Source organism: Desulforhabdus sp. TSK (assembly GCF_022836495.1).
Lineage (GTDB): Bacteria > Desulfobacterota > Syntrophobacteria > Syntrophobacterales > Syntrophobacteraceae > Desulforhabdus.
In genome coordinates, this window is sequence record NZ_BQXM01000041.1 from 1 (window position 1) to 43486 (window position 43486).

General features: G+C 55.8%; 46 protein-coding genes, 1 other RNA gene and 1 pseudogene. 30 read left to right on the top strand and 18 right to left on the bottom strand.

Annotated elements, in window-relative coordinates:
- Positions 1-21: 21 nt before the first annotated feature.
- From MWC30_RS18645 to MWC30_RS18685, 9 genes and pseudogenes are all read left to right on the top strand, one after another.
- Positions 22-723 carry a protein adenylyltransferase SelO family protein gene (locus MWC30_RS18645; protein WP_244085715.1) on the top strand — a complete coding sequence of 234 codons (702 nt, stop codon included), beginning with the start codon at positions 22-24 and terminating at the stop codon, positions 721-723.
- A 153-nt stretch (positions 724-876) separates the two neighbouring features.
- Positions 877-1203 carry a protein adenylyltransferase SelO family protein gene (locus MWC30_RS18650; protein ID WP_256461278.1) on the top strand — a complete coding sequence of 109 codons (327 nt, stop codon included), beginning with the start codon at positions 877-879 and terminating at the stop codon, positions 1201-1203.
- Positions 1204-1793: 590 nt separating this feature from the next.
- Positions 1794-2939, top strand: a complete 1146-nt coding sequence (locus tag MWC30_RS18655) for an ABC transporter substrate-binding protein (RefSeq protein ID WP_244085717.1) — start codon at positions 1794-1796, stop codon at positions 2937-2939.
- Positions 2940-3007: 68 nt separating this feature from the next.
- Positions 3008-3898 carry a branched-chain amino acid ABC transporter permease gene (locus tag MWC30_RS18660; RefSeq protein ID WP_244085718.1) on the top strand — a complete coding sequence of 297 codons (891 nt, stop codon included), beginning with the start codon at positions 3008-3010 and terminating at the stop codon, positions 3896-3898.
- Positions 3899-3903: 5 nt separating this feature from the next.
- Complete coding sequence (locus MWC30_RS18665) at positions 3904-4770, top strand: branched-chain amino acid ABC transporter permease (protein WP_244085719.1); 867 nt, start codon at positions 3904-3906, stop codon at positions 4768-4770.
- Positions 4771-4795: 25 nt separating this feature from the next.
- Positions 4796-5554 carry an ABC transporter ATP-binding protein gene (locus MWC30_RS18670; protein WP_244085720.1) on the top strand — a complete coding sequence of 253 codons (759 nt, stop codon included), beginning with the start codon at positions 4796-4798 and terminating at the stop codon, positions 5552-5554.
- Between the two features lies 1 nt (position 5555).
- On the top strand, positions 5556-6263 hold the full coding sequence (locus tag MWC30_RS18675) for an ABC transporter ATP-binding protein (RefSeq protein WP_244085721.1): 708 nt from the start codon (positions 5556-5558) through the stop codon (positions 6261-6263).
- Between the two features lie 35 nt (positions 6264-6298).
- A pseudogene (locus MWC30_RS18680) lies at positions 6299-6427 on the top strand (transposase); the annotation flags it as partial.
- Positions 6405-7208, top strand: coding sequence for a flavodoxin family protein (locus MWC30_RS18685; RefSeq protein WP_368860891.1), 804 nt, complete (start codon positions 6405-6407; stop codon positions 7206-7208). The pseudogene MWC30_RS18680 and the gene MWC30_RS18685, both read left to right, overlap by 23 nt.
- A gap of 164 nt (positions 7209-7372) precedes the next feature.
- On the opposite strand, the gene MWC30_RS18690 is transcribed toward MWC30_RS18685, so the two are convergent.
- The 4 genes from MWC30_RS18690 to MWC30_RS18705 all read right to left on the bottom strand — a co-directional run bounded on the left by MWC30_RS18690 (position 7373) and on the right by MWC30_RS18705 (position 11810).
- A complete protein-coding gene (locus MWC30_RS18690; protein ID WP_244085722.1) occupies positions 7373-8140 on the bottom strand; it encodes an SDR family NAD(P)-dependent oxidoreductase in 768 nt (255 codons plus the stop codon).
- Positions 8141-8520: 380 nt separating this feature from the next.
- Positions 8521-9252 carry an O-methyltransferase gene (locus MWC30_RS18695; RefSeq protein ID WP_244085723.1) on the bottom strand — a complete coding sequence of 244 codons (732 nt, stop codon included), beginning with the start codon at positions 9250-9252 and terminating at the stop codon, positions 8521-8523.
- 56 nt (positions 9253-9308) lie between these two features.
- Entirely contained in the window at positions 9309-9902 is a 594-nt protein-coding gene (locus MWC30_RS18700; protein ID WP_244085724.1) for a short chain dehydrogenase, read from the bottom strand.
- A gap of 381 nt (positions 9903-10283) precedes the next feature.
- The gene (locus tag MWC30_RS18705; RefSeq protein WP_244085725.1) at positions 10284-11810 is read right to left on the bottom strand and encodes a YifB family Mg chelatase-like AAA ATPase; all 1527 of its coding nucleotides are present in this window, start codon (positions 11808-11810) and stop codon (positions 10284-10286) included.
- 257 nt (positions 11811-12067) lie between these two features.
- On the opposite strand from MWC30_RS18705, the gene MWC30_RS18710 reads away from it, so the two are divergent.
- The 3 genes from MWC30_RS18710 (at position 12068) to dksA (ending at position 13685) form a co-directional block, all read left to right on the top strand.
- Positions 12068-12703, top strand: a complete 636-nt coding sequence (locus MWC30_RS18710; protein ID WP_244085726.1) for a DnaJ domain-containing protein — start codon at positions 12068-12070, stop codon at positions 12701-12703.
- 43 nt (positions 12704-12746) lie between these two features.
- Positions 12747-13235 carry a cyclic pyranopterin monophosphate synthase MoaC gene (gene moaC, locus MWC30_RS18715; protein ID WP_244085727.1) on the top strand — a complete coding sequence of 163 codons (489 nt, stop codon included), beginning with the start codon at positions 12747-12749 and terminating at the stop codon, positions 13233-13235.
- An 87-nt stretch (positions 13236-13322) separates the two neighbouring features.
- Positions 13323-13685, top strand: a complete 363-nt coding sequence (gene dksA / locus MWC30_RS18720; RefSeq protein WP_244085728.1) for an RNA polymerase-binding protein DksA — start codon at positions 13323-13325, stop codon at positions 13683-13685.
- A 273-nt stretch (positions 13686-13958) separates the two neighbouring features.
- Here dksA and MWC30_RS18725 read toward each other — a convergent pair whose 3' ends face one another.
- The 7 genes from MWC30_RS18725 to MWC30_RS18755 form a co-directional block, all read right to left on the bottom strand.
- A complete protein-coding gene (locus MWC30_RS18725) occupies positions 13959-14972 on the bottom strand; it encodes a biotin--[acetyl-CoA-carboxylase] ligase (protein WP_244085729.1) in 1014 nt (337 codons plus the stop codon).
- Between the two features lie 25 nt (positions 14973-14997).
- Positions 14998-15744: an adenosylcobinamide-GDP ribazoletransferase gene (gene cobS / locus MWC30_RS18730; RefSeq protein ID WP_244085730.1), complete on the bottom strand. Its 747-nt coding sequence runs from the start codon at positions 15742-15744 to the stop codon at positions 14998-15000.
- 65 nt (positions 15745-15809) lie between these two features.
- Positions 15810-16346, bottom strand: a complete 537-nt coding sequence (cobU, locus tag MWC30_RS18735; protein WP_244085731.1) for a bifunctional adenosylcobinamide kinase/adenosylcobinamide-phosphate guanylyltransferase — start codon at positions 16344-16346, stop codon at positions 15810-15812.
- Complete coding sequence (locus MWC30_RS18740; RefSeq protein WP_244085732.1) at positions 16337-16777, bottom strand: DUF3842 family protein; 441 nt, start codon at positions 16775-16777, stop codon at positions 16337-16339. The genes cobU and MWC30_RS18740 overlap by 10 nt, the downstream gene beginning before the upstream one ends.
- 18 nt (positions 16778-16795) lie before the next feature.
- Positions 16796-17656: a ParB/RepB/Spo0J family partition protein gene (locus MWC30_RS18745; protein ID WP_244085733.1), complete on the bottom strand. Its 861-nt coding sequence runs from the start codon at positions 17654-17656 to the stop codon at positions 16796-16798.
- Positions 17653-18429: a ParA family protein gene (locus MWC30_RS18750; RefSeq protein WP_244085734.1), complete on the bottom strand. Its 777-nt coding sequence runs from the start codon at positions 18427-18429 to the stop codon at positions 17653-17655. The genes MWC30_RS18745 and MWC30_RS18750 overlap by 4 nt, the downstream gene beginning before the upstream one ends.
- 65 nt (positions 18430-18494) lie before the next feature.
- On the bottom strand, positions 18495-18755 hold the full coding sequence (locus MWC30_RS18755) for a DUF6504 family protein (RefSeq protein ID WP_244085735.1): 261 nt from the start codon (positions 18753-18755) through the stop codon (positions 18495-18497).
- 344 nt (positions 18756-19099) lie between these two features.
- Between MWC30_RS18755 and MWC30_RS18760 the strand changes: the two genes are divergently transcribed.
- Together MWC30_RS18760 and MWC30_RS18765 are read left to right on the top strand one after the other, a co-directional pair.
- Complete coding sequence (locus MWC30_RS18760) at positions 19100-19654, top strand: cysteine hydrolase family protein (protein ID WP_244085736.1); 555 nt, start codon at positions 19100-19102, stop codon at positions 19652-19654.
- Between the two features lie 107 nt (positions 19655-19761).
- Positions 19762-21147 (top strand): nicotinate phosphoribosyltransferase, encoded by a 1386-nt coding sequence (locus tag MWC30_RS18765; protein WP_244085737.1) that lies wholly within the window; start codon positions 19762-19764, stop codon positions 21145-21147.
- A gap of 5 nt (positions 21148-21152) precedes the next feature.
- Here the strand turns inward: MWC30_RS18765 and rsmG are convergent, their stop codons facing one another.
- From rsmG to rpmH, 7 genes are all read right to left on the bottom strand, one after another.
- The gene (gene rsmG, locus MWC30_RS18770) at positions 21153-21833 is read right to left on the bottom strand and encodes a 16S rRNA (guanine(527)-N(7))-methyltransferase RsmG (protein WP_244085738.1); all 681 of its coding nucleotides are present in this window, start codon (positions 21831-21833) and stop codon (positions 21153-21155) included.
- Positions 21834-21905: 72 nt separating this feature from the next.
- Positions 21906-23312 (bottom strand): tRNA uridine-5-carboxymethylaminomethyl(34) synthesis GTPase MnmE, encoded by a 1407-nt coding sequence (gene mnmE / locus MWC30_RS18775; protein ID WP_244085739.1) that lies wholly within the window; start codon positions 23310-23312, stop codon positions 21906-21908.
- A 19-nt stretch (positions 23313-23331) separates the two neighbouring features.
- Positions 23332-24012: an RNA-binding cell elongation regulator Jag/EloR gene (gene jag, locus MWC30_RS18780; RefSeq protein WP_244085740.1), complete on the bottom strand. Its 681-nt coding sequence runs from the start codon at positions 24010-24012 to the stop codon at positions 23332-23334.
- Between the two features lie 63 nt (positions 24013-24075).
- Positions 24076-25752, bottom strand: a complete 1677-nt coding sequence (yidC, locus tag MWC30_RS18785; protein WP_244085741.1) for a membrane protein insertase YidC — start codon at positions 25750-25752, stop codon at positions 24076-24078.
- Positions 25753-25811: 59 nt separating this feature from the next.
- Complete coding sequence (gene yidD, locus MWC30_RS18790) at positions 25812-26108, bottom strand: membrane protein insertion efficiency factor YidD (RefSeq protein ID WP_244085742.1); 297 nt, start codon at positions 26106-26108, stop codon at positions 25812-25814.
- Complete coding sequence (rnpA, locus tag MWC30_RS18795; RefSeq protein ID WP_244085743.1) at positions 26105-26461, bottom strand: ribonuclease P protein component; 357 nt, start codon at positions 26459-26461, stop codon at positions 26105-26107. Before rnpA ends, yidD begins: the two co-directional genes overlap by 4 nt.
- A gap of 65 nt (positions 26462-26526) precedes the next feature.
- The gene (rpmH, locus tag MWC30_RS18800) at positions 26527-26664 is read right to left on the bottom strand and encodes a 50S ribosomal protein L34 (RefSeq protein WP_244085744.1); all 138 of its coding nucleotides are present in this window, start codon (positions 26662-26664) and stop codon (positions 26527-26529) included.
- Positions 26665-26678: 14 nt separating this feature from the next.
- Here rpmH and MWC30_RS18805 point away from each other — a divergent pair, with 14 nt between their 5' ends.
- The 16 genes from MWC30_RS18805 to tyrS all read left to right on the top strand — a co-directional run bounded on the left by MWC30_RS18805 (position 26679) and on the right by tyrS (position 43232).
- Positions 26679-26972, top strand: a complete 294-nt coding sequence (locus MWC30_RS18805) for a hypothetical protein (RefSeq protein WP_244085745.1) — start codon at positions 26679-26681, stop codon at positions 26970-26972.
- 99 nt (positions 26973-27071) lie between these two features.
- Positions 27072-28103, top strand: coding sequence for a rod shape-determining protein (locus tag MWC30_RS18810; protein WP_244085760.1), 1032 nt, complete (start codon positions 27072-27074; stop codon positions 28101-28103).
- Positions 28104-28192: 89 nt separating this feature from the next.
- Entirely contained in the window at positions 28193-29038 is an 846-nt protein-coding gene (mreC, locus tag MWC30_RS18815; RefSeq protein WP_244085746.1) for a rod shape-determining protein MreC, read from the top strand.
- 37 nt (positions 29039-29075) lie between these two features.
- Positions 29076-29594 (top strand): rod shape-determining protein MreD, encoded by a 519-nt coding sequence (mreD, locus tag MWC30_RS18820; protein WP_244085747.1) that lies wholly within the window; start codon positions 29076-29078, stop codon positions 29592-29594.
- Positions 29595-29677: 83 nt separating this feature from the next.
- Positions 29678-31555 (top strand): penicillin-binding protein 2, encoded by a 1878-nt coding sequence (mrdA, locus tag MWC30_RS18825; protein ID WP_244085748.1) that lies wholly within the window; start codon positions 29678-29680, stop codon positions 31553-31555.
- 66 nt (positions 31556-31621) lie between these two features.
- Positions 31622-32737, top strand: a complete 1116-nt coding sequence (gene rodA / locus MWC30_RS18830; RefSeq protein ID WP_244085749.1) for a rod shape-determining protein RodA — start codon at positions 31622-31624, stop codon at positions 32735-32737.
- Positions 32738-32985: 248 nt separating this feature from the next.
- A complete protein-coding gene (locus MWC30_RS18835) occupies positions 32986-33411 on the top strand; it encodes an ATP synthase F0 subunit B (RefSeq protein ID WP_244085750.1) in 426 nt (141 codons plus the stop codon).
- Positions 33412-34044: a hypothetical protein gene (locus MWC30_RS18840; RefSeq protein WP_244085751.1), complete on the top strand. Its 633-nt coding sequence runs from the start codon at positions 33412-33414 to the stop codon at positions 34042-34044.
- Positions 34045-34200: 156 nt separating this feature from the next.
- On the top strand, positions 34201-34752 hold the full coding sequence (gene atpH / locus MWC30_RS18845; RefSeq protein ID WP_244085752.1) for an ATP synthase F1 subunit delta: 552 nt from the start codon (positions 34201-34203) through the stop codon (positions 34750-34752).
- The gene (gene atpA, locus MWC30_RS18850; RefSeq protein ID WP_244085753.1) at positions 34752-36269 is read left to right on the top strand and encodes a F0F1 ATP synthase subunit alpha; all 1518 of its coding nucleotides are present in this window, start codon (positions 34752-34754) and stop codon (positions 36267-36269) included. The genes atpH and atpA overlap by 1 nt, the downstream gene beginning before the upstream one ends.
- Positions 36270-36311: 42 nt before the next feature.
- Positions 36312-37190, top strand: a complete 879-nt coding sequence (gene atpG, locus MWC30_RS18855; RefSeq protein WP_244085754.1) for an ATP synthase F1 subunit gamma — start codon at positions 36312-36314, stop codon at positions 37188-37190.
- 42 nt (positions 37191-37232) lie between these two features.
- A complete protein-coding gene (atpD, locus tag MWC30_RS18860; protein WP_244085755.1) occupies positions 37233-38639 on the top strand; it encodes a F0F1 ATP synthase subunit beta in 1407 nt (468 codons plus the stop codon).
- 20 nt (positions 38640-38659) lie between these two features.
- Positions 38660-39064, top strand: a complete 405-nt coding sequence (locus MWC30_RS18865) for a F0F1 ATP synthase subunit epsilon (protein ID WP_244085756.1) — start codon at positions 38660-38662, stop codon at positions 39062-39064.
- 675 nt (positions 39065-39739) lie between these two features.
- A non-coding RNA gene (gene ssrS, locus MWC30_RS18870) (6S RNA) lies at positions 39740-39918 on the top strand.
- 304 nt (positions 39919-40222) lie between these two features.
- A complete protein-coding gene (rny, locus tag MWC30_RS18875) occupies positions 40223-41785 on the top strand; it encodes a ribonuclease Y (RefSeq protein WP_244085757.1) in 1563 nt (520 codons plus the stop codon).
- Positions 41786-41945: 160 nt separating this feature from the next.
- Complete coding sequence (gene tyrS / locus MWC30_RS18880; RefSeq protein WP_244085758.1) at positions 41946-43232, top strand: tyrosine--tRNA ligase; 1287 nt, start codon at positions 41946-41948, stop codon at positions 43230-43232.
- Positions 43233-43486: the final 254 nt, after the last annotated feature.

Below are 43486 nucleotides of genomic sequence, written 5' to 3' on the forward strand. Positions count from 1 at the left end.
CAGATTATCCGTCAATGATCCATGAATTTCCGAGAGTTTTATCTGCCTATAGAAAAAATGATTGAGAAATGCCTGACTCTATACTTTTCTCAATCTAAAATAAGGACTTATATTTCCGAGAGACCTCGTCATATTCGTGTTGGCACCTTTGAATATTTTGCCGCCCGACAGGACCTGGAAAATTTAAAGCGTCTAACGGAGTACTCGATCCAAAGGCACTACCCCGAAATTCAAAACGATTCCGAGGCTCATCTTCTTTTTTTCCGCAAGGTTGGACGTGCCCAGGTTGAACTTGTGGCAAGTTGGATGGCCCTGGGTTTCATTCACGGCGTGATGAACACGGACAACATGTCCATAGCCGGGGAGACAATCGACTTTGGACCCTGCGCTTTCATGGATCAGTTTCGTTTTGATCAGGTTTTCAGTTCGATCGACCAATTTGGTCGTTATTCTTATTCCAATCAGGCCCAAATCACCCTTTGGAACTTATCCCGACTCGGGAATTGTCTGGTTCTCCTGACCGATAATGGCTCCAAGGAGGTAGCGGAAATGCTGAACAAGGAACTGGACTCTTTGGGTACATTTTTCGAGAAGAGGCTTGCCTCAAAGATGTTAAAGAAACTGGGAATCCTAATGGATGTAGAGCCACAAGACATGGATCTTGTCCGTCGATGGCTCCATTATCTGGAAGCAGAACAGCTTGATTACACCTTAAGTACCTGAGCGTATATTTCTTAACATTTTGTCTTGCTGTCCGTTCGCCCTGAGCCTGTCGAAGGGCACAACCAGACATGCCCTTCGACAGGCTCAGGGCGAACGGTTCGTTTTGTTAGAAAACTTTTGCTTGGGTACTTAAGCTTTCGAAATTTTGCCACTTTGGTAGAAAACGATGACGATTTTAATTTTTTTGAAAGGACCAGCACCTTTCAGGATTTTTATCAGTCATGGCGAAAGAGGGTTAAAAATCAGGACGTGGACACCGAGACGATAAAGAAGGAAATGAACAGGGTGAATCCTGTGTTTATCCCCAGGAACCACAAGATAGAGCAGGTGATTGAAGCCGGGCTGAGGGGGGACTTCAGTCTTTTTCATGAAATGAACGAGGTGCTCGAGAAACCTTATGAAGAGCAGGAAGAGCTCAGTAGCTATAAATTGGCTCCCAGACCGGAGGAAGTTGTCCAGGCCACGTTTTGCGGAACCTAAATACCAGATATTTGGGTTCGGGAGACCACAAGATGCATCGAGTTTCCAAATTTCTGAAGCATAGACCCACACAATAATGTAGCCGATACGTCCATCGTCATTCCGGCTCGACCCGGAATCCAGAAGCCTAACTTTACGTGAGAGCAATTGGCCCGGACCAGGGCGGCAGAGCTTTTTGATACGCCGGAACTTCATGAGCGCTTTGAAATGGATGGGTTCCTCACCGTTTGCGTCGTATTTGCTGAGATCCTTTGGACTTGACACAGCGCTAAAGGTAGGCCATCCTCGTTATGGAAAGTACTTTCAGACTCAGCGGTTGTGGCGGAATGGGCATGTCTTCTCAAATTCTCCCATTTTTTAGGGACTGCCTCCCATTCCGAATTCCGGGAAAATCTCCTTTAAATTTATAGTGTACAGCCAACGATTGTGCTGGAGGAGCTCTGTTTTTTTCTCCCTTGTCGTTGGCGGCATCCCATGGTGGACTTTCGGATGCGTGTTGGCTTCGGTCCTCGAACGCGAGGGGTGTCGGCTTGCGTCGTCCCACGGTTCAGGAACAGAAAACCCGCGATACGCTTTGCAAGGAGGTGTCCATGAAGAATGAGAGATTTCGCAAAGGTTACAGACTTATCCTCGTCCTCATCCTGATGGTCTCTGTCCGATCTGTCACGTTTGCAGCGGGACAGGAAGTGAAGATCGGTGCTGCATTGAGCATGACAGGTGCGGCTGCCGCTTACGGTGCTACACAGAAGAACGGCATTCAGCTCGCCTCCGATGAGATCAATGCGGCAGCTGGAAGCGACGGCATCAAGATCGTCCCTCTTTTCGATGACGACGCCAGCGTGCCGCAACAGGGGATCAACGTTTATAACAAGTTCATCAACGCCGATCGTGTTGCTCTCATCATCGGGCCCACTCTGAGCAACACCGCCCAAGTCACGAACCGCATCGCACAGCAATCCGGCGTTCCCGTCCTTGCCATCAGCAACACCGCCAAGGGCATCACCGACATAGGCGATTACATCTTCAGGGACTCGCTGACGGAAGCCGTCGTCATTCCCAATACCATCCGAGTTGCAAAGGAGAAACTGGGAATCAAGAAGGTTGCGATTCTCTATGGTGATGACGACGCCTTCACCAAGGGCGGCTACGATGCGTTCAAGAACGCGCTGTCTGAAGCCGGCATCGAAATTCTCAGTGAGATGACCTTTGCCAAGGGCGACCGGAATTTCTCGCCCCAACTGACCCAGCTCAAAAGCTTGAACCCGGATGCTATCGTAGTGTCGGCCCTTGTCGAGGAGGCCTCTGGTATCTTGAGTCAAGCTCGCCAGCTTGGCATCCCAGCAACGGTTCCGATCATCGGCGGCAACGGATTCAATTCCCCGGCACTCATCAAGAATGCGGGCGAATCTGCAGAGGGGGTGATAGTGGGGGCAGCCTGGAACATGACTTCAACGAATCCATTGAACAAGCATTTTGTGGATGCCTATACGAACAGGTTCGGGAGCCCGCCCGATCAGTTTGCAGCCCAAGCCTACGCCGGAGTTTACATCGCACTGGAAGCCGTGAAGAAAGCCGGGAGCGCCGACAACCGCAAGGCCATCCGCGAGGCCATGGCTCAGATCAAGGATTTCGATACGGTGCTGGGAAAATTCTCTTTCACTGCAGGACGGGACGCAGACCACACGCCGGTTGTCCAGACGGTGAAGGGCGGCAAGTTTGTGGTCTTCGGCGAATAGAGGTATCACCTCATGCAACCTTGCATCGTGCTGATTCACGGTTCTGAGAAGGGACACGGTGTCTGCTGATGTCTCTTCTCCTCCAGCAGTTGGTCAACGGACTGTTCATCGGGAGCGTATACGGGCTTTTTGCTGTTGGGTATACTCTGGTCTTCGGCGTTCTGGATATCCTCAACATGGCTCACGCGACGGTCTTCACCCTTGGTGGACTGGTTGCTCTATGGCTGGTTGAAGGCAGCGGCATGTCGATCTGGGCAGCTTTCCCTCTCGCCGTCCTTTTCTCCGGTCTGCTCGGGCTTGTTCTCGACCGCGTTGCCTTCGCACCCTTGCGCCAAAGATCCGACACTTACTTTTCAGGTCTCATCTCCAGCATCGCCATGGCGATCATCTTCGAAAGTGCAGCCCTTGGTTTGTTCGGTGCCCATACCGTTCGATTCCCGCCCAACACCATAAAGACGGACATCTGGCGCATCGAAGGGGTCACCATCACGTCGCTGCAGGTGGAGATAGTGCTCGTGGCTTTGATCCTCATGGGAGCCCTGTCCCTGTTTCTCCACCGCACGCGCACCGGCAAGGCCATACGCGCGGTAGCTGAAAGTGAGCGAACAGCGCGCCTGCTCGGCATTCATGTCGATGGAATCATCGCATCCACTTTTTTTGTCTCTTCTGCCTTGGGAGGTGCAGCCGGAATTCTTTTCGGATTGTATTTCGATGCCTTGTCTCCCGATATGGGTCGTTCCATAGAGCTGAAGGGCCTTGCCGTCATCGTGCTGGGTGGGATGGGCAGCATTCCCGGCGCCATTCTGGGCGGGCTGACGTTCGGTCTGAGCGAGGTGCTGACGGTTGCCGTCACAGGAAAGTCCAACCTGCGTGATGCCGTGGCGTTCACCGTGCTCTTCGCCGTGCTTCTCCTGCGACCTGAGGGGCTGCTCGGACGCCGGCGGGCCAGAGAGGTATAGCGCTTATGGCCTTCCTGATGCACTTTTTCGCCGTCTACGGCAATCTGGTGAACTTTATCGGCATCAACGCCCTGATGGCTCTAGGTCTTTACGTAACACTCTCCGCAGGCCAGCTCTCTCTCGGCAACGCGGCTTTCGCCGGCATCGGCGGTTACACTGCAGGAATACTCACCATGCAGTTTCATGCGCCCTATATTCTCTCCATCACTTCGGGCGCCATGCTTTCGGGGATAGTCGCCGTGCTCATCGGACTTCCTGTGCTTCGACTTCGCGGAGTCTTTCTGGCAATGGCTACTCTCAGCTTCGGCGAGGTTGTGCGGATTGCCGCGGTGAACCTCACTATAACGGGAGGAGCCCAAGGGCTGGTTGGAATCCCCAACAAAACCACCACGGGGCTGATTTTCACGGTCCTCGCGCTTACAGGGTACTTTATGGCGAAGCTGCGACAATCCAGGATCGGATGGAGCTTCGAGAGCATTCGCGAGGACGAAGCCGCAGCGGCATCCCTCGGCGTCAACACCACCTTTTACAAGACCGTCGCGTTCACAATAGGAGCGATCATTTCCGGCCTTGCGGGCGGAATGTACGCACACCTCAACTTTATCATCTCCCCGGGCGAATTCGGCTTTTCGGCAGCCGTTCAACTCTTGATCTACAATATCGTTGGCGGGACCCGCATATGGTATGGCCCATTGCTCGGGGCAACGCTCCTGACTGCGCTTCCGGAAGTGCTACGGGGTATTGGTGTTACGGCCGGACCGATCAGAATGTGCGTGAACGGCATTATTCTGCTCCTTGTGATCCTGTTTTTACCCAACGGCCTTATTTCACTGCTCTCCCGGAGCTCCAGCATTGCTGGTCCCCGGCCGTAAGCTCAGCCATAGGGAACCTGTATCCATGTTGCTCGAGATTGTTGGAATCACCAAAACCTTCGGCGGTATCCGCGCTCTCGACGGTGTTTCGTTCTCGGTCGAAAAGGGGGCGATCCACGGGCTGATCGGCCCCAACGGCGCCGGCAAGACAACACTTATCAATGTCCTGAGTGGCACTGCCAAACCAATGGAAGGCCGCATCCTCCTTGAAGGCGCTCTCATTCACTCACTCCCGCCTTATAAAGTGGCGGCACTCGGAATTGCGCGAACCTTCCAAAACATTCGCCTCTTTGCGGGCATGAACTGTGTTGAAAACGTCATTGCCGGGCAGCATCTCAAGGCTAAGAGACAGCTCCTCCCCCGACTGCTCCACCTTCCCTCTGCAAACCGCGAGGAACGGGAATACCGTGATAAGGCTATGGCGTGCCTGAAACGGGTCGGGATCGAACATCGAGCCGCGATCCCCGCCGGGTATCTCTCCTATGGCGAGAGGCGTCGCCTTGAAATCGCCCGCGCTCTGGCATTGGAGCCACGGATTTTGCTCCTCGATGAACCGGTGGCCGGGATGCGCCGAAGGGGTATTGAGCAGGTGGGCGGTTTGATCCGTTCCCTCGCAACCCAGGGAATGACTATCCTGCTGATCGAGCACAATATGAAATTTGTGATGGAGTTGTGTTCAAGAATTACGGTTCTGAACTTCGGCCGTGTAATCACGACGGGCGCTCCAAGCGAGGTAGGTCGGCATCCACAGGTGATTGAGGCCTATCTTGGAGCAGAGGCATAATATGCTTGAAATCCAAGGCTTGACCGTAACGTACGGCCCAGTCGAAGCGGTATCCGGTCTCTCGTTTCACGTAGCGTGCGGGACAGTGGCAACTCTGATTGGGCCGAACGGGGCCGGGAAGACAACCACTCTCAACGCCTTAAGCGGTGTAGTGCGGCCCAGTAGGGGCAAGATTCTTTTCGATGGGCGGGACATCACGCGGATGAGTGCTCACAGACGCGTATCTGCCGGCATTGTGCAAGTTCCCGAGGGGAGGCAGGTGCTTGCGGGCATGAGTGTCCGCGAGAACCTGGAACTGGGCGGATACAGGCGTCCCCGATGCGAAGTGTTGCGTGATATGGAACGAATGGAGGAGCGTTTCCCCATCCTTCGTGATCGTCGCTATGCTCCTGCCGGCTCTCTTTCAGGAGGTGAGCAGCAGATGCTTGCGATCGCCCGCGGATTGATGGCGAAACCGAAGGTGCTGCTCCTTGATGAGCCATCTCTCGGGCTGGCGCCGAAGTTGGTCACAGCCATTTTCAACATCGTTCGGGAACTGCGCGACGAGGGGCAGACCATTCTCCTCGTGGAGCAGAACGCCCGTCAGGCGCTCGTGATATCTTCCTATGGTTATGTCATGGAAAGTGGGAGTCTTGTTCTGGAAGGGCCGGCGGATGAATTGCGTTCGGACCAAAAATTGGCTCAGACCTACCTTGGCCAGACCATATAGCCTCTGGTTGGGACTTCTTCTGCCAAAGTTGTAGTCGGAATGGCTGTGCCTGGCGTCTGTTGCCTCATGATTTCTCTCCCTGGGTGACGGTTTACCATTACTTCTCTACATGGCGTCGTGACGGAACATGGGAGCGAATTCATGACGCCTTACGAGAAAAGCTTTGAGAAACGGAAGGACGTGAAGCCGAACGAACGGCAGCCATCATGGATAGCCAGTCTGCACTCTTTTGGGAGCAATAAAATGAAGGTTCTAGGAATCTGCGGAAGCCCAAGAAAAAACACATTATCAGGGACTTACAGACTCATTCACACGATAGTCAAAGCCACGGGTTGCGATTATGAAGTGATTTCGCTCAAAGGAATGAAAATCTCGGGGTGTATCGCATGTCTGGGCTGCGTTGAGGACAATGTTTGCAGGGTGGAAGATGACTTGACACCCCTTAGGGAGAAAATAATCCAGGCGGATGCCTACGTCATTGGTGCTCCCAATTACTACTCGGGTCTAAATGCTACAACTCATGCCTTCCTTGAACGATGGTTCCAATTTCGTCACCGGGAAGGTAATCTCCTCTGGGGTAAGTTGGGTGTTGCTGTTGGTGTTGGGGGCACCACGGGACAATTTCCGGCTGATGAGATTGAAAAATTCTTCCTCTATAACTTCATCGAGACTGTTTCCAAAGTCATCGGGCGAGGAGCAGCCTCTTGTTATTCTTGTGGATATGGAGAAACATGCAGAGTGGGTATTCCGTATCTCCTTCACGGCGAACAGGTTAAAATTACTCCAGAAACGACTCCCGATGTTATCAAGCTGTCCGATGTCATGAAAGCCGCCGTGAATGCCGGCGAGCTCCTGGGCCAACGTCTCAAGGGAAGTCATGACAGAATGGAAGTCACTCTCAAAATGCAGAAGGTGATGATGAATGGATTTCGGGGTACGGTTTAAGTTGATCATTAGAGGGGGGCTTGCCCACCATCCTGCCCAGTTTTGACTGGAGCGTATAATAACCGACAGCCTCTGTCGCTGCAGGGGGCCGCTCGTAGGATAGAGAGGTAGGTTAGCGGTTGCGTAATTGCGAGCCTCGGCACTTGGCAACTACCTGTTGGTTATTACTGGTTGCGGCCTGCCATGACTCCTCCATCAACGTTCCAGATTGCCCCTGTTACCCAGGCGGCATCGTCGGAGAGCAGGAACACGACGATAGAGGCCACATCCTTGGGGGTTCCAATCCGTCCAATGGGGTGAAAACTGTTGAAGGTCTGCAGGACGTCATGAACCTCCTCGGGCTTTATGAAAGCGGCGTAAATTGGTGTCTCTACCACAGCGGGGGCCACAGCGTTGACACGGATATTCTTGTCTGCCAGTTCCATTGCCAGGTGCTGGGTCAGCGAATGAAGACCTGCTTTAGCCATGGAATAGGCTGAAGAGGGTGTGGCTTTGATGGCCTGATGCGCCCACATCGAACCGATGTTCACAATGGCCCCGCCTCCGTTTGCGATCATGTTCCTCACTACCTGCTGAGTCAGGAAGAACATGCCCCGATTCAACTCCATATAGGCGTCATAATCATTAGCAGTATGCTCCAGGAAGGGTTTTGGAGAAAAAACGCCAGCCGCATTTACCAGGTATTTCAACTCCTTCATCTTCATATCCACATGGCGTATCAATCTTTTGAGATCGTCTTCTTTTGTAATGTCGCTTTGGAACGTGCGTACCCTGCTTAGGTCTCCACATGTCTCGCGCGCACGTTCCAATTTGTCTAGACTACGCCCCACCAGTGTCACAGTAACCCCTGCTTGAACCAGCATCTTCGCGGTTGCCAGCCCCATCCCGCTCCCGCCACCAACGATCAACGCTTCCTTGCCTGTAAAGCTCATAGGTTCCTCCTGCTTGCTCCAAATCGTGGGCCGGTACGCGCACCTTCTCTATTACTCTCACCTGTTCACCAACGCGGTCAAAACGCTAAAACCTCACTCCCTTGGTTTGAAAGAAGTGGCTTTGCTATTCGCTCTATCTATAATGCTTGCAATCAGTACCGCAAGGGTGGCCATGATGATTATCCCATAAAAAGTTCCGACTCCTCCCCTCGAGGCGATGGGTGCTCCGACCTCCTGATCTATCCAATCTTCGGGATGTCCGTTCTAAACGGTTTTTGAAACCTCAACTCGCGCCGACTGGTGTGAAACACCCCCTGAATGCACACCACTTGGCGGTCAGGAAACAAAGTGTTCATGATCTCCCTATCTGACGCTGGGATTCATTCAACACTGACGCGTTTCCTGATCAGGTAAATCCCGTCACGGATGGTGAGGAACAGTTTTTCGGCCCTGTCGTCTGCTTTGACCAATTCGTTGAAGTCTGCCATTGCCTGGCTGTCATCGTCTTTTGGATCGAAGATTCTGCCGTACCAGAGGACGTTATCGGCAAGTATCAAGCCGCCGTTACGCAAAATCCGCATGGATTCCCTGTAATATGCACTGTAGTTTCGCTTGTCGGCGTCGATGAAGACAAGGTCGGTCCTTGCATCCGGCAGGGTCTTCAAGATTTCCAGCGCCTCACCAATGCACAGAGTGATCTTAAAGCCTCTGGAGCTTCGGTCGAAAAAATTCTGCGCGATCTTTGCATGGTGAGAATTATGCTCGATGGTCAGGATTTTCCCGTCATGGGGCAGGACCTCGGCCATGGCAAGAGCCGAATAACCGGTAAAGGTGCCAATTTCGACGACGTGCTTTGCGCTCGACAGTTGAACTGCTAACTGCAGAAACCGGCCTTCAACCCGACCGGTGAGCATACTGGGATAGGGTGTCCTTGTGAGTGTAAAGTGTTCAACCTCCTCAAGGAGCGAGGACATGGGCGACGTATGATCCGCAGCATACTCTTCCGCCTGTTTGGCCACGATATCCATGAAGCAGTAGATGCCGGCGGAATTATTTGCTTGCCCGCCGGATCCTTGAGTAGGTTTTCGACTCATAGGATCACTCCCAGTCAATTCTACAATCCTTCGAGACATGTTAAGTTTCTTTGTCTGACATCCCGACATTACTACTATATCGCATCAAACACCTCACCGTTCATGGTGCCTTCCAGAACCTTCACATACGCACGGGCAACCACTTCGACTGGCGTCCCGATCGATGGGTCCATGTTAAAAGCCTCGAGCGTATCAACCACCCAATTCGGGCTTACGACGTTGATGCGTATGCCCCTGGGCATTTCCAGTGCCGCTGCCCTGACAAAGCCTTCGATCGCTGAGTTCACGAGACTGATCGCAGTTGAACCATTCATGGGTTTGCGGCTCAATATGCCACTCGTAAGCGTGAATGATCCGTTATCCCTTATGTGATCCATACCGAACCGCACCAGGTTTACCTGCCCCATCAGTTTATTGTTCAGGCCGAGAGCAAAGTCCGCATCCGTAAGCAAAGTCATGGGACCAAACTTCGCAAGTCCCGCTGCACTGATCACTGAATCAACTGGTCCAATCGCCTCGAACATCTCTGAAATGGATGCCGTGTCTGCAATATCAACATTGTTAACAGATTTACTGTGGCTGAACGGAATCACCTCGTGGCGGTGACCGATCGCCCGCACAATGGCACTGCCTATTGTTCCCGTGGCACCGATGACAATGACCTTCATATTCTTTGTCCTCCTGAGGTAATGATAAGGACTCTACAAAAATTTGCTCAATCCATGCTCACACAGATGCCAAAGGTAAGTTGTCCCTTTACCGCCGTTGAATTCCGTTTCGACTTTAGATCGATTACATCCTGGAAATGAAAGCTGTCCCGAAGTTCAATCCACCATGGCGTGATGTCCTGCGAATATCGACTCAAGCAATTGTGTTAGTGTGGAATCATGGAGATTCCCCAGGTTTTTCATGAAATATCTGGATCAGGTATTGGAAAGGGAGAGCCGCGTCCTGGGGTTCGAGAAGGCTTTCTGTCAGTGATGGATGGGCGCATCCCTCCCCTCTGGTTCTCGAATTATGACCCGTGCCGCTGACTCCCGGCCGAGAATTCAAAACAGCCGCCGGTCCAGGGACCGGTACTGCACGGCCTCCAGGAGATGGTTGGGGGCGATGGCGCCCTCCCCCGCCAAGTCCGCTATGGTTCTTGCTACCTTGAGAATGCGGTGGTAGGCGCGGGCGCTGAGGCCCAGGCTTTCGATGGCACGTTCCAGGAGCTTCTGCCCTTCCCTGTCCAGGTGACAGAATTTCTTGATGTGCCGAGGTTTCATGAGGGCATTGGAATAGATGGAGTCCTGAGCAAATCGTTCCAGCTGGAGCTTCCTTGCCTGGATGACCCGGTCCCGGATGGTGGCCGAACTTTCCACGGGCTGCGTGGACTGGAGGTCCTTGTAGCGCACGGCCGGGACCTCGATGTGCAAATCGATGCGATCCAGGATGGGGCCGGAAATGCGGCCCCTGTAGCGCTGCACCACGTTGGGAGAACAGGTGCAGGGGCGGCTGGAATCGCCGGAGTAGCCGCAGGGGCATGGGTTCATGGCGGCGATGAGCATGAATCGGGCGGGGTAGGTGAGAGACATGGCGGCGCGCGCGATGGTCACCTGCCCGTCTTCCAGGGGCTGCCGCAGGAGGTCCAGGATGTTGCGCCGGAATTCGGGAAATTCATCCAGGAATAGAACGCCGTTGTGAGCCAGGCTCACCTCCCCCGGCCTGGGAATGTGGCCGCCTCCAATGAGCCCCGCATCCGAGATGGTGTGATGCGGAGAGCGGAACGGTCGCAGCACCATGAGGGGCTGGTTGTGGAGCAGGCCGGCGACACTGAAGATTTTTGAGGTTTCCAGTGCTTCTTCGAAGCTCAGGAGGGGCAGGATGCTTGGCAGACGCTGGGCCAGCATGGTTTTTCCTGCTCCCGGGGGCCCGATCATGAGCACATTGTGCCCCCCTGCCGCGGCGACTTCCAGTCCCCGTTTGGTGTGCTCCTGCCCCTTCACTTCTTCAAAATCCATTTCATTGAGCATTTCGACATTCCAGATCTCCCGGGTATCCACGCGGACGGGCTCGATATCCGACTGGCCATTCAGAAAGCTCACCACCTCCGCAAGATGGCTCATGGGATAAATGGAGAGCTCTTCCGTCACGGAGGCTTCGGCGGCATTGCCTGCGGGAAGGAGCATGGCGCGGTATCCACTGCTGCGTGCCTGGATGGCCATGGGGAGGCTGCCCGTGACCGGCTTGATGCGGCCATCGAGGGAGAGCTCTCCCACGAGGATGACCTCTTCGGCCCTGCCGGGCTTGATGACTCCCATGGCGCCCAGTATTCCGGCGGCGATGGGAAGATCGAACCCCGCTCCTTCCTTCTTCAGATGCGCGGGAGCGAGATTGACTGTGATGCGTTCTGCGGGAAAGGGGTAGCCGCTGTTTTGCAACGCGGTTTTGACGCGGTCCTTGCTTTCGCGAACGATATTGTCGGGAAGGCCCACAGTGGAAAAAGCGGGCAGCCCCGGCGACAGGTCTACCTCGACTTCCACCAGAATGGCTTCGATGCCCAGCAGGCTGCAGGTGTATGTTTTGGAGATCATGGCCGAGACACACGGGATGGTTGGGAGGGTGTCAAGGAACGTTTGAGTCTTGTTTTGTTCATCGGATGTCCTTAAGATTATTTATTCAACACAATCCACAATTGCTGCCGGTGAGGGGGCGCCCGGTAGAAATTTTTCCGGGCGGCTGCAAAGAATATCGTCCCTCGCCTTTTTCGATTTTTGAGGCTCGCTCTGCAATTCCCCCAAGAGGGTGCTGCGGAGTCATGGTGGTGTTTCTCAAGCAGAATGATCGGCATATGAAGTGTTATTATAAAATTCTTGGAGTGACCCATCGGGCGAGTGGCGAGGAGATCAAAAAGGCTTTTAGAATGCTTGCCATGCGGTGGCACCCCGACCGGAACCCGCAGGAGTCTCATGCAGCCCAGAACTTCCGGAGAGTCGTCGAGGCGTATGAGACGCTCATGAACCCGTCCCTGCGACACAAGTACGATAAGTCGCACGGCTACGGTCGATCCGGAAAGAGCCCGCGGCGTACCCCGATGGAGAGCGGGAATGGAGGCAGTGATTCTCTGGGGGAAGTTTTCCAGAGCGCTTTCGGCATCGCTTTTGGCGGAGCGAGTACTCGCAGCGAGAAAGATCTGCGTTTTGACCTTCAGGTCACCCGTGGCGCGGCCATGGAGGGGACCTTCGAGGAGATTTCCTATCATCGCATGGTTTTTTGCGACTCCTGTCGGGGAAGTGGTCGAAGAAGCGTCCTGCAGTTCTGCGAAAAGTGTGAGGGAACGGGAGAAAGGGAAGAACTGTGTACGCTGCAATTGAGAGTACCTCCAGGCAGCAGGGATGGAGCGCGGCTTCGTGTGCCGGGAGGGGGCGACCGGCTGAATCCCGGGAGAGGGTCTGGAGATCTGGTGGTGGTTTTATACGTTGTCTGATTTTTCGTAAGGTTTTGAAATAGTACTTTTAGGCGGAGGCGATATGAGCGACGGACTTGAGGAATTCACCCATCTCGATGCCCAGGGACAGTTGCGGATGGTGGATGTGAGCGAGAAAGAGACGACCTGGAGGGAGGCCCGGGCTGAGGGGAAGGTCTTGCTGGAGGCCCAGACTCTTCAAAGGATTGTCTCCGGGGAGATGCCCAAGGGGAATGTCTTCGAGGCTGCCAGGCTCGCAGGGATCATGGCTGCCAAGAAGACGTGGGACATGATTCCTCTGTGCCATCCACTGCAGCTCACGGGAGTTGAAATTGAATTTTCATCCGATACGGAGCGCAATGAAATCCACATTGCATCGCGTGTTCGGACCAGGGACCGCACCGGCGTCGAAATGGAGGCCCTCGTGGCAGTTTCCGTCGCGGCCCTGACGATCTACGACATGTGCAAAGCCGTAGACCGGGGGATGGAGATCCGGCAGGTCCGGTTGACTCACAAAAGCGGCGGCAAAAGTGGGACCTATGAGCGCCTGTAACGTTCGATTTTTGCTTTACTCTTTCTTGTGAGTGTGTTAGCCAAGAACGTTTTCATATCATAAATAACCTTTCAGGGGGCTATCTATATGGACAAAGAGACGCAGGCGTACTTCAAGGAGAATTTGCTCAAACGACTGGACGAGCTCTATGCTGAAGCCGAACGAACCGTTGCCGGGATGACCGATACGGAAGAGACTTTCCCCGACCCTACGGATCGTGCCACTCTTGAGTCCGATCGGAATTTTATGCTGCGTATCCGCGACCGGGAGCGCAAGCTGATTTTGAAGATTCGCGAGGCTTTGCAGCGCATTGAAGATGGAAGCTTCGGGATATGCGAATCGTGTGGGGATGATATCGGCAAAGAACGCCTGGAAGCCCGTCCTGTGACAACCCTTTGCATTGAGTGCAAGCGGAAGCAGGAAGCAGGAGAGCGGGCACGAGGCGCGTGATCCTTTGATGGACGTCCTCCCGTTACTCCGGAGCCATGCACATACCCCCATGACTTTCGAAGGGGGATTGGGGCTCTTTCAGCGTTCAATCCCCCACAAGAAATTGCCGTCCCATTCAGTCTTTCCTGCTTTCCCCCTGATGCCCCTCCGTTGTCTCAAACACAGTCACTGATAGCTTCCGTTCCCTTCCAGGATTACCTTTTTGCGACGATTTGAGGCCGTGTCGCCTCCCGCATCCGGCGATGACTTTTACTCCGCAATACTGCGTGGCGCTCATGTAAAATCCCCTCGCACGTGCGTTACATCCCCCACCCAGACGGTTTCTTCCCTTCCGTCTTCAAGGCGGAGCTTGAGGGCCCCCTGCGGGTTGAAGCCTGTGACCTTTCCGGCAAGTTCTCCGTCAGTCGTCTGCACGCGAACCATTTTACCCAGGATGATGGAATATTCTTCCATGACTGCCATCAGGGACTCAAAGCCATTCTCCAGGAAAAGATCATACTGGGCTTCGAATTCCTCCAGGAAAGCCATGAGAATTTCCTGCCTGGGCACGGGATGCCCCAGTTCCAGGGCCACCGAAGTCCCCGGATAGCGGAAGGATGCGTCCATGTGCGTCGCGTCGTGATTGACGTTCATCCCGATGCCCACGACGAGGAAACGGGTGAAATCCTGGTCGGATTGCATTTCCGTGAGGATCCCTGCCGCCTTCTTCCCTCGAATGAGGATGTCGTTGGGCCACTTGATTCCGGCGGGGAGAGCGTACAGTCGGCGCAGGATTTTGACATAGGCGAGGGCGGCCACCAGGTTGGCCAGGGCGGCCTCCCTTACGGGAAGCGCCGTGCGCAGCAGGAGGGAAGCATAGATGCCGCACCGCGACGGGGAAAGCCAGGGGCGCTGCAGCCTTCCTCGGCCACGCGTCTGCTCCTCGGCAACGACGACGGTGCCGTGGGGCGCTCCCCGGGCAGCGAGGCGCAGGGCTTCATCGTTGGTGGATGCGATTTGAGGGAAATAATGATACGACCTGCCCATCCAGCGGGTGGTCAGGTGTGGTTCGACTTCCTCGGGAACCAGCAGGTCGGGCACCGACAAGAGGCGATACCCCTCCTTGGGATGGCTCTCGATGTCATAGCCGAGGGTACGAAGGCTCTGGATATGCTTCCAGATTCCCGTGCGGGTGAGGCCCAGCTGCGCGGCCAGCGCGGTTCCCGAACAATAGGAACCTCGGGCATCTTTGAGTTGTTGAAGGACTAGCCGATGAGTGGGTTGGTGAGAGGGTTCCATGGGAGACATGCTTCGAGGCTCCTTTGTGAGAGGCTCAGGGGGCGAAACAGGCGGCTGCCGAAAAGAGCAGCACTTCCACCAGTTCGTTGGTGGCTCCCAGGACGTCGCCGGTGATGCCGCCCAGGGTCTTCCGGGCGAGGCGGCGCAGTGCTGCCACCATCAAAAGGGTGAGGACGGCGTAGACGGGAAAGAAGAAGGGAGTGAGGCAGAGTCCCAAGGCGACGCTCAGGCCGCAGGCGGTGTAGAGATCCCGCGAGCGCATTCCCTCCAGGAAGAGCTTGCCCAGTCCTCCCTGGCGTGCCTTCGGACTTTTGTAGGCGGCGAGCACCATGCCGGTGCGGCTGAGGGCAGGAACCAGCAGAAGGGGCGGCCAAGCGTGCTGCATGAGCAGGGTGTGCAGGGCACTGGCTTTGAAGAGCAGCGCCAGCATGAGGGCCAGGGCGCCGAAGGCTCCGATGCGGCTGTCTTTCATGATTTCCAGCCGGCGCTCGGGAGTGTATCCTCCGCCCAGGCCGTCGGCCAGGTCCGCCAATCCATCCATGTGGAGGGCTCGCGTGAGGCCCGCCAGCAGGGCGGTCATCCATGTGGCCAGCAGAAGAGGCGGGGCCACGGAGAGAAAGGGATAGGACAGGGCGGTCACGATGGCCCCCAGCAGGAAGCCCACGAGGGGGAAGAAGGAAAAGCTTGCCGCCAGGTCTTCCGAAGAGAGGGTTCGGCTGGAGGCTCCGGGGAGACGCAAGACCGTGAGAAAAGAGAGGGCTGTCGCCAGTGGCTGGATCATGTGGGAATTCCTGCAGGATGGTTGATGAGGACGGGATGGCTCAACTGTCGGTCCAAGGGGCGGGGTCATTTGAGGGCGAGGGGGAGGCCGGCCACGACGAGGGTGACTCCAGCACAAAGCGTTGCCATGCGCTGGTTGGTCCATCCCGAGAGGTCACGGAAACGGCGTGCCAGAGGATTTTCGGGAACGATGCCGCCTCCCACCTCATTGGAAACGAAAAAGAGGGGGTAGTCGGCAGTGGGAATCCATCGGGCGAGGGCTTCCACCACCGCTTCGGGGGAGGAAGCGCCTTCCTGCAGGAGGAGATTGCTGAGCCAAAGGGTCAGGCAGTCCACCAAAACCGGCCGATGGTGGCCCTGCAGGGATTGAAGCAGCTGAGGGAGCTCCAGCGGGCATTCGTGCGTCACCCAGTCCCGTCGGCGCCGTTCCTGGTGTTTTTGCACGCGGTGGGCCATTTCTGCGTCCAGCACCTGGGCGGTCGCCACGTAAACGTAAGGGGGAGCCAATCGGGATATGAGGCTTTCGGCATAGGTGCTCTTGCCGCTTCGGGCGCCCCCCAAAATGAGGTGTGGAACACGCGGGACAGGAGGGGCTAAGGACATGGCTCGGGCTCTTTCCGGGCAATGAGCTCTGTGAGGTGGTGACTGACGAGCTTTTCCACCAGGTGGGGGAGGGGTTCTCTCACGGTGCCGACGATGACGATGGGATCCTGGGTGACGGGGAGGAGGATCTTCGTGGCCTGGGCGGAGCCGATGGCCTGGACCATGCCGGGGGTTACTTCCCCCATCATGGAGTGGGCGAGGAGAATGGAGATGGGCCCAATGAGGACATCCACCTGCTGCACGCAGTGGCGGATGGCATTTTCCCCTGTGGCGCCCCGGTTGGCGTGGGCTTTCATCATCTGGGCCGTCGCAATGGCATTGGTGCCCAGCGCCCAGATTTCCACCCGGTTTCCGTGGACTTCAACGATCTTCTTGATGATGGTGGTGCCAATGCCTCCACCCTGGCCGTCGATGACAGCAATGCGGATCAAGAGCAAACCCTCCGTGAGCTAAGCGCGCTCGACACCGATGCGCTCCAGTATTCTTGCCAGTTCGTCTTCCGATTGGAAGGAAATGGTGAGCGTCCCGCGCTGGCCTTTACGGCTCAGGGTGACGGGGGCTTCCAGGTGTGCCTGTAAAGACTCCTGCATCCGGGTCAGGACTGGATCGGGTGGGGTCTTGCCCGTGGACGGGGGCGGCGCGGGTCTGGCGACCAGGGCTTCCGTCTGGCGCACCGAGAGATGCCGTGCCAGGATCAGGTCCCGCAGCTTCCGTTGGGCGTCGGGGGAGGAGAGACCCAGGAGCGCGCGGGCGTGGCCCATGGTGAGTCGCCCATTGAGGATGTCTTCCTGGATGTCGGGGGGGAGTCCGAGGAGTCGCAACAGGTTGGCCACCGTGGAGCGGTTTTTTCCCACCCTCTGGGAAATTTCTTCCTGAGTGAGGTGGAATTCCTCCTGGAGTCGCTGATAGGCCAGGGCTTCTTCAATGCAGTTGAGATCCTGGCGCTGGATGTTCTCGATGAGGGCCAGTTCCAGGGCCTCGGCGGAGCTGGCATCCCGTACGAGGATGGGAACCTCGGTGAGTCCCGCCGTTCTGGCGGCACGCCAGCGCCGTTCACCGGCCAGGATCTGGTATTGTTCGGGAACGTCCGTTCGAACCGCCAGGATGGGCTGGAGGACGCCCTTTTGGCGCACGGAGTCCACCAGTTCTTCCATGGAGGCATCGTCCAGGAGTTGACGCGGCTGGAAAGGATTGGGAACGAGGCGGTCGATGGGGCAGTAAAAGAGCTGCACATCATCCCGTTTGAGCCAGTCGGTGGGGGAGAGAAGTTGGTCCAGTCCGCGGCCGAGGCCGCGTTTCTTTTCGGTCATGATGGGGAGCCTCCTTGTGCACGGATCTCTTCCGCCAGAGCGAGATAGGCCTTGGCTCCAGCGCAGGAGGGTTCGTACAGCAGGGCGGGAAGACCGTGGCTGGGGGCTTCGCTCAGACGGACATTGCGGGGGATGAAGGTTTTGAAGATGCGGAACTGGAGGTGCTTGCGTATTTCGTTGACGACCTGGTGCGCGAGATTGTTGCGGCGGTCGAACATGGTGAGGACGATCCCCTCTACGGTGAGATTGGGGTTGAAACGGGTGCGGATTTTGCGCACCGTTTCCAGGAGGAGGGTGAGCCCCTCCATGGCGAAGTATTCGCACTGCATGGGAATGAGAACGGACTGGCAGGCCGTGAGGCTGTTGACCGTAAGAAGCCCCAGGGACGGGGGGCAGTCCAGGAGAATGTAGGTGAAGGAGTCCTTCAGGGACGGGAGCTTCCTCAGGAGAAGCGTTTCGGCCGACGGGTAGGAAAAAAGCTCCCATTCGGCGGCGGCCAGTTGGGAATTGGAGGGGAGGACGGCGAGATCCAGTTCCGGGAGGAGCGGGCGGTGGATCGGGGGAAGAGCGCTCTCGCTGAGAAGGTACGAATAAAAGGAGGGGGCGTCCGGGGGAAGACGGACTCCAAGGCCGCTGGTGGCGTTCCCCTGGGGATCGCAGTCCACCAGGAGGACTTTTTCTCCGATCTGGGAAAGGCCTGCGGCCAGGTTGACGGCGGTGGTCGTTTTGCCGACTCCGCCCTTTTGATTGGCTATGGCAATAACCTTGGGCATGACTTCCTCACGTTTTCGAGCTGACTAAAATGACAGTGTTTCACGTGGAACATTGAGGGTCCGTATCAGCGCTTCCTGGGGTGTCCCCTCAAGACCAGGCCCCAGGCACGAAAAAAAGGATGATACCGCAGGAGGAGCTCCTCTCCGTCTTCGGTTCTGACCTTGAAGTAGCGCAGGGGCATGCGCGTGGAATCCCGGTAGCCTTCGTACCATCTGTCCAAAATTTGTGCAACCGTGTAGTGCTGCCCACGCCAGTGAAAGGCGACGGGATCCTGAGCCTCCTGATAAGCGTCGCGCGTGTCAACGGTAATCCGCTCTAAATCCATGGGTCATGAATCTGTGTAAAAACAGTTGTTTGAGACTCGATTGCTCTTATCTTAATGAAGTAAAGCTCTATCCGCCGGCAGCCCCGGGCGATGCACCTCCTGCTCAGGCAGGGGGCGCCAGGCAGTCTCAGACTGAATCCTCTGCCCGGATGCCGAGAAAGGTGCCAAGTATACTCACTTCCCAGTGTATTGAAAAACATTTTTTTGAAAGGATGTTTTCCACTCCCTGGATTTTCGTGTAAGGTGAAGCCCCGACCTTTTCGGCTCCTGCGTTGAACCCATGTGTCATGCAGTCGTTGAGCTGGTTCACCAGAGCTTCCCTTCTCATGGGAAGGAATTCAGCGATGAAAGCAGTTCTTGTTATTGATATGCTTAATGATTTTATTGATCCCCGGGGGGCGCTCTACTGTGGAGAGAGTGCGCGCCGCATCATCCTCAGGGTGCGGGATCTGGTGGATTCTTTTGCCGCCGGGCATGGGCTCATCGTCTACCTGAGGGATGCTCACGACCCTCAGGATAAAGAGTTCCAGCTCTTTCCCCCTCACGCCATTGCGGGGACGTGGGGGGGGCAGGTCATTCCGGAGCTGACTCCTCCCCCCGGGGCCCTGGTCCTGGACAAGACCCGGTTCACGGCCTTTTACCGGACGGATCTGGAAAGGGTCCTGGCCGAAGCCCATCCGGAGGAGGTGTGGGTGACCGGGGTCGTGACCTCCATCTGTGTCATGGACACCGTGGGCGATTTGCGAAATCGCGATTATACGCCGGTGGTTCCCGTGGATGCGGTGGCGGATTTCGATCCCCAGTTCCATGAATTCGCCCTCAAGCGCATGGAGCGGGTCTATGGCGCCAAACTGGTCGGGGAGCATGGAGTCGCGGTGGCGATGGACGAAAGACCTTGAGCGGGACTGGCAATGGAAGATGAAAAGCAAGGGGGCGGTCCCTTCCCCGATGGCTCCCTTTGTGCTCAGCGGCCTGGTTCTCCTCTTGAGATGAAGGATGGCAAACGATGAACCCATGGAATCGGTATGCGCCCGAGCTCGTCACGGACCTCTATGAATTCACGATGGCGGAAAGTTACTTTAAGGAAGGAATGTCAGGTGAAGGGACATTCAGTCTTTTCATTCGAGCCTATCCCCATCAGCGGGCCTACTTCGTTGCGGCGGGCCTGGAGCACCTCCTGGAGCTCCTCTCCACCTTTTCCTTTGGAGAAGAATCCCTTCGCTATCTCGCCTCGACGAAAAAATTCACCGATGATTTCCTCCACTACTTGAGTGGCCTTCGCTTCACGGGAACCGTCAGGGCACTTCCCGAGGGGCGCATTTTCTTCACTCAGGAGCCGATCCTGGAAGTCACGGCCCCCCTGGTGGAGGGGCAGCTCGTGGAAACCCTCATACTCAACGTGATCCAGCTGGAAACCCTCCTGGCGGGCAAGGCAGCCCGCTGTGTCCATGCAGCGCGCGGCCGTTCCCTGGTGGATTTTTCCCTGCGGCGCACCCAGGGGGTGGATGCGGGGGTCAAGGCGGCGCGTGCCAGCTACCTGGTGGGGTTTGCGGGCACCAGCAATGTGCTGGCCGGAAAGCTCTACGACATACCCGTTTTTGGAACCATGGCCCATTCCTATATCACCAGCTTCAAAAACGAAATGGAGTCCTTCCTGGCCTTCGCACGGGCCTACCCGGAAAACACGGTCCTCCTCATCGACACCTACGACACTCTTCGGGGAGCCGAGAAAGCCGTGGAAGTCGGCCGGCGTATGGCCGCCCGGGGACAGGTGCTCCGCGGAGTCCGCCTCGACAGCGGCGACCTGGTGGACCTGAGTCGGAAGGTGCGGCGCATCCTCGTGGATGGGGGATTTCCCGACGTGAAGATCCTCGTCAGTGGAAGCCTGGATGAATACATCCTGGAAACCCTGTTGGACGAAGGCGCCGAAGTGGACATGTTTGCCGTGGGTACGCGCATGGGGGTTTCTTCGGATGCCCCCTATTTCGACATCGCCTACAAGCTCGTGGAATACGAGGGCCGACCTATTTTGAAGCTCAGCAGCGGGAAAAAAACATGGGTCGGGAAAAAACAGGCCTACCGGTTTTACGGTGATGACGGCCGTATGCATGAAGATGTGCTGTGCCTGGAGGAGGAGCCTTCTCCCGGAGGAGAGCCTCTCCTGGAAACAGTCCTTCGGGGTGGAGTTCTGCAGCGCTCCCCTGAATCCCTGGAAATGGTCCGGGGGCGCTTCCGGGAGGAATGGGAAAATCTTCCGGCCATCTATCGCAGCAACTCCCCCACCGATCACTATCCGGTGAAGATCAGCCCTGCACTGCAGGAGCTGGAGAGAAAGACTTCAGAAGAACGGCGCCGCCAGGAAATCGATACGCCGTGGGATGCCGTAAAATAAGGCGTCTATAGAGACTGAGGAGCCTTTTTCCACAGGAACAGCTGCCGGGGGCGGGATGCTCCGGGCAGGGCATAGGAAAAGTTGGCGTGGAAAACCATGGAGGCATCCTGGAGAGAGGACGCAGCAACCGTCGGGAGATTTTCCCCGGGCCCCGCCCACCAGGCAAAAACTCCTCCCGGTGCCAGGATGCGGGAAGCGAGCTCCGTCAGGTGTTCGGGCTGGAGCTTTACAGCCCGCATGGTGATGAGGGTGTATTGCTTCCGGCAGAGGGGATCGGGCTTTTCCGGAAAGGTTTCCCACTTCCCCTGCAGGGCATGAAGGTCCTTGAGGCGCAGTCGTGACAGGAGCACTTTGAGAAAAGCGACCTTTTTGTGATTGGCTTCCAGCAGTACAGTGGTCAGGTCCGGGCAAAGAATCTTGAGGGGGACGCCGGGGAAGCCCGGGCCGGTGCCGATATCCAGGGCCAGGCCTTCACGGGGCAGCCATTGGGCCGGGAGGAGGGAATCCAGAAGGTGCTTGACGCAGATTTCGTAAGGGTCCGTGATGCGCGTGAGATTCACACGCCGATTCCACTCCAGCATGAGGGCAATGTGCTGACAGCACAATTCTGCCTGCTCTTCTGAAAGCTGCAGACCCGCAGCCTCCGCGAGCCGCAGCAACTCTCTCTCGAAAACCTCCGGCGTCATGATCCGGCCTTCCTTCCATTCACCGGAAAACGGGGTTGCACTGGGTTCAGGAGAAGGGGCAAGGCAGTCCTCTCACTTCCCGATGCAAAACTGAGAAAAAATGCGGTCCAGGAGCTCTTCATCGCTCCCCCCCCAGCCCAGAATCGCTTCCAGCTGGCTCCGCGCCGAACGGAGCTCTTCCGCCGCCAATTCCCCGTATCCGCGGGATGCCAGGAGCTCTCCTGCACGCAGAAGCGATTCAACCGCTTGCACCAGGCAGTCCCGATGACGCAGGTTGGACAGCAGGACCGATCGATCGGAATCCAGGGGCTGTTTCAGAAAATGGGTGGCGAGGTGCTCCCGGAGTGTCCCGATGTCCTGAGGGTTGAAGGCGGAAAGCTCCAGGATCCGCGTGGATGCGGGGTAACGTCGTTTCACCTCCTCCACCGCCACGACGGGGGGAAGATCGTGCTTGTTGAGAAGGACCATGTGGGGCCGGGATGCGATGCTCTCGTACACGGTATCGTCTTCCGGTGTCAGGGGTCGGCTCTGGTCCAGGAGCCAAAGGGTCGCATCGGCATCGGCTACGGAATGGAGCGTTCGTTCGATGCCCAGGGATTCGATGGCATCGGGGGCGTGGCGAATGCCGGCGGTATCCAGGATGCGGACCAGGATGCCTGAAAGGACGAAAGCGTCTTCGATGACATCCCGCGTGGTTCCGGGGGTCTCCGTCACGATGGCCCGATCCTTCCCCAGGAGGGCGTTCAGTAGGGAGGATTTCCCCACGTTGGGCTTTCCCACCAGGACGAGGGTGAAGCCTTCCCGCAGCACGCGCCCCCGATCGTACTGGGCGACCATTTCCTGCAGGGGAATGATGAGCCTGTTCTCCAGCTCCTGGATGGGGACCGCAGGGTCTTCCTCCTTCTCATCTTCCAGGTCTTCCGAAAAGTCCATGGATGCCTCCATGGCGGCCTGAAAATGGAGGAGGGTTTCCCTCCACTGGAGGATGCGGTCTCGGAATTCCCCCTGGAGCTGCCGTGTGGCGAGGGAGAGGGACTTTTCGCACCGGGAATGGATGAGGTCGATGACCGCCTCGGCCTGGGAAAGATCGATGCGTCCGCCGAGGAAGGCGCGCCGCGTGAATTCGCCGGGAGAAGCCAGCCGTGCTCCGGCCTGGATCACCAGCCCCAGGACCCGGTCCAGAACGGCATACCCGCTGTGCCCGTTGATTTCCACCACGTCTTCACGGGTGTAGGTGCGGGGTGCGGCCATGTAGCTCAGGATCACCTCGTCCACCCGTTCTCCCGTAGTGGGGTCCAGAATCCAGCCGTGGTAGAGATGATGGGACTGCAGGGCGGGGCGAGCGGTGTCGGGCCGGAAGATCTTCTGCGCGATGGGGAGAGCTTCCGGCCCGCTGATGCGGATGATTCCGATTCCGCCTTCGCCGAGGGGAGTGGCGATGGCGGCGATGGTGTCTTCGTCTGTTCGGTTCAAGTCCATTGTTGGCAGGGTGCTCGGATCAGGCTTCCTGTTCCGTGACGGTGATTTTGTTCTGAGGCTTCTTGCCCCGGCGGACAGGGTAGATGACGACGCGTCGGAGGTTGCCTTCGCCCTTGCTCTTGGTGCGCACGTCATGGTCTTCCTTCAGGGCAAGATGGATGATGCGGCGATCCTGGGAATTCATGGGGCCGGTAGTGAGGGGGCGAAGGGTTCTTTTGACTTTTTCACTCAACTGCAGAGCCAGTTCCGTGAGGCTGCCCTCGCGCTTGGTGCGGTAGTTTTCCGTGTCCACGACGATGGACAGGCTCTCGGTGAATTCCTGCTGGAGGATCTTGGATACGAGATATTGAAGGGCGTTCAGGGTCTTGCCCCGCTTGCCGATGAGGAGGCCGGAGCCGTTGCTGATGATGTTGAGGTAGACGTAGTCTTCTTTGTTTTCCGCTTCCACGACGGTGGGCAGGTCCACATGCTTCAGGATTTCGGTGAGCACCATTTTGGCCCGCTCGGCAACCGCCGTAGCCGGAAGGACCTTTGGGGTGACACGGATCTTTGCCTTCTTTGCGCCCACGATACCGAATATGCCGGACGAACCTTTGGAGATAATCTCGATGTCAAGTTGTTCTCGAGGCAGTTGAAGTTGTTCACAAGCCCTGGCAATGGCTTCCTCGACAGATTTTTCTTCCAGTTCAAGAATGGACATTCTCTCCTCCGTTAATTTCCTCGATCAGGCGAGTTATGAGTCGTTGTAGCGGGGAGGTGGTCATCAGGCATTCTGACGATTGATCATGTACTGCTGCGCGATGGATAAGACGTTGTTTACAAGCCAATATAACACAAGACCCGATGGAAAGTTGATAAAGAAAACAGTAAACATGACCGGCATGATCAACATGATTTGCTCTTGCCGGGGGTCTCCGCTGCTGGGCGTCATCTTCTGCTGGATGAACATGGAGATCCCCATGAGAATGGTCAGGACGGGGAGTCCCCCCAGGTAGGGAATGGGGAAGCCCACATCGAGCCGGTCCGGTGCCGTGAGATCGTTGATCCACCACATGAAAGGCTCGTGGCGAAGCTCCACGGCCCCGTACAGCATGCGGTAGAGGGCAAAAAACACGGGAATCTGCAGGACCATGGGCAGGCATCCCCCCATGGGGTTCACCTTGTGAGTGCGGTAAACTTCCATGAGCTCCTTGTTGAGCTTTTCTTTGTCGTCTTTATATTTTTCACGGATCTGAGCAATCTTGGGCTGGACCTTCTTCATCTTCTGCATGGACTGGTAGCTCTTCTGAGTGAGGGGCCAGAAGACGATCTTGATCATGACCGTGAGGAGGATGATGGCCACGCCGTAGTTGTGAAAATACTTGTACAGCCACTGCAGGACGTAAAAGAGGGGTTTTGCGATGAAGGTAAACCAGCCGTAGTCTACGGCGTGGGACAGGTTATGGCCTGCCTGGTTCAGGCGACTGATTTCCTTCGCACCCATGTACAGTCTGACTTTGAAATTCTTCTTCTCCTGGGGATTGATTTGAAAAGGGTCGCTGAGGAAGACGACTTGAGTGAGCCCCGTATCGGTGCTGAGGACTCGGGGGATGATCTGGTAGCCGGTCTCTTCCAGGGGAACGACCGCCTGAATGAAGTAGTTGTTTTCGTAGGCGACCCAGTCCATTGGGGGGCTCAGGGTAACATTCTTTTTCATCAAATCCTTCAGGGGGTAGGTGGACAGAGAGCCAGCCTGATACGCGGAGAGCTGCGATGCATTGTAAGAGGACTCGTTCTTGAGAGCGGTGTAAGGCTGTACATAGAAGCTGAGGCCCATCTGGTCTGAAAGCACCGCGTTCGAAAGATTTTCGAGCTGGATGTCCAGGTCCACCACATAGGAATCGGGCGTGAAGGTGAAGGTTTTGCTCAACCGGACCTGGTCGGGGATTTCCGTGGAAAGGGAGAGGCTCTGGGGCTTATCCCCCGAGGAGAGGCTGATCTCTTTGGGGGAGCTGCTGGAAAACGGGCGGTTGGAAAGCTGCCAATCCTGGTGCTGAAGCAGGTCCACGGCCAGGGGGAGGTAGCCGCTGGACTGGGCGGGTACCAGCTCCATGGGGGGAGAGTCGGGGCTCAGCTGCTGACGGTATTTCTTCAATTCGAAAGAGCCGATGCGGCCTCCGGGAGCGAAAACCTGCATCTTGTAAAGCTGATCGTTCACCGTCCAGTTGTCGAACTGTTTTCCCAACTGGGTCAGACGCTCCTGGGGCAATTGGGCCGGGGTGACGGGAAGACCGGCGGTAGGGGGGGGGGCCCCTGGCTGCGATTCGGGTGTCGTGGCAGGAGCTGCCTGCTCCTGCTTTTGCTGCGGTGGCGTGTCTGTGCGATAAAGTCCGAAAAAATACTCCCAGAAGAGAAGCACTGCCAAAGATAGAACCAGGGCAACCAACGCTCTTTTTTCCATACAGGGATACTCCGTGCTATTCGAAATTTGAATAGTTGAGTGGCAAAGATCGAGCAGGTTTAGAAGTCAAGAAATGTGCAACGGCCTGTCCGCTTGTCTGTGACAACGGTTTCCCCCCGGCTTGAGTCGTGCTCACCCTGTTGCGGCATGACAGGATCATAACCTCCCGGATGAAACGGATGACACTTGGCCAAACGCTTCAACCCCAGCCAAAAACCTTTGGCCGGGCCATAGACTGAAATGGCTTCATGGGCGTATTGGGAGCATGTGGGAGTGAATCGACAACTGGGGCCCTTCAGGGGGGAGATAAAAAGTTGATAAAAACGGATCAAACCAAGACACATCCAACGGATCATGAACTCCGGCCATCCTGTTTTGCAAAGACGCGAATGAGCTCCCTCGTCACTTCGGTGGACGACAGCCTTTCGGCCCCCTGCCGGGCAATGATGACAATGTCTTTGCCCGGCAAAGGAATAGTCTCTTTGTGCAAGCGAAACCACTCTCGCACCCGGCGCTTGATGCGGTTCCGGTTCACTGCATTCCAGAACCGCTTCTGAACGATGAGGCCCAGGCGGTGATGGGGTAGTCCATTGGTCAAGAAATTCACGCCGAAATGAGGAGTGCGCACCCGTTTACCGGCCCGTTTGACCTGCTGGTACTGATTAAAATCCCGCAGTCTTTCGTGAGGGCGAAAGCAGCATTCAGCCATCCAGCGGTTTCCTCAGAACCCCTGGATGCACGGTTCGGGTGTAACGTGTCATCATGCGATCCGGATCAAGCCGAAAGGCGTTTTCTCCCTTTGGCGCGCCTTCTTTTCAGAACCGCCCGCCCGGATTTGGTCGACATGCGCTCCAGAAAACCGTGGGTTCTCTTTCGTTTGAGATTGCTGGGTTGAAAGGTCCTCTTACTCATGGTGATTCACCTCGTTGTTGAATGAAAATATGGTTCCGATGCTGGAACACCCGCGTTCTTCCAATCTTGCGACTCTTTTCCTTAGATGCAAAGATGAATCCTTAATCGAATCTTTTTCTCTTTGTCAAGCAGCAAAATCTGCAGGAGGTAAAATCCTGCAAAACAATGCCGACGAGATGATGCCGCCACCGCGGAAAGGACTTTCGAGAAAATGGAAGTGGCAAGCGCGGAAAGAGAGGAGGATTGTTCGGGGAAAACAAAAGGAAAACGCCCTGGTGGAAATTTTTCTAGCCGAAATTGAGGGATAGCATGGAAGCATTCTTAGCTGTTGAAGATCGAGCAGGGCCGTGCTATGAATTGAGCCTTTTAAAAATCCGCTTTGAATTTGAAAAGGAGAGAAGGGCTTGATGTTTTTAAATCGCATTCTGGGGTGGTTTTCCAATGACCTGGCCATCGACCTCGGAACAGCCAATACGCTTGTGTATGTGCGCGGCAAGGGGATTGTGCTTTGTGAGCCTTCCGTGGTAGCGGTCCGTAAAGACGAGCAGGGGGCGAATCGGGTCGTGGCGGTGGGAAAGGACGCCAAAATGATGCTGGGGAAAACCCCGGGCAATATTCAGGCCATCCGACCCATGAAGGACGGCGTCATCGCGGATTTCGAGGTGGCTGAGGCCATGCTGAGGTATTTTATCCGGAAGGTCCACAATCGGAGGAGCCTCATCCGGCCGAGAATCATCGTCTGCATTCCGTCGGGAGTGACCCAGGTGGAGCGGCGTGCCGTCAGGGAGTCCGCGGAATCCGCAGGCGCCCGAGAAGTTTACCTCATCGAGGAGCCCATGGCTGCGGCCATTGGTGCAGGTCTGCCCATCACAGAGCCCCTGTGCAACATGGTGGTGGATATTGGGGGAGGGACGACGGAGGTAGCCATCATCTCCCTGGCGGGGATCGTGTACAGCCGATCGGTGCGGGCGGGCGGCGACAAGATGGATCTGGCGGTGCTTCAGCACATCAAGCGCAAATACAACCTGCTCATTGGGGAGCGCACGGCCGAGTTGATCAAGACCACCATTGGAAACGCTTATCCCATGGAACAAGTGGAGACCATGTCCATCAAGGGACGTGATCTGGTGAGCGGCATCCCCAAAACCGTAGAGATCAATTCCGATGAAGTCCGGGAGTCTATCCAGGAACAGATCGACTCCATCGTCGAGATCGTCAAGATTGCACTGGAGCAGATGCCTCCCGAGCTGGCGGGTGATATTGTCGACCGCGGCATCGTCCTGACGGGGGGAGGCGCTCTTCTGAAAGGGCTGGATCAATTGCTGCGCAAAGAAACGGGACTCCCCATCACCATCACGGAGGATCCCTTGTCCACCGTGGTTCTGGGGTCGGGGAAAGCCCTGGAAGAAATAGAGATTTTGAAGGAAGTGCTCACCTGAGGGAAATCCGGGCCGGGGAAGCTGAACCTGAGGATTGCGCATGGATGCACCCCCGTGGAATACCGGGACTTGAATGAGGCTTGGAAATTATGACCGAGTGGTGGCGTCGGTTGCGTGGCGCGTTTTTGATCCTTGTTTTTCTGAGTGTCTTTCTCTATATCTTTTCCCTCAATTTTCGGCCTCCCGAGCGCATGGACGTCCTCCAGCGAATCGTGGTGGAATCGCTGGCGCCTGTCATTGAATATGTAAAGAATTCAACCGGCTTTGTGGAGCATATCGTCAAGGAATACATCTGGCTGCGCCAGATCAACCACGAAAATGAGGCACTGAAGGAACGGGTGGTCGCGCTGGAGCAAAAGCTGGCGGATTACCAGGAGGCTTCCATAGAGAATTTGCGGCTGAGGCGCCTTCTGGATTTCAAGAGCACGATCCACGCGGAGACCATAGCGGCGCAGGTGGTTCTGCATGACTTGACGGGATGGTTCCAGACCCTCATCGTGGACAAGGGGTTTCAGAATCAGGTCGCGCAGGATATGGCCGTAGTAAACGACGAGGGGGTGGTGGGGCGCATATTGGATGTTTCCGATCGTTACGCGCGGGTCCTGCTCATCACCGATACGGGGAGTTCCGTCGATGCCATCGTTCAGAGAAACCGCGTCAGGGGGGTGCTGAGCGGGAAGGATGCCAACGGGTGTGTTCTGAAGTATGTGCGGAGCAATCTCGATGTTCAGGTGGGCGATCTCATCATTTCCTCCGGGAAAGACGGCGTGTTTCCCAAAGGGCTCCGGCTGGGGGTGGTGCAGGGAATTTTCAAGGACCCCGTCGATCTCTTTCAGAAGATCGAAGTGAAGCCCTTGGTGCGCCTCAGTGCTCTGGAAGAGCTGTTGATCATCAAGCGTGACATCAATATGCCCCAAGAAATGACTGAAGAGTGATTTTGCGGGCGGATCCATTGAAGAAGAGCGACAGAGATTGGTATACTTAAAATCGACAACCCGCTGGCGCGATTTTCATTTCTTCAGGGTGACCGCGTACACCTTTTTTCTTTTCCTCCTGCAGGCCCAGTGGGTTTCACGCCTTCCCTACCCCGCCCTGCGCATCGACCTCTTTCTGGCCCTCATGTTCGGGGTGGCGGTGGAATGGCCTCCTCTGGTGAGCCTGCTCTATGGCTGCGTCTGGGGCTTCACGCTGGATGTTTTTTCGGGAAAGTTCTGGGGCTTCCATCTGGGGTCTTACATTGTGGCCATCTGTCTCGTGAACATGGCCATGGAAAAATTGGAATTTCAAAACCCCGTTTATCAAATGAGCTTTGTGGGCTTGTGTGCCCTGGGGCAGTCCGTTGCCCTGGGTCTTTATCTCATGTCTGAGCCCGCGGGGACTCTGTCGGTTATTTCTCTTTGGATGAACCTCGCGGTTCGGGCCTTGATCATGATGCTGTGCTCCCCCCTGGTGCTCTACCCGCTCTGGTACGTGAAAAAAGAGTGGAGATGAAGCAGAAAGGCTGGGCTTGGTGCATTCAAGTCGCTCCGGGGGGGATGCCCGCCGCTTTCGCCCTTTTTCCGTCTGATTGAACGATGGACACACGAAAAAAGAAATCCGAAAATCTGCACCTTGTAAATTGGGAAGCGGCCGAGACGTCGGTCTTCCAAAAGCAGTATTTTCTCCTGGCTGCACTGATGCTGAGCGTCCTCCTCATCTATCTCCTGCGCATGTGGCATCTGCAGATCCTGGAAGGCGGGCGGTATCGTTACCAGTCGGAAAACAACCGGATCAGGCTGGAGGATATTCCCGCTCCCCGGGGCATCATCTACGACAGGAATGGAATTCCCCTCGTGGAGAATCGTCCCGCTTACCACCTGCTGCTCATCCGCGAGGATGTGCAGGATATGGATCAGACGATCCGCGAACTGGCGCAGCTCTGCAACAGGCCGCCCCAGGAGTTTTTCGATGTTCTGGAGGCCGGAAAGGCGACGCCCAAGTTTCTGCCCATTCGGCTTGCGGCCGATCTCGACAGGGATTCTCTGGCCCGCATCGAGGCGCATAAGATCAGGCTGCCCGGTGCGGTCATACAACTGGAGCCCAAGCGGGAATACCGTTGGAACGGTACGGCGGCTCATTTGATCGGGTATCTCAGTGAGATCACCGAAGCCGAGCTGAAATCAGAGCAATACCAGGGGTACTTTGCCGGCGAGGATATCGGCCGATTTGGAGTGGAAGGCGCCTTTGAGCAGTATCTCCATGGAAAGCGCGGCGGGCGCCAGGTGGAAGTGGACGCCATCGGGCGGAGGATGCGCGTCCTGGATGAGGTCCTTCCCATTCCGGGAAGAAATGTGTGGCTCACCATGGATATCGAACTGCAGAAAGTGGCGGAGTCCTGCATGGAGGGCAAGGTGGGTGGGATTGTGGCGCTGGACCCCAACAACGGCGCGGTCCTGGCCATGGCGAGCAATCCCACCTTCGACCAGGAGCAATTCGTCCGTGGATTGACCCGGGAGCAATGGCAGGGGCTGAGCAAAGATCCGCGCCATCCGCTGCTGAATCGTTGCATCGGGTCGGCTTATCCTCCCGGCTCCACCTACAAGCCATTGGTGGCTCTGGCAGGATTGCAGGAGGGGGCCGTGACGCCGGAAACCTCATTCGGCTGTCCGGGCTTTCTTTTTTTCGCCAATCGAAAATACCGCTGCTGGAAAGACCACGGGCATGGCAGCGTGTCGGTGGAGCGGGCGTTGGTGGAGTCCTGCGATGTGTATTTTTATCAGACGGGCCTGCGACTGGGCGTGGACCGTATTGCGCAGTACGCTCATTATTTCGGCCTGGGTGAAAAGACGGGCCTCGGTCTGAGGGGGGAGCATCCCGGCAACATTCCCACCTCCGCCTGGAAAAAGAAGGTGTTCCATGTGCCCTGGCAGAAGGGGGAAACGCTTTCCATCGCCATCGGCCAGGGATTTGATACGACGACACCCCTCCAGATGGCCAATGCCTATGCGGCCGTCGCCAACGGCGGGAAGCTCTGGCAGCCCTTTGTCGTGCGGCGCATCGAGGGGGGCAGCTCCGGCGAGATCGACGAAATGAAAGGGAAGCTCAAGTGGAATATTCCCGTGGATGCGCGGTGCTTTCAGATCGTGCACAAGGGGCTGTATGGTGTTGTCCAGAGTGATCGCGGGACGGCGCATTCGGCCATCAAAGACCGGTCCATCCCCATCGCCGGGAAGACAGGAACGGCCCAGGTGGTCCGGATGGCGGACAATGTCAATCGCAAGCTGGCGGCGCGCATGGCCAAACTGACGGAGAGGGACCACGCCTGGTTTGTGGCCTACGCGCCGGCGGACGATCCCAAGATCGTTGTGTCGGTTCTTGTGGAGCACGGGGAGCATGGGTCCTCGACGGCCGCACCTCTCGCTCAGCGTGTGATTGCAGCCTATCTGAACGGCAATGCGGGGGCGAAGCCTTAGGATGCGCTGGCCTTTCCTGCCATGGTGTGATGTTTCTCTAATCGGTGCTTGAGGACCTGGTGTCATATGATGGATAGGCGTTTGATAGAAAACTTCGACTGGCCTTTGATTTGGGTGCTTCTCTCCATCTGCTGCATCGGCCTGTTGAGTGTGTACAGCGCCCTCTATCCTCAGATTCAGGCAAATCCCACCAATAACCTTTTTATAAAGCAGGTGCTGTGGCTGCTGGTGGGGTTCACGGTAATGTTCTGTACTCTCCTGGTGGATTATCAGCAGCTCAGAGCCATCAGCCTGTGGATTTACATCTTTGTCATACTGCTGCTCCTCCTGGTTTTGGTGGCGGGGCGGGAGGTCAATGGATCCAAAAGGTGGCTCCAGCTGGCAGGTTTTCAGTTTCAGCCGTCGGAATTCATGAAGATTGCCATCGTCCTGCAGCTGTCGAGCTATTTTTCTTCCAACGAAATTTCACCTTATCCCAGCCTCAAAAAATTGTTCCCTCCCGCAGTCATGCTCATGGTTCCCGCTGTGCTCATTTTGGCCGAGCCGGATCTGGGGACTGCCATTTCCGTCAGTGCCATCGCCTGCACCCTGGTTCTATTTATGGGGATCCGGTGGCGTTATATCCTGGGGCTGGTGCTCGGGGTGCTGCCCTGCCTGTGGCCGGTTTGGGAGCATGTACTGAAGCCGTACCAGAAGCAGCGCATCATGATCCTGCTTCGGCCGGACCTGGATCCACTGGGGGCCGGTTATCATATTCGCCAGTCCAAAATCGCCATCGGGTCGGGGATGCTCTGGGGCAAGGGGTTTCTCAACGGGACGCAGAACAAGCTTCGATTTCTGCCGGAAAAGCATACGGATTTCGTTTTTTCGGTCTGGGCCGAGGAATGGGGCTTCCTCGGCTGTATGCTGCTCCTCGTCTTGTTCGCCCTGCTGGTGGTTATTGCCCTTCGAGTGGCGCGCCGATCCAAAGACCGGTATGGATCTCTGCTGGTGGTGGGGATGACCTCCCTCATCCTGTGGCAGGTCCTCATCAACATCGGGATGGTGATCGGGCTGCTGCCCGTGGTGGGAATCACTCTCCCATTTGTGAGCTACGGGGGATCTTCCATCATTACGCTGTGCTTTGCCGTCGGAATCATTGAAAATGTGAGCATGCGTCGCTACACGTTCCATACCCGTTGAGTCGTTCCGGCCGAAGCAGCACAGGACTCCGGCCAATTCTCGTTCAATTGTGATTTTTATTACTTTTCGCTTGCCAACGTTTCCGACTTGTGCTAACAGCTCGCATATGTTGGGCTTCCATGCTGTTGCTGTAGCTGAATAGTATCCGTGTGTCGACGGGCGCTGGATGGCTCAGAATGAGCAGCAGGTCACATAAAGGTTGGTTTGTGCAATAAATTACGAAGACTACAGTGAAGGGAAGGGGAGAGATGATCAACGTTAATGTGACGCTTTTGATCCAGATGGGTAATTTTTTGGTCTTGCTTTTCCTCATGAATCTGGTCCTCTACCGACCGATTCGCCGCATTGTTGCCAAAAGAAAGCAGTTCGTCGAGGAGCAGCAGCAGGGAATCGAGCGCATGGACGCCGAGGTGAAGGCTTCCATCGAGGACTTCAATCAAAAGATTCAAGACGCTCGGCGAATGGGGCGGGAAAAGATTCAGGAGCTGAAGGCCGAGGCCTATGCTCAGGAAAAGGAACTGATGCGCAACGCCGTTGAGCAGGCGGGGAAGCAGCTGCAGGATGTGCGTGCTCGGATTCAGAGTGACATTCAAGGGGCGCGGGATCAGTTGAGCGGTCAGGTGAGGGCTTTTTCTGTTGAGTTGGCACAGAAGATTTTGGGAAGGAGTCTTTAGATGCGCGAGGGTGTGAGGGGGGACGACATGAAGAGCAAGTTTTTGACGGTTCTCCTCGGTGCTGGGTTGCTCCTTGCTCCGACAGGGGTGGCTCTGGCTTCCGGAGGGGGTGGCCATGAGGGTGGTTTGAACTGGTTTGACTTTGCGCTCCGAACATTGAATTTCGCCATTCTTCTGGCTATCCTGATTAAACTTCTCAAGAAGCCGATCGGCAGCTTTTTTACTTCCAGGAAAGATGACATCCGGGCCATGCTGGCCGAGCTGGAAGCCAAGAAGCTGGAGGCCGAGCGGACGGCCGCTCAATACCGCGGGAAGATGGCTGACCTGGAAGGTGAAACGCAGAAGATAGTGTCTGAGCTTATTGCGGAGGGTGAGGCTGAGCGAAAGAAAATTGTTGAATCGGCCGGGCGGCAGGCGCAATACATTCAGCAGCAGGCGCAGATCGCCATTCAGCAGGAACTGAAGGTCGCCAAAGAGAAATTGCAGGAAGAAATCGCTGAGATGTCCGTGGCGGCTGCCGAGGAGATCTTGCGCCAGAATATGCAGGCGGACGACCAGCATCGCTTGGTTCAGGACTTTGTGGCACGAGTGACAGAGGTAAACCGATCCCAGGGAAAACTGATCGAAGTCTAGGGCTTGGGAAGAGCCTCATCCCGTGACGGTGGTGGAGGTGCTCTTCGCGGGGCCTGCGTGTTTAGGGAATGAGATAGTAGCAAGACTTGAAGTCAAGTGTACAGGTTGTGGTGACAGCAACTCTAACCCCTGTGGAAGGCTTACGGTGGAGGCGAAGTGAGAAATTTAGTCATAGCCAAACGGTACGCGAAGGCGTTGTTCAATCTGGCCTTGAGTGAAGGGTGGGTTGGGCAGTATGGACGGGAGTTGGATGGGTTCATGCAGCTCCTTAAGGATCTTCCGGATTTTGCGGACGCCGTTCAAAATCCTCTGTATCCTGAGGCGGTAAGGAAGTCCATGTTTTATGCGGTGGCTGAAAAGGCCGAGATGACGCCCATCATGAAGAGCTTCATCAATCTTCTCATCGAGAAAAAGCGTGTGCAGCACATAGGGGATATCGCGCAATATTACCATAAGCTGATCGACGAACATGAAAATGTCGCACGCGCCCAGCTCAAGGCTGCCAGTGAGCTGGATGAGACGATCATTCAGGAAATCACTCAAACGCTTGAGAACATGACAGGGAAAAAGGTCGTCATAGAGTTTCAATTGGACCCCAGCTTGATCGGGGGGGTTGTTGCTCAGATCGGCGATTTGGTTTTGGATGGGAGTGTACGGCGACAGTTGCTCAACTTTAAAGAATCTTTGAAGAGGGGTGCGTTAGGTTAATGGAAATCAGAGCAGAAGAAATAAGCCAAATTATTCGAGATCAAATCAAGGACTACGAGAAACAGGTCGAGCTCAGTGAGACTGGGCGTGTGCTTTCCGTCGGAGACGGTATCGCGCGTGTCTACGGCGTTGAAAAGTGCATGTCTATGGAATTGCTTGAGTTCCCTACCGAACAAGGACTCATTTACGGTTTGGCCCTCAACCTGGAAGAAGACAATGTGGGTGTCGCCATTCTGGGTGAAGACACGCTCATCAAGGAAGGGGCTGAAGTACGTAGAACGGGGCGCATCGCTGAAGTTCCCGTCGGTGCGGCTGTTCTGGGTCGCGTTGTGGACTCCGTTGGAAATCCTCTCGACGGGCAGGGTCCCATCGAAGCGAAGGAATTCTCCCGTATCGAAGTCATCGCCCCCGGTGTTATCGCCAGGCAGTCCGTGAATGAGCCCATGTATACGGGCCTCAAAGCCGTTGATACCATGACCCCTGTCGGACGTGGGCAGCGCGAACTGATCATCGGTGACCGCCAGATCGGCAAGACGGCCATCGCGGTGGATGCCATCCTCAACCAGAAAGACAGCGGCATCTATTGTATTTATGTGGCCGTAGGTCAGAAAAAGTCTACAGTGGCCCAGGTGGTGGACGTCCTGCGCAAGCACGGTGCCATGGAATACACTACGGTTGTCGTGGCTGGCGCCAGCGACCCTGCAGCTCTCCAGTACGTTGCTCCCTTCGCCGGCTGCGCCATGGGCGAATACTATCGTGACCGCGGCAAGCACGCTCTGATCATTTACGATGATCTTTCCAAGCAGGCAACGGCGTATCGCCAGGTTTCCCTCCTGCTCCGCCGCCCGCCCGCACGCGAAGCCTTCCCCGGCGACATTTTCTACAATCACTCCAGGCTGCTGGAACGGGCTGCCAAGCTCAATAAGGAGCTGGGTGGGGGATCTCTGACGGCCTTGCCCATCATCGAGACTCAGGCAGGCGACGTTTCGGCCTTCATTCCTACGAACGTGATCTCCATCACGGACGGCCAGATTTACCTGGAGCCGAACCTGTTCTTCGCCGGTGTCCGTCCGGCCATCAACGTGGGTCTGTCCGTTTCCCGCGTGGGTGGTGCCGCTCAGACGAAGGCCATGAAGCAGGTTGCAGGCCGGCTGCGCCTGGAGCTCGCCCAGTATCGCGAACTGGAAGCCTTCGCCAAATTCGGTAGCGATCTGGACAAGAGCACCCTGGCCCAGTTGAATCGCGGTATGCGTCTGGTGGAACTGCTGAAGCAGCCCCAGTATCAGCCCATGTCCGCAGAGAAGGAAGTTACCGCTCTTTATGCAGGCACGAGAGGGTTCCTGGACAACATCCCCGTGGAGCAGGTCGGAGCCTACGAGACTCAGATGATTGCCTTCGTGGAGCGCAAGTATCCCGAGATTTTTGCCGAGCTCAAGGAAAAACAGGCGATCGGCGACGATTTAGATGCAAAAATGAAGAAGGCTCTTGAGGAGTTTGCAGAGGTTTTTCAAGGCTGATTGGCGTCCAATTCGATAATCTAGAAAAAGAGAGAGTGTGCTATGGCAACACTGAGGGACATCAAGAGAAAAATCGACGCCGTTAAGAAGACCTCGCAGATCACCAAAGCTATGAACATGGTGGCGGCTGCCAAGCTCCGTGGGGCTCAGCAGAACATGGAGCAGTTCCACCCTTATGCCACCAAATTCAATGAAGTTATATCGCGCCTGGCTTCGGGCGTAGAGGACGATGGTCGGTTCGAGCTTCTGAAGCCTCGCGACGAAGTGAAGAAAATCGAGCTGATCCTGCTGACTCCCGATAGAGGTCTTTGCGGTAGTTTCAACAACAACCTGATTGTCACCGCCGAGAAATTTATCAAAGCCAAACAGGCCGAAGGGATTGAAGTCAGTTTGGTGGCCGTGGGCAAGAAGGGTGCCGACTACTTTCGACGTCGAACTGTTGAAATCAGCAAGCGTGTGACCGGGCTTTTGAACAAACCCAGCTATGATGACGCCGTGGAGCTGGGGAGTAATGCCATCAGCAATTTTGAAAACGGGATCTGCGATGAGGTTTATGTCATCTATAGCAATTTCGTCAGCATCGTGAGGCAGGTCCCCGCCACGTTCAAGCTGCTGCCCATTGCTCCTGAAGCAGCCTCAGGGGGAGAAGGCGCCGGGAATGTAGAATACCTCTTCGAGCCTTCCCATGAAGCGCTTTTGAACGATTTGCTGCCGAACTACGTCTTCATCGAGCTCCTGGAGTTTCTCTATCAGACTGCTGTGGGTGAGCATGCATCGCGAATGGCAGCCATGGAAAATGCAACCAGCAATTGCAAGGAGTTGGTACGTACCCTGTCTCTTGTTTATAATAAAGCGAGACAGGCAGGGATTACGAAGGAGCTCATGGATATCGTCGGCGGCGCTGAAGCCCTGAGAAAATAAGGTGAGCTGGTGCTTCTCTTGAGTTAAGGAGGTTATAAGCCCATGAATATGGGGAAAATCGTACAAGTCATTGGTAACGTGGTTGACGTCGAATTCGAAGAAGGAAAGCTTCCACCGCTGTTGAACGCCCTTTTTGTATCCAATCCCGGTCTGGGTCCTGAAGAGGACAATCTGGTCCTGGAAGTTGCGCAGCACCTGGGTGACAATGTTGTGCGGACCATCGGTATGGACTTGACAGATGGTCTCGTGCGCGGAATGGCGGTGAAAGACTCCGGAAAACCCATCATGATGCCCGTTGGGAACGGCGTTCTCGGGCGCGTCATCAATGTTGTAGGGCGTACCGTGGACGGTCTCGGCACGGTCAATACCGACCAATATATGCCCATCCACCGTGCGGCTCCGGCTTTCACCGAGCAGGACACCTCTGTAAAGGTTCTTGAAACGGGCGTAAAGGTCATCGACCTTCTCGTTCCCTTCCCACGCGGCGGTAAAATGGGCATGTTCGGAGGCGCAGGCGTGGGCAAGACCGTCGTCATGATGGAAATGATTCACAATATCGCCATGCAGCACGGTGGTATTTCCGTGTTCGCCGGCGTGGGCGAGCGTACTCGTGAAGGAAACGATCTCTACCACGAAATGAAGGATTCCGGGGTTCTACCCCGTGCGGCCCTGGTTTATGGCCAGATGACCGAGCCTCCCGGAGCGCGTGCAAGGGTCGCCCTGTCCGCCCTGACTCAGGCTGAGTACTTCCGCGATGTGGAAGGACAGGATGTGCTCCTCTTTGTCGACAACATCTTCCGGTTCACCCAGGCTGGTGCAGAGGTTTCCGCTCTGCTGGGTCGTATGCCTTCAGCCGTGGGTTATCAGCCGACTCTGGGTACGGACCTTGGTGCCCTGCAGGAACGTATTACCTCCACCACGAAGGGATCCATCACCTCCGTTCAGTGCGTCTACGTGCCTGCAGACGACTTGACCGACCCAGCTCCTGCAACGACATTCGCCCACCTGGACGGGACCGTCGTACTTTCGCGGCAGATTGCCGAGCTTGGTATTTATCCTGCTGTGGACCCCCTCGATTCAACATCGAGAATCCTGGATCCCACCGTGCTGGGTGAAACACACTATAGAACGGCACGTGAAGTGCAGCAGATTCTGCAGAAGTACAAGGACCTCCAGGATATTATCGCTATTCTGGGTATGGACGAGCTCTCCGATGAAGACAAGTTGACGGTTGCTCGCGCACGCAAGATTCAGCGCTTCCTTTCCCAGCCCTTCCACGTGGCGGAAACGTTCACGGGTGTTGCCGGGAAGTATGTCAAGATGGAAGACACCATTCGGGGCTTCAACGAGATCTGCACAGGGAAATATGATGACATTCCCGAGCAGGCCTTCTACATGGTGGGATCCATTGAGGAAGCTGTGGAAAAGGCCAAGCAAATGTCTGCATAAGCAAAGAGAATGGTGAGCGTATGGCCAATAAAATACTTTTGGAGATAGTGACCCCCGAAAAGAAAGTGCTGAGCGAAACGGTGGACATTGTCGTCGCTCCGGGGGAAGAAGGGGAATTTGGTGCGCTGCCCAACCACATCCCTTTTGTCAGTAAACTCAAGGTGGGCGAGCTCCGCTTCCGCGTCGGGGCCAACACGCACTCGGTTGCCATCATGGGGGGATATGCCGAGGTTTTGCCAGACCGTGTGACCGTTTTGGCAAGCGCCGCTGAAGTGGCTGGTGAGATTGACGTCATCAGGGCCAAGGCTGCTCGTGAAAGAGCCGAGCGCAGGATGGCCGAGGCGAAGGACCGGTATGCTTTTGTCACCGCACAGGCTGCCCTGCAGCGGGCTATGGCACGTCTGAAGATTGCAGAGCGGCGTTAGTTTCAATTTAACCATGTAAGCGTTATGAAAGCCCCTCCATTGTGGAGGGGCTTTTTTTTTCTTAAAGGTTGTGAGGGGCCCCCTGCCTGACATTCCTTGGGAGCGTCCAGATATCGGATCGTGGAAAAGGAAGGGAAGCATTTTTCAGAAATAGAACCATGAATGCGGCATTTGGACGCTGATGTCTGTACATATGCGTGCCTGTTCATAGATTGAGCTTGACTTGTTTTTGTTTTTTTGAATAAAATGCTACTGAAATGTGAGAGTTAGCATATATTTTATATTTTTGGTGATGCGCGCTTTTAGGCACTCTTCACCCTTTATTGAGGTGAGCAGCTTTGGGCGGTTTCCATCGCAGAGATGGAACTGTTTGATTTTCGGAGGACCACCCGATAGGGTTCCAGCGGGAGTGGCGATTCGAAAGAGGCACTTGGCGGTAAGGATCAGCCGTTCTGATTGCAGCGTGAGAGAGGAGCTACGTGAGAGCCTGTGCGGGCGTTTTTAATGGGAACTGCCTGTATGGTGCTCAATGCTTCCAAAAAGGTGCGATATTCCAGGATGGAAGCCTCCCACGGCGGATGCCGCGGGGCGTATATATCCTGGATCCTTTGAGCGACTCTCAGTAGAGAGCACTTGTTTTGAAATATGGCTTTCGAGCCTCCAATATAAAAGATGTGACCCCTGCTGTGTTTGTGATTGGTAGAACGTTCCTGTTCCAACAGTAACAAATGCGGGAGCCCTCTCTTGCTCCGGTGTGCATGTCAGGAAACTGAACGCCTGAAGGAGCTACGGGGTACCCACCTTATGACATCGGTTCATGGCCGACTATCAACACGGCACGATGCGGGGGCACTCAAGTTTGACTCTCTTCTAATTACCGACGATCCCGACAGCGATCACGAATGTGGGGCTGTCATTTCCGAAGTACTGCACCAGACAACGTCCAGATCGTCATTCCCGCCGGCAAGCTTTGTCCTTTTCACGGCTCAGCGACTGCTCTCTTCCATCAAACCACATGCTCCAGCCATTGCGTTTTATTTCAGGCGTATAGTGTTGTTCTCTTTTCCCCTGCAGAGGGCGACGAGCATCTGCAGGAGAAAAAAGAATGCCAAATCAATGTGTGTGATTCTATGAGGCGTTCGAAAGGAATATTTCACTATGGGATATATGTCGGGTGTATCACTCATTCTGCTGAGCTTGGCGGTGGGAGTGGCACTGGGAATTGCTTTTCGCCAGTACTGGCTGGAAAAGCGCATCCAAGGTCTTCAGGAGCAGGGCGCGAATATACTCAATGAAGCCCGGAAGGAAGCGGAAACCATAAAAAAGGAGGCTATCCTGCAGGCCAAGGACAGCCTCTTTCAGATGAAGACGGAGTTTGAACGGGAGAGCAAAGAGAATCGAAAGGAATTCCAGGCACTCGAGAAGAGAATTCTGCAGAAGGAAGAGAACCTCGACAAAAAATCCGAGGCTTTGGACAAGCGAGAAGCCACCATCGCCAAGCGAGAGAAAGTGATCCTTCAGCAGGAAAATGAAATCGCGGATAGAGAGAAGGAACTGCATTCGCTCGTTGAAGAGCAGAGAAAGAAGCTCGAAGAGTTGTCAGGAGTTTCCAGTCAGGAGGCCAAGGAAATGCTCATTCGGGCCCTGGAGAACGAAGCCCGACACGACGCCGCCCTCCTTGTGAAGAAAATCGAGACGGAGGCGCGGGAGATCGCCGACAAGAAGGCAAAAAACATCATTGCTCTCGCCATCCAGCGCTATGCAGGGGACTATGTGGCCGAAAAGACGGTTTCGGTGGTCAATCTTCCCAACGAAGAAATGAAAGGACGTATCATCGGACGTGAGGGAAGGAATATCCGGGCCATTGAGGCTTCGACAGGGGTCGACCTCATCATCGATGACACACCCGAAGCGGTGATCCTCTCGGGGTTCAACCCCGTGAGGAGAGAGGTCGCACGATTGTCCCTGGAGCGCCTGATTTCCGACGGACGCATCCATCCGGCACGCATCGAAGAGATAGTGGAAAAGGTCAATTCAGAGATCGAAACGACCATCCGGGAATCCGGGGAACAGGCGGCCTTCGACGTGGGGGTGCACGGCATACACGCCGAGCTCATCAAGCTTCTGGGGAAATTGAAATACCGCACCAGCTACGCTCAAAACGTGCTCCAGCATTCGCGTGAAGTGGCTTTCCTGTGCGGACTCATGGCGGCGGAATTGGGGTTGAACGAAAAGCATGCCAAACGTGCGGGGTTGTTGCACGACATAGGCAAGGCCACGGATCATGAGATCGAGGGGCCTCATGCCACCATTGGAGCGGATCTTGCCCGCAGGTACGGAGAGAGTCCGGCCATCGTCCATTCCATTGCTGCGCATCATGAGGATGTCCCTGCGGAAGACATCATGGCGATCCTGGTGCAGGCGGCTGACGCCCTTTCTGGTGCCAGGCCCGGAGCACGCAAGGAGCTTTTGGAGACCTATGTCAAGCGCCTGGAGGGGCTGGAGAAGATCGCGGCCTCCTTCCCCGGAATCACGAAGGCGTATGCCATACAAGCGGGGCGGGAACTGCGCATCATCGTGGAAAGCGCCTCCGTTGGGGATGCGGAAGTGGTCCTGCTGAGCAAGGATATTGCCAAGAAGATTGAGACGGAAATGACGTATCCCGGGCAAATCAAGGTGACGGTCATCCGGGAAACGAGAGCGGTCGAGTACGCCAAGTGATGAGTAGAGTGATGCAGATCGTGGTGGAGGCAACGCCTCCTGGCTGAAAAGACTCTCTGCAGGTCCCCGGGCCGACACGAGCGGCCGGCAGATTTGATTGGACAGCATCCTATCGAGCTCCCTGCCTGAGGATACTGGTTTTTTAATCGAGGAGATTACAGTGCCTGATAAGCGGAATGTTTATGATATCCTTAAAGAAAGAGGTTTTGTAGCTCAGACGACGGAAGAAGAGGACCTGCGAGGGTATCTGTCAAAGCCCGCTTCCTGCTATATCGGCTTCGATCCCACCGCCGACAGCCTTCATATCGGCCACATGGTGCCCATCATGGTACTGGCGCACATGCAGCGGGCCGGCCATCATCCCATTGTCCTGGTGGGGGGAGGAACGGGCATGGTGGGGGATCCCAGTGGGAAGACGGAGATGCGGCAGATCCTCAGCCCGGATCAGATCCAGGCGAATGTCGATGCTCTGAAACGGCAATTGTCGCACTTCATAGATTTCGCCGACGGAAAAGCGAGCCTCGTGAACAACGCGGACTGGCTGCTGAGGTTGGGGTACATTGAATTCCTGCGGGATATCGGAAGGCATTTCAGTGTCAACCGGATGCTGGCGGCGGAGAGCTACAAGCAGCGGCTCGAATCGGGACTCAATTTCATTGAATTCAATTATATGCTTCTGCAGGCGTATGATTTTTATCATCTGGCTGAGCATCATGATTGCTATCTGCAGATGGGGGGCAATGACCAATGGGGCAATATCGTTGCCGGCATTGAGCTCATTCGCCGCAAGGCTTCGAAGACTGCCCACGCCATCACATTCCCCCTGCTGACTACCGCCTCCGGAGCCAAGATGGGGAAAACGGCCTCAGGAGCCGTCTGGTTGAGCCCCGAGCGGACGATCCCCTTCGAGTTCTATCAGTATTGGGTGAATACGGACGACCGGGATGTAGAGCGGTTTCTGAAGCTTTATACCTTCCTGCCGGTGGAGGAAATTCGGGTCGTTGAGGGGCTTGAGGGACAGGATTTGAATCTCTGTAAGACGATGCTGGCCTATGAAGTGACGGCTCAGACCCACGGCCGGGAGGCAGCGTTGAAGGCCTATGAAGCCGCCAGCAGCGTTTTCGGCAGAAGGAGTCTACCCGAGGACCTGCTGCCCTCGAGCACTATTCCCAGGAGTGTCAGGGACGAGATGCAGGGCGTCCCCTCGACGGTCTTGCCGACAGAGCGCCTCGAGGCGGGAATCGCCGCTTTTGAGCTGTTTACGGAAACGGGATTGTGTGAGTCCAAAAGCGCTGCCAGGCGCCTGATCCAGCAGGGGGGTGCTTATGTGAATGACGAACGCATTGAAGCCTTCGACGAAAGCATCGGAATAAAACATGTGACCGGCGAGGGCATCCTGCTTAAGGCCGGGAAGAAGAAAATCCACCGTATTCTTGTGAAAGATTAAGGGAATGGTCCAACAGACACGGAAAAAGGGTGGACGCCTGAAAGCCAGCTGAGGAAAAAAGGGTTTGACAGGTAGCGGGAGTGGGTGTAGAAGGACGGCTTCGCAGCGCGGGAAGGGCCTTGGATCTGGGGGGCCGTCGTGGTGCGGGAAAAAAGTAAAAAAGGTGCTTGACAGAGAAAGAGAGAGTGTGTAGAAAGGCACCTTCGCTTCGGGAAAAAGAGACGGCGGTCGGGGACGGAAAAAAAGTTCTTGAC

What these genes read in the sequence shown, in the direction of transcription:
- MWC30_RS18675 (WP_244085721.1), top strand. Translation starts at nt 5,556, where the DNA reads ATGCTTGAAATCCAAGGCTTGACCGTAACGTACGGCCCAGTCGAAGCG.
- rny (WP_244085757.1), top strand. Translation starts at nt 40,223, where the DNA reads ATGGGATATATGTCGGGTGTATCACTCATTCTGCTGAGCTTGGCGGTG.
- dksA (WP_244085728.1), top strand. Translation starts at nt 13,323, where the DNA reads ATGGACAAAGAGACGCAGGCGTACTTCAAGGAGAATTTGCTCAAACGA.
- MWC30_RS18750 (WP_244085734.1), bottom strand. Translation starts at nt 18,429, where the DNA reads ATGCCCAAGGTTATTGCCATAGCCAATCAAAAGGGCGGAGTCGGCAAA.
- rpmH (WP_244085744.1), bottom strand. Translation starts at nt 26,664, where the DNA reads ATGAGTAAGAGGACCTTTCAACCCAGCAATCTCAAACGAAAGAGAACC.
- MWC30_RS18655 (WP_244085717.1), top strand. Translation starts at nt 1,794, where the DNA reads ATGAAGAATGAGAGATTTCGCAAAGGTTACAGACTTATCCTCGTCCTC.
- yidC (WP_244085741.1), bottom strand. Translation starts at nt 25,752, where the DNA reads ATGGAAAAAAGAGCGTTGGTTGCCCTGGTTCTATCTTTGGCAGTGCTT.
- MWC30_RS18700 (WP_244085724.1), bottom strand. Translation starts at nt 9,902, where the DNA reads ATGAAGGTCATTGTCATCGGTGCCACGGGAACAATAGGCAGTGCCATT.
- MWC30_RS18755 (WP_244085735.1), bottom strand. Translation starts at nt 18,755, where the DNA reads ATGGATTTAGAGCGGATTACCGTTGACACGCGCGACGCTTATCAGGAG.
- rnpA (WP_244085743.1), bottom strand. Translation starts at nt 26,461, where the DNA reads ATGGCTGAATGCTGCTTTCGCCCTCACGAAAGACTGCGGGATTTTAAT.
- mnmE (WP_244085739.1), bottom strand. Translation starts at nt 23,312, where the DNA reads ATGGACTTGAACCGAACAGACGAAGACACCATCGCCGCCATCGCCACT.
- MWC30_RS18670 (WP_244085720.1), top strand. Translation starts at nt 4,796, where the DNA reads ATGTTGCTCGAGATTGTTGGAATCACCAAAACCTTCGGCGGTATCCGC.
- MWC30_RS18710 (WP_244085726.1), top strand. Translation starts at nt 12,068, where the DNA reads ATGAAGTGTTATTATAAAATTCTTGGAGTGACCCATCGGGCGAGTGGC.
- cobS (WP_244085730.1), bottom strand. Translation starts at nt 15,744, where the DNA reads ATGATCCAGCCACTGGCGACAGCCCTCTCTTTTCTCACGGTCTTGCGT.
- moaC (WP_244085727.1), top strand. Translation starts at nt 12,747, where the DNA reads ATGAGCGACGGACTTGAGGAATTCACCCATCTCGATGCCCAGGGACAG.
- MWC30_RS18705 (WP_244085725.1), bottom strand. Translation starts at nt 11,810, where the DNA reads ATGATCTCCAAAACATACACCTGCAGCCTGCTGGGCATCGAAGCCATT.
- atpA (WP_244085753.1), top strand. Translation starts at nt 34,752, where the DNA reads ATGGAAATCAGAGCAGAAGAAATAAGCCAAATTATTCGAGATCAAATC.
- MWC30_RS18645 (WP_244085715.1), top strand. Translation starts at nt 22, where the DNA reads ATGAATTTCCGAGAGTTTTATCTGCCTATAGAAAAAATGATTGAGAAA.
- jag (WP_244085740.1), bottom strand. Translation starts at nt 24,012, where the DNA reads ATGTCCATTCTTGAACTGGAAGAAAAATCTGTCGAGGAAGCCATTGCC.
- MWC30_RS18685 (WP_368860891.1), top strand. Translation starts at nt 6,405, where the DNA reads ATGACGCCTTACGAGAAAAGCTTTGAGAAACGGAAGGACGTGAAGCCG.
- atpG (WP_244085754.1), top strand. Translation starts at nt 36,312, where the DNA reads ATGGCAACACTGAGGGACATCAAGAGAAAAATCGACGCCGTTAAGAAG.
- mreC (WP_244085746.1), top strand. Translation starts at nt 28,193, where the DNA reads ATGACCGAGTGGTGGCGTCGGTTGCGTGGCGCGTTTTTGATCCTTGTT.
- MWC30_RS18865 (WP_244085756.1), top strand. Translation starts at nt 38,660, where the DNA reads ATGGCCAATAAAATACTTTTGGAGATAGTGACCCCCGAAAAGAAAGTG.
- mrdA (WP_244085748.1), top strand. Translation starts at nt 29,678, where the DNA reads ATGGACACACGAAAAAAGAAATCCGAAAATCTGCACCTTGTAAATTGG.
- MWC30_RS18840 (WP_244085751.1), top strand. Translation starts at nt 33,412, where the DNA reads ATGCGCGAGGGTGTGAGGGGGGACGACATGAAGAGCAAGTTTTTGACG.
- yidD (WP_244085742.1), bottom strand. Translation starts at nt 26,108, where the DNA reads ATGATCCGTTGGATGTGTCTTGGTTTGATCCGTTTTTATCAACTTTTT.
- MWC30_RS18665 (WP_244085719.1), top strand. Translation starts at nt 3,904, where the DNA reads ATGGCCTTCCTGATGCACTTTTTCGCCGTCTACGGCAATCTGGTGAAC.
- cobU (WP_244085731.1), bottom strand. Translation starts at nt 16,346, where the DNA reads ATGTCCTTAGCCCCTCCTGTCCCGCGTGTTCCACACCTCATTTTGGGG.
- MWC30_RS18810 (WP_244085760.1), top strand. Translation starts at nt 27,072, where the DNA reads ATGTTTTTAAATCGCATTCTGGGGTGGTTTTCCAATGACCTGGCCATC.
- MWC30_RS18745 (WP_244085733.1), bottom strand. Translation starts at nt 17,656, where the DNA reads ATGACCGAAAAGAAACGCGGCCTCGGCCGCGGACTGGACCAACTTCTC.
- MWC30_RS18725 (WP_244085729.1), bottom strand. Translation starts at nt 14,972, where the DNA reads ATGTCTCCCATGGAACCCTCTCACCAACCCACTCATCGGCTAGTCCTT.
- MWC30_RS18835 (WP_244085750.1), top strand. Translation starts at nt 32,986, where the DNA reads ATGATCAACGTTAATGTGACGCTTTTGATCCAGATGGGTAATTTTTTG.
- rodA (WP_244085749.1), top strand. Translation starts at nt 31,622, where the DNA reads ATGATGGATAGGCGTTTGATAGAAAACTTCGACTGGCCTTTGATTTGG.
- MWC30_RS18660 (WP_244085718.1), top strand. Translation starts at nt 3,008, where the DNA reads ATGTCTCTTCTCCTCCAGCAGTTGGTCAACGGACTGTTCATCGGGAGC.
- MWC30_RS18690 (WP_244085722.1), bottom strand. Translation starts at nt 8,140, where the DNA reads ATGAGCTTTACAGGCAAGGAAGCGTTGATCGTTGGTGGCGGGAGCGGG.
- atpD (WP_244085755.1), top strand. Translation starts at nt 37,233, where the DNA reads ATGAATATGGGGAAAATCGTACAAGTCATTGGTAACGTGGTTGACGTC.
- MWC30_RS18760 (WP_244085736.1), top strand. Translation starts at nt 19,100, where the DNA reads ATGAAAGCAGTTCTTGTTATTGATATGCTTAATGATTTTATTGATCCC.
- rsmG (WP_244085738.1), bottom strand. Translation starts at nt 21,833, where the DNA reads ATGACGCCGGAGGTTTTCGAGAGAGAGTTGCTGCGGCTCGCGGAGGCT.
- MWC30_RS18765 (WP_244085737.1), top strand. Translation starts at nt 19,762, where the DNA reads ATGAACCCATGGAATCGGTATGCGCCCGAGCTCGTCACGGACCTCTAT.